This window comes from Undibacterium sp. GW821-FHT11B02 (assembly GCF_058808955.1).
Window position 1 is genome coordinate 1 of the sequence record NZ_JBXASD010000015.1, and the last position, 57,671, is coordinate 57,671.

General features: G+C 49.9%; 47 protein-coding genes (1 of these 47 running past the window's edge). 20 read left to right on the forward strand and 27 right to left on the reverse strand.

Annotated elements, in window-relative coordinates:
• Window positions 1-298: 298 nt before the first annotated feature.
• Window positions 299-487: a hypothetical protein gene (locus AC1RVX_RS25535; RefSeq protein WP_493219395.1), complete on the forward strand. Its 189-nt coding sequence runs from the start codon at window positions 299-301 to the stop codon at window positions 485-487.
• Between the two features lie 321 nt (window positions 488-808).
• On the opposite strand, the gene AC1RVX_RS25540 is transcribed toward AC1RVX_RS25535, so the two are convergent.
• Window positions 809-2,179 (reverse strand): FecR family protein, encoded by a 1,371-nt coding sequence (locus tag AC1RVX_RS25540; RefSeq protein ID WP_493219396.1) that lies wholly within the window; start codon window positions 2,177-2,179, stop codon window positions 809-811.
• A 463-nt stretch (window positions 2,180-2,642) separates the two neighbouring features.
• Here AC1RVX_RS25540 and AC1RVX_RS25545 point away from each other — a divergent pair, with 463 nt between their 5' ends.
• The 6 genes from AC1RVX_RS25545 (at window position 2,643) to AC1RVX_RS25570 (ending at window position 9,764) form a co-directional block, all read left to right on the forward strand.
• On the forward strand, window positions 2,643-4,508 hold the full coding sequence (locus AC1RVX_RS25545) for a CHASE2 domain-containing protein (RefSeq protein ID WP_493219397.1): 1,866 nt from the start codon (window positions 2,643-2,645) through the stop codon (window positions 4,506-4,508).
• Complete coding sequence (locus AC1RVX_RS25550) at window positions 4,505-5,743, forward strand: tetratricopeptide repeat protein (protein ID WP_493219398.1); 1,239 nt, start codon at window positions 4,505-4,507, stop codon at window positions 5,741-5,743. The genes AC1RVX_RS25545 and AC1RVX_RS25550 overlap by 4 nt, the downstream gene beginning before the upstream one ends.
• Window positions 5,744-5,759: 16 nt before the next feature.
• Window positions 5,760-6,119, forward strand: coding sequence for a VanZ family protein (locus AC1RVX_RS25555; protein ID WP_493219399.1), 360 nt, complete (start codon window positions 5,760-5,762; stop codon window positions 6,117-6,119).
• Between the two features lie 273 nt (window positions 6,120-6,392).
• Window positions 6,393-7,202 carry a Crp/Fnr family transcriptional regulator gene (locus AC1RVX_RS25560; RefSeq protein WP_493219400.1) on the forward strand — a complete coding sequence of 270 codons (810 nt, stop codon included), beginning with the start codon at window positions 6,393-6,395 and terminating at the stop codon, window positions 7,200-7,202.
• A 48-nt stretch (window positions 7,203-7,250) separates the two neighbouring features.
• On the forward strand, window positions 7,251-8,774 hold the full coding sequence (locus tag AC1RVX_RS25565; protein WP_493219401.1) for an MBOAT family O-acyltransferase: 1,524 nt from the start codon (window positions 7,251-7,253) through the stop codon (window positions 8,772-8,774).
• A gap of 12 nt (window positions 8,775-8,786) precedes the next feature.
• Window positions 8,787-9,764 carry a hypothetical protein gene (locus AC1RVX_RS25570; protein WP_493219402.1) on the forward strand — a complete coding sequence of 326 codons (978 nt, stop codon included), beginning with the start codon at window positions 8,787-8,789 and terminating at the stop codon, window positions 9,762-9,764.
• Between the two features lie 31 nt (window positions 9,765-9,795).
• Here AC1RVX_RS25570 and AC1RVX_RS25575 read toward each other — a convergent pair whose 3' ends face one another.
• Window positions 9,796-13,155: a glycosyltransferase gene (locus tag AC1RVX_RS25575; RefSeq protein WP_493219403.1), complete on the reverse strand. Its 3,360-nt coding sequence runs from the start codon at window positions 13,153-13,155 to the stop codon at window positions 9,796-9,798.
• A 1-nt stretch (window position 13,156) separates the two neighbouring features.
• Window positions 13,157-14,452, reverse strand: coding sequence for a class I SAM-dependent methyltransferase (locus tag AC1RVX_RS25580; RefSeq protein WP_493219404.1), 1,296 nt, complete (start codon window positions 14,450-14,452; stop codon window positions 13,157-13,159).
• A 317-nt stretch (window positions 14,453-14,769) separates the two neighbouring features.
• Between AC1RVX_RS25580 and AC1RVX_RS25585 the strand changes: the two genes are divergently transcribed.
• The 3 genes from AC1RVX_RS25585 to AC1RVX_RS25595 are packed head-to-tail and all read left to right on the forward strand — an operon-like array spanning window position 14,770 to window position 18,313.
• A complete protein-coding gene (locus AC1RVX_RS25585) occupies window positions 14,770-16,224 on the forward strand; it encodes a mannose-1-phosphate guanylyltransferase/mannose-6-phosphate isomerase (RefSeq protein WP_493219405.1) in 1,455 nt (484 codons plus the stop codon).
• Between the two features lie 23 nt (window positions 16,225-16,247).
• On the forward strand, window positions 16,248-17,042 hold the full coding sequence (locus tag AC1RVX_RS25590) for an ABC transporter permease (RefSeq protein WP_493219406.1): 795 nt from the start codon (window positions 16,248-16,250) through the stop codon (window positions 17,040-17,042).
• Complete coding sequence (locus AC1RVX_RS25595; RefSeq protein WP_493219407.1) at window positions 17,039-18,313, forward strand: ABC transporter ATP-binding protein; 1,275 nt, start codon at window positions 17,039-17,041, stop codon at window positions 18,311-18,313. Before AC1RVX_RS25590 ends, AC1RVX_RS25595 begins: the two co-directional genes overlap by 4 nt.
• Before the next feature lie 17 nt (window positions 18,314-18,330).
• On the opposite strand, the gene AC1RVX_RS25600 is transcribed toward AC1RVX_RS25595, so the two are convergent.
• The 7 genes from AC1RVX_RS25600 to AC1RVX_RS25630 all read right to left on the reverse strand — a co-directional run bounded on the left by AC1RVX_RS25600 (window position 18,331) and on the right by AC1RVX_RS25630 (window position 26,910).
• The gene (locus AC1RVX_RS25600; protein ID WP_493219408.1) at window positions 18,331-19,455 is read right to left on the reverse strand and encodes a glycosyltransferase family 4 protein; all 1,125 of its coding nucleotides are present in this window, start codon (window positions 19,453-19,455) and stop codon (window positions 18,331-18,333) included.
• Between the two features lie 12 nt (window positions 19,456-19,467).
• The gene (locus tag AC1RVX_RS25605) at window positions 19,468-20,667 is read right to left on the reverse strand and encodes a glycosyltransferase family 4 protein (protein ID WP_493219409.1); all 1,200 of its coding nucleotides are present in this window, start codon (window positions 20,665-20,667) and stop codon (window positions 19,468-19,470) included.
• Entirely contained in the window at window positions 20,664-21,560 is an 897-nt protein-coding gene (locus AC1RVX_RS25610; protein WP_493219545.1) for a GDP-mannose 4,6-dehydratase, read from the reverse strand. The genes AC1RVX_RS25605 and AC1RVX_RS25610 overlap by 4 nt, the downstream gene beginning before the upstream one ends.
• Window positions 21,561-21,568: 8 nt before the next feature.
• The gene (gmd, locus tag AC1RVX_RS25615) at window positions 21,569-22,606 is read right to left on the reverse strand and encodes a GDP-mannose 4,6-dehydratase (RefSeq protein ID WP_493219410.1); all 1,038 of its coding nucleotides are present in this window, start codon (window positions 22,604-22,606) and stop codon (window positions 21,569-21,571) included.
• A gap of 256 nt (window positions 22,607-22,862) precedes the next feature.
• Entirely contained in the window at window positions 22,863-23,528 is a 666-nt protein-coding gene (gene pyrE / locus AC1RVX_RS25620; RefSeq protein ID WP_493219411.1) for an orotate phosphoribosyltransferase, read from the reverse strand.
• 72 nt (window positions 23,529-23,600) lie between these two features.
• Entirely contained in the window at window positions 23,601-26,615 is a 3,015-nt protein-coding gene (locus AC1RVX_RS25625; RefSeq protein WP_493219412.1) for a glycosyltransferase, read from the reverse strand.
• Between the two features lie 13 nt (window positions 26,616-26,628).
• Entirely contained in the window at window positions 26,629-26,910 is a 282-nt protein-coding gene (locus AC1RVX_RS25630; protein WP_493219413.1) for a hypothetical protein, read from the reverse strand.
• A gap of 133 nt (window positions 26,911-27,043) precedes the next feature.
• Between AC1RVX_RS25630 and AC1RVX_RS25635 the strand changes: the two genes are divergently transcribed.
• A complete protein-coding gene (locus AC1RVX_RS25635; protein ID WP_493219414.1) occupies window positions 27,044-27,817 on the forward strand; it encodes an exodeoxyribonuclease III in 774 nt (257 codons plus the stop codon).
• A gap of 69 nt (window positions 27,818-27,886) precedes the next feature.
• On the opposite strand, the gene AC1RVX_RS25640 is transcribed toward AC1RVX_RS25635, so the two are convergent.
• The 13 genes from AC1RVX_RS25640 to AC1RVX_RS25700 all read right to left on the reverse strand — a co-directional run bounded on the left by AC1RVX_RS25640 (window position 27,887) and on the right by AC1RVX_RS25700 (window position 42,937).
• Window positions 27,887-29,599 carry a bifunctional metallophosphatase/5'-nucleotidase gene (locus tag AC1RVX_RS25640; protein ID WP_493219415.1) on the reverse strand — a complete coding sequence of 571 codons (1,713 nt, stop codon included), beginning with the start codon at window positions 29,597-29,599 and terminating at the stop codon, window positions 27,887-27,889.
• 111 nt (window positions 29,600-29,710) lie between these two features.
• Window positions 29,711-32,095, reverse strand: coding sequence for a TonB-dependent receptor (locus AC1RVX_RS25645; RefSeq protein ID WP_493219416.1), 2,385 nt, complete (start codon window positions 32,093-32,095; stop codon window positions 29,711-29,713).
• Window positions 32,096-32,627: 532 nt separating this feature from the next.
• Window positions 32,628-33,530, reverse strand: coding sequence for a M48 family metallopeptidase (locus tag AC1RVX_RS25650; RefSeq protein ID WP_493219417.1), 903 nt, complete (start codon window positions 33,528-33,530; stop codon window positions 32,628-32,630).
• A gap of 131 nt (window positions 33,531-33,661) precedes the next feature.
• Window positions 33,662-34,270: a methionine biosynthesis protein MetW gene (gene metW, locus AC1RVX_RS25655; protein WP_493219418.1), complete on the reverse strand. Its 609-nt coding sequence runs from the start codon at window positions 34,268-34,270 to the stop codon at window positions 33,662-33,664.
• Complete coding sequence (metX, locus tag AC1RVX_RS25660) at window positions 34,267-35,418, reverse strand: homoserine O-succinyltransferase MetX (RefSeq protein WP_493219419.1); 1,152 nt, start codon at window positions 35,416-35,418, stop codon at window positions 34,267-34,269. Before metX ends, metW begins: the two co-directional genes overlap by 4 nt.
• Window positions 35,419-35,664: 246 nt before the next feature.
• Entirely contained in the window at window positions 35,665-37,440 is a 1,776-nt protein-coding gene (ptsP, locus tag AC1RVX_RS25665) for a phosphoenolpyruvate--protein phosphotransferase (RefSeq protein WP_493219420.1), read from the reverse strand.
• A gap of 458 nt (window positions 37,441-37,898) precedes the next feature.
• Window positions 37,899-38,168, reverse strand: a complete 270-nt coding sequence (locus tag AC1RVX_RS25670) for an HPr family phosphocarrier protein (protein ID WP_493219421.1) — start codon at window positions 38,166-38,168, stop codon at window positions 37,899-37,901.
• Between the two features lie 17 nt (window positions 38,169-38,185).
• Window positions 38,186-38,593 (reverse strand): PTS sugar transporter subunit IIA, encoded by a 408-nt coding sequence (locus AC1RVX_RS25675; RefSeq protein ID WP_493219422.1) that lies wholly within the window; start codon window positions 38,591-38,593, stop codon window positions 38,186-38,188.
• A gap of 89 nt (window positions 38,594-38,682) precedes the next feature.
• On the reverse strand, window positions 38,683-39,642 hold the full coding sequence (gene gshB / locus AC1RVX_RS25680; protein ID WP_493219423.1) for a glutathione synthase: 960 nt from the start codon (window positions 39,640-39,642) through the stop codon (window positions 38,683-38,685).
• Between the two features lie 32 nt (window positions 39,643-39,674).
• Window positions 39,675-40,973, reverse strand: coding sequence for a glutamate--cysteine ligase (gene gshA, locus AC1RVX_RS25685; protein WP_493219424.1), 1,299 nt, complete (start codon window positions 40,971-40,973; stop codon window positions 39,675-39,677).
• Between the two features lie 200 nt (window positions 40,974-41,173).
• A complete protein-coding gene (locus AC1RVX_RS25690; RefSeq protein WP_493219546.1) occupies window positions 41,174-41,476 on the reverse strand; it encodes an antibiotic biosynthesis monooxygenase family protein in 303 nt (100 codons plus the stop codon).
• A gap of 46 nt (window positions 41,477-41,522) precedes the next feature.
• Window positions 41,523-42,551: an AI-2E family transporter gene (locus AC1RVX_RS25695; protein WP_493219425.1), complete on the reverse strand. Its 1,029-nt coding sequence runs from the start codon at window positions 42,549-42,551 to the stop codon at window positions 41,523-41,525.
• The gene (locus AC1RVX_RS25700) at window positions 42,548-42,937 is read right to left on the reverse strand and encodes an MAPEG family protein (protein WP_493219426.1); all 390 of its coding nucleotides are present in this window, start codon (window positions 42,935-42,937) and stop codon (window positions 42,548-42,550) included. The genes AC1RVX_RS25695 and AC1RVX_RS25700 overlap by 4 nt, the downstream gene beginning before the upstream one ends.
• A 300-nt stretch (window positions 42,938-43,237) precedes the next feature.
• Between AC1RVX_RS25700 and AC1RVX_RS25705 the strand changes: the two genes are divergently transcribed.
• A complete protein-coding gene (locus AC1RVX_RS25705; RefSeq protein ID WP_493219427.1) occupies window positions 43,238-43,789 on the forward strand; it encodes a glycine zipper 2TM domain-containing protein in 552 nt (183 codons plus the stop codon).
• Window positions 43,790-44,071: 282 nt separating this feature from the next.
• Complete coding sequence (locus AC1RVX_RS25710) at window positions 44,072-45,532, forward strand: sensor domain-containing diguanylate cyclase (protein WP_493219428.1); 1,461 nt, start codon at window positions 44,072-44,074, stop codon at window positions 45,530-45,532.
• On the opposite strand, the gene AC1RVX_RS25715 is transcribed toward AC1RVX_RS25710, so the two are convergent.
• Window positions 45,517-46,347, reverse strand: a complete 831-nt coding sequence (locus tag AC1RVX_RS25715; protein ID WP_493219429.1) for a Rossmann-like and DUF2520 domain-containing protein — start codon at window positions 46,345-46,347, stop codon at window positions 45,517-45,519. The two genes, AC1RVX_RS25710 and AC1RVX_RS25715, sit on opposite strands and share 16 nt — an antisense overlap.
• Window positions 46,344-47,042, reverse strand: coding sequence for a Crp/Fnr family transcriptional regulator (locus AC1RVX_RS25720; RefSeq protein WP_493219430.1), 699 nt, complete (start codon window positions 47,040-47,042; stop codon window positions 46,344-46,346). The genes AC1RVX_RS25715 and AC1RVX_RS25720 overlap by 4 nt, the downstream gene beginning before the upstream one ends.
• Window positions 47,043-47,362: 320 nt before the next feature.
• Here AC1RVX_RS25720 and AC1RVX_RS25725 point away from each other — a divergent pair, with 320 nt between their 5' ends.
• The 7 genes from AC1RVX_RS25725 to AC1RVX_RS25755 all read left to right on the forward strand — a co-directional run bounded on the left by AC1RVX_RS25725 (window position 47,363) and on the right by AC1RVX_RS25755 (window position 56,148).
• A complete protein-coding gene (locus AC1RVX_RS25725) occupies window positions 47,363-49,315 on the forward strand; it encodes an AMP-binding protein (protein WP_493219431.1) in 1,953 nt (650 codons plus the stop codon).
• Window positions 49,316-49,324: 9 nt separating this feature from the next.
• Complete coding sequence (locus AC1RVX_RS25730; protein WP_493219432.1) at window positions 49,325-50,113, forward strand: ABC transporter ATP-binding protein; 789 nt, start codon at window positions 49,325-49,327, stop codon at window positions 50,111-50,113.
• A gap of 250 nt (window positions 50,114-50,363) precedes the next feature.
• Complete coding sequence (locus AC1RVX_RS25735) at window positions 50,364-51,260, forward strand: branched-chain amino acid ABC transporter permease (protein ID WP_493219547.1); 897 nt, start codon at window positions 50,364-50,366, stop codon at window positions 51,258-51,260.
• 49 nt (window positions 51,261-51,309) lie between these two features.
• The gene (locus AC1RVX_RS25740; RefSeq protein ID WP_493219433.1) at window positions 51,310-52,368 is read left to right on the forward strand and encodes a branched-chain amino acid ABC transporter permease; all 1,059 of its coding nucleotides are present in this window, start codon (window positions 51,310-51,312) and stop codon (window positions 52,366-52,368) included.
• 234 nt (window positions 52,369-52,602) lie between these two features.
• Window positions 52,603-53,904, forward strand: a complete 1,302-nt coding sequence (locus AC1RVX_RS25745) for an ABC transporter substrate-binding protein (RefSeq protein ID WP_493219434.1) — start codon at window positions 52,603-52,605, stop codon at window positions 53,902-53,904.
• A 67-nt stretch (window positions 53,905-53,971) separates the two neighbouring features.
• A complete protein-coding gene (locus AC1RVX_RS25750) occupies window positions 53,972-54,817 on the forward strand; it encodes an ABC transporter ATP-binding protein (protein WP_493219548.1) in 846 nt (281 codons plus the stop codon).
• Window positions 54,818-54,900: 83 nt separating this feature from the next.
• Window positions 54,901-56,148, forward strand: coding sequence for a phenylacetate--CoA ligase family protein (locus AC1RVX_RS25755; RefSeq protein WP_493219435.1), 1,248 nt, complete (start codon window positions 54,901-54,903; stop codon window positions 56,146-56,148).
• 3 nt (window positions 56,149-56,151) lie between these two features.
• Here the strand turns inward: AC1RVX_RS25755 and AC1RVX_RS25760 are convergent, their stop codons facing one another.
• Entirely contained in the window at window positions 56,152-57,237 is a 1,086-nt protein-coding gene (locus AC1RVX_RS25760; protein ID WP_493219436.1) for a hypothetical protein, read from the reverse strand.
• A protein-coding gene (locus AC1RVX_RS25765; protein ID WP_493219437.1) for an MBOAT family O-acyltransferase crosses the window boundary here: on the reverse strand, window positions 57,212-57,671 show its 3' end. Its footprint extends 944 nt past the window's final position; only the last 460 of its 1,404 coding nucleotides appear in the window; its start codon lies beyond the right edge, outside the window — the gene reads right to left on this strand; the stop codon is at window positions 57,212-57,214. The genes AC1RVX_RS25760 and AC1RVX_RS25765 overlap by 26 nt, the downstream gene beginning before the upstream one ends.

Here is a 57,671-nt window from a genome sequence, read left to right on the forward strand (position 1 = left end):
AGGCTGGACGCTGTCCAGTACGCCAAACCCAGTGGGTCCGCTGGACGGTTGAAATAAGCGATGTAAAGCTTTTGGATATCACTAGCTGCATTAGCCATTTAGAACTCCTAATTTATGATTTAAAAAGTGCGAAGCTTGCTTTTTAGGCACCTACTCGCGTTACGGCAAGCAGATAGTCGCAGATGCACCTTATCAAGGATGTGATGCAAATCACATTCTCAAAAAAAAGCAAGCCTTCACAACATTTGGCGCTCATCTTTCCCGGGTTTTCGATTTGTTCTGCAGAAACAGCTTTCAAATGGAAAATCCGGATGTGACTTTGCCAACCTATTATTATAAGGGGAGCTTTCCGGTAAACCCAAATGAATATTACATGACAGGAAATACGGAAATCATTTACCTCTTAGCGATGCCATATCAAAAGGGAAATCAGGATAAATCTGCATTTGGGGAAAACAAAAGAATAATTCGCATAGAGCAGGAATGACAATAAATGTCTATACAGCCATATATTTGGATTCCAACTCCCAACCACAAAGTATGCTAAGTATGAAATTTTATTAAGTATTACGTTACGTTTGCTCACAAATTTATTTACATGCAATTTGCACATCAGTATGTTTAAAATTGGCACCACAAAAAATCAGCCACTCCAATTCTCCAAAAGGACAATGATGATAATCTGCATAGATTGGTGCAAAAATACAACAAACCACATTCGCTGCATGACAGAAATCCATTGACACAAATAGAAAGGCCCCTTTGGAAGGGGCCTTTCTATTTGAGATCAAAGTGAGATCAAAGAATTTTATTTCTTATTCCAGTAGGTAACGCCGTAAGCATAACGATTGCCTGCATTGTCCAATCTTGAAGTAAATACATAAGCGGCAGTACCGCCCTTTTCTGCAGTTACCGCCCCATTGACCTGCATATTATTCGGATAGGTATTTTGATCGCCGCCAGATAACGTTCCATTGGCACCAACCACCCCCTGGGCTTGCAGCGCAAAACGCTCGCTGCCAGTCAACAAATCAAAACTGGTCGCAAAGCTGGACTTTGCAAAATCAAGCTGCAATTTTGCATTTTCCAGCTTGGCCGCTGCCTCAAACCCTTTTTGGTCAACAACAACAGCTTGGCTATCTTTCAAGGCAAAACCCATGCTACCCGTAGTCGGCACTTGCCATTCAGAACCCTTGGTAACCGAAACCTGGTATCTATTATTAAGACCAACTGTGGTAGCACCTTCTTTTTCAAGCTTGATGACATCGAATTGTGCGCCTTGACCAAGGACATCAATCCAGCGCCCCCACACAATGGTATTGGTCAATACTGTTCCAGATGTATTACCGCTACCGGTATTGGAGCCTGTATTGCCGCCAGCCGTGTTCCCAACGGCAACGGTCTGCTTGACGCCACCAGCCTTGCTTGGATCAAGATTAGGGTCAATCACTGCAGGCGACACCAAACTGCTGCTATTGCTGATCGCAGCCTTGGTCGCAGGTTCATCAGGGCGCGGTGGTGCTACCGCATCAGGTGCCAGGCCAGCAGCAGCCTGCAACAATTGCGGCTTATTTTGGCCTTTATTGATTTGAAGCAGCAAACCTTGCTGGCGTGCAAATAGTTCTGTTGCTGCGCCGCCTTCACAAGGTCCACGCCCTTGCGGAGAACAGGCCCCATCAAAGCCACTAACCACGACCCCCCCCTCAACAACAGCAACACGAGTGGTATCGGCAGTAGTAAATACGGTGAAGTCAGTACCACGCACCCCAATAGCAGCCACAGGGGTGTTAAAACGGAAATTCTGCCTTGCTAATTTAACAGCACTACCAGACACACTACGCGCCACACCATTCAGTAATTCTAGTTTGATGCTGGTATTTGCCGGGTCTTTTTTATCAACGTGATAAGTCACTATGCGTGCTTCACTATTGGGACGCACAATCAACAAACCATCATCTATGGTTTTCATATAAATATAGCTGTCAGCGCCAGTCTTGATATTGGAACCTTCTTGCACAGCGCTATCCAAAATGGCAGTTTTACCGTTGATTTCAACCTTGCCCCATATGGCAGTTACCTTCGCAGCTTCGCCAGCGAACGCCATTGCAGGAATCGCCAGCAGTAATGCCAGGCTCCATTTTGCCAACAAGCGCATCGCATTTACTGTGTTGCTTTTCATATTTAATCCTCACCTGCCCATGTTCCAGCAAAGTTCTTTCTCACCGGACACCCATTGTTCCGGTCAATATCGGCACTTATTTTGTTATTATCCACTGATATTCAAATATTATTGTGACGACGGTCACAATTTACGATTTCCAGCTACTATATCATTTTTCGGCTAAGCCATTGAAAATAGAAGGATTATTATAAAAATCCATATCCTGAAAGGGTCAGAAGGCCATGATTACAGATGAAAATGAGACGAGGCCGATTTATGATTGCCATTTTGCTTGTCTCTTTTCAGAGTAAATTTATTGCCTCGCACAAAAATGATGCGCAAAAATTAGCACAATTTAAACATTTCAGATTATTATGCAGCCGAATTAATTTTGATCGGCACAACAATCAAATGCCTCTTGCACAGTGAATAATTCAACGGCTCTTCTTACACTATCATGAGGCGCGCATATGAGTTTTTTTTGCGCATCCCGGCAAAAACCTATTTATGGTTGACGATTGCAGCAATGGCAGTCGGGTTGTGTGCCGTCAACCAGTGGTTGCCGGAGAGTCATCGCCTGTTCTCCGGCGATGAATGGCTACGGGATCACTTTGTTCGCCTCAGTGCAAAAGACTTGCCAGAAGAGCGGCTGGCACTGATTGATATTGATGACCATAGTATTGACGTTTTGGGAGCAGCACCTTGGCCGCGCACCCGTATAGCTGATCTGATAGAGAAACTGATCGTTGAATTTGATGTCCGTGGCGTTGCCCTGGATATCTACTTTGAAGAACAAAAGGACACCGTTGGCGACCAAAGGCTAGCCATGCTGGCAGCCCACGGACCGGTTGTACTGGCACAGGCCTTCGATTTCAGCAAGGATAAGCTTACGCCGGCACGCAATGGTCAGTTAATAGGTGGTAAACCACTGGCTGTCGCCAAACCAGGTGATCCTGCCAGGATGGCCCATGCAACGGGCTATATAGCCAATCATGAAGGACTGAACAAGGCACGATTTATCGGCAATATCGGCTTTGTGCCAGACAGAGATGGAACTTTACGGCGAATTCCGGCTCAGACTCGCTTCGGTGACAAAGTGTATGATGGATTGTCGCGTGTCCTGCTTGAATGTTGTTCGAAAATACGATCTGATCAGTTATTCAAGACGAAAAGCCGCTTTTCAGATGTAGATGAAAATGGTTTTTCCCGGGTAGAGTACAGCCGTACCTTGTCGTCATATGAAGTGGTTCCGGCCTTAAGCGTTTTACAGGACACAACGCCACTTGAATCTTTGCGCGGCAAATACATCATTATCGGCTCATCATCACTAAGCTTGGCAGATCGCATACCGACACCATTGCATCACTTAACCAGTGGTTTTTTGGTACATGCACAGGCTCTGACTACGCTGCTTGATGAACAGGAAGGACGCGAGTATGTAAAATGGCCAGGTGGCCTGATTGCCCTGCTGTTCAGCATGCTGACTGCGGGAATTGCTGTGTTCATGTTTCCGCGTTTTTCAGCATTATCGAATACTTTAATGCTGGGGGCAGCGTCAGCAATATGGATAGGGCTGGCTTATCTGGTGGTGGGGCATGACATGTGGTTTTCGCCTGTCGGTCCTTTGATGTCAAACTTTTTTTTGCTGGCGGTAGCGGTTCCATTTGGATGGCAGACAGCACAGCGTAAATCGCGTCGCTTACTAGGGACATTACAGCAATATGTGGCCAAAGCGGTAGTACAAGAGTTATTGCGTAGTGACTTGAAAGACCCACTGGCTCCACGCCAACTACATGTCACCACACTCATTGCTGATATGGAAGGCTACACCAGCCAGGTGGAAAACTTGCCTATGGAACAGGCAGCAAGTCTGACCCGCGAGTTTCTGGAGTGTCTGACAGCACCGGTACTGGCGAAGGGAGGCACACTGGACAAGTACACTGGCGATGGTCTGGTCGCCTTTTGGGGGGCACCCTTGCCAGTGGAAAATCACGCGGATCTGGCAGTGGATGCAGCGATCGAAATTGTCAGGAATGTCAGGGAATTGAGTGCCCAATATGAACAACAGGGGAGAAAAAAGATTAGAGTACGAATTGGCATAGAAAGCGGCATCGCCATCGCTGGAGATTTTGGAAGTTCATTCCGTAGCATCTACACTGCTGTCGGAGACAGCGTGAATACCGCGTCACGACTGGAAGATGCCGCACGTCACTACCCTCACGACATTATCATTGGCAAAGGCACGGTCGATGGTTCAACCAGGCACAGCTTCCAATCTTTGGGAGAGCGTCTGTTGAAAGGCAAGGAAAAACCAACTGCCATCTATACGGTAGAGGTTTCTGCATGAGGGGTTTCAAACTGCTGCACCAACTATCACTATGCATGTTGATCGCCCTGCTGACACAGCAAGTAGCACTTGCCGACGACGGTACAGAAAATGATACGCTTTATATTGAAGCGCTAAAAGCCATCAGTGAAAAACGGCATGATGACGCCAAAATCATGCTCAGCAAACTGATAGAAAAAATGCCACAGCATGGGGGTGCACTACTGGACCTGGCAATGCTGCAATGCGAGCTTGGCAATAAGGAAGAAGCAGATCGTCTGTTTCAAACCATGAAAGCAAGCCTTCCTTTGTCTGACGAACAACTGCACAAGCTGGAATTGTTACAACCCAAGAATTGTATTCCACGCAGCCCAGCAAGAAAATTTGCCGTCGCGCTGGAAGTTGGCTATGACAGCAACGTCAATCAGGGTGCCAGCGATCCCAATTTTATTTTGGGCAGTGGTGCCCAGCAACTCGAATTACAACTGCTACCCGAATATCAGCCCAAGGCTGACCGCTTTGCCACAGTATCAGCCAACGCCTCGCAAGAATTCGGTAAAACAGGAACGGTAGGCTATACACAGCTGCGCTTGCGCAGTTATGAATCCCTGTCTGCATTCAATACAGCGTCTCTTGCACTAGGCTTGGAACAGCCGTGGAATTGGCACAATTATAATTTTCGTGCAACTGGCCTGATCAGCATGCTGACTCTGGGTGGCCAGTTGTATCAAAAACAGGACATTCTGCAGCTACGCCTGACGCCACCAACCCGTCAGTCCAGTCCCTGGCATTTCAGCACTATTGCCAGCTATAGTAATGTCCAGTATCCAACCTTGTCCAATTTTGATGCGCACACTTGGGAACTCCGCGGCCTGCTTTCCTATGAGACAGAAAAATTCTTGCTGCAAGGTGGATTGGCCTACCTTGCTGATCGTGCACATGCCGATCGTCAGGGGGGACATCGTCAGGGTTATTACGGGTTCCTGAATCTGAGAAGGCAGCTATCACAACGTTACGAACTTGAACTGGGCTGGAATCAACAGTTATGGCAAAGCCAAACCATCTATTCCCCGAATCTGATTGACGTTGCACGAAGCCAGGATACGCAAACCTTGAAAGCAGCACTTAGCTGGGTGATGACAGACCGGCAGACATTACAATTGGAATACAGGGCCACAAATAACAAAGAAAATATATCTATCCTTCAATACAATAGCAAAACTCTGCAATTGAGCTGGCAGTGGCAGAATTTTTAGCAAGGATGCAGCATAGATGGAGTTATCAGTTTTTACCAGCCAGGCTGTATTTTGGCTTTTTGCCTTGTCGGCAATGCTGGTGTGTTTAGGTAGTTTACTGCCAGCCAAATGGATGCCACCGATTAAACACGACAAATTTGCCCATTTTGTCGCATTTGGCGGCATGGTCCTGATTGCACGCATACTCGTGGCAAATTTACATGAATTGGCAGTATGGTCTGTCGGGTTACTGATCGCCGGATTTTGCATCGAGTTGTTGCAAGCGCTTGTCCCCGGTCGTAATTTTTGCTGGAAAGACCTGCTTGCCAATGCCGCCGGTATCACTTCCGGAATGCTGGTTTGTTTGCTACTGGAATACACTCTGGCAGCGAATTAAAACCGTGCGTCAGTCCAGATTTCTGTCGGAATCCCAGAAAATCGGCGAAAATAGGCGGAATAAAGACTGATTGCTTTAAAAAAGCAATCAATTCCGGCAGGGGAAAATGTTGCCCCGGGCAGACTTTGCAAACATGATTTGATATTGTGGATAATCATCACCATCTACATTATTCAAACATCATCACGTGATGCGCGGATGGCAAACAGCTGCTTGAAACGGACGGCAAAATCAGACCAGACCGTGGACCAGCCGCAATAATCGGATTAAGCAATGACAGTATCAAATAATGAAGTCGCTGTAATCAATAGCAAGGCCCCGGCTACGGAGCAAGCTGGTGCATTGCCCGGGCAATTACAGATCAAGATCCCGATACAGACCAAGGTCCAGGTCAAAGTCAATCAAATCACCGTCAACCTGCGGAATATTCCCCTGTTGATGGGTCTGAGTGATGAAGACATGGGCAAGGTCAAAGCTGACATGCGCGTCCGCCACTTTAACAAAAGGGACGTGGTATTGCAAAAAGGGGGCATCGGTGACAGCCTGCTGTTTTTGCTGTCCGGGCAGTTACAGGTTGTCGATGTTACGGAAGATGGTCGCGCCATCGGTCTGCGCATGCTAAAAGAAGGTGATTTTTTCGGTGAAATTGCCATCATCAACGGCACTGCCAGGTCAGCCTCCGTGGTCGCCTTGAGTAATGTGCTGGTGGGCTTTTTGCCCAGCGTTACTGCGCTGCACCTGTTTTCCCATTCGCCAGCCATGGCCAACATGATGCTGCGACATCTGGCAGAGAAAATCCAGCGCGATTCAGAATTCCGGGCACTGCTAAGTATCAGCAATACTTCGCGACGGATTTATGCCTTCATCGCCCTGTTCAAAAAGATCATGCCAGGCAATCTCGAAGTCATCGAAAACCTGCCTACCCATCAGGACATTGCGATGATGATCAATACCAGTCGCGAAACTGTCACCCGGGCGCTACTGCATCTGGCGCAGCAAGGTATCGTCGAAAAAGACCTGCACCGCCTCATCATCCGCAAGCCGGATGAACTGCAGAAACTGGCCCTGGGTGCTGGTCTTTGAAACCGTGCATCAGTTGCGCTAACAGTTACGCTAATCGCCTGACTGACGATGCTATTTAACTCATTTGGATTTTTGTTTGCCTTTTTGCCGGTCACACTGGCAATCTGGCTATTCCTGCGACAAAAGGCTGGCCTGCGCATCGCACTGGGTTGGTTGGTGATTGCCTCCCTGTTTTTTTATGCCGTCTGGGATGTCCGTTATTTAGCAGTACTACTAACCTCTATCAGCATCAATTTCTGGCTTGGGGGGCGCATCTTGCATGCCCGTCAGCAAGGTGCTGATAATCGTGCGGGTCTGTGGCTAAAGCTTGGCGTAGCATTCAATCTGTTGGTGCTCGGTGGTTTCAAATACACCTATTTTATTGCGACAAACCTGTTTGCCCTGTTTCAGGCGGCACCACCCTTCGACCCCATCGTCTTACCATTGGCCATTTCATTTGTGACCTTCCAGAAGATTGCCTATCTGGTTGATTGCCGGCGTGGGCAAGTGCAAAGACACGATGTGCTGGATTACATGTTTTTTGTTTCCTTCTTCCCGCAATTGATCGCCGGCCCCATCGTTCATCACAAACCGCTGATTGCGCAGGCCAATACTGACAATAACCCCCTGTTTTCACAAAAAGAGGCGCTGGTAAGCGGTTTTTGTTTTCTGGCACTGGGTTTGTTCAAAAAGACTATTTTGGCCGACAGTCTGGCACGCTATGCCAGCCCGGTATTTGAACTGGCCAAACAAACTGTTCCTAGCGGCGAAGCAGCCTGGCAAGCCATGCTGGCTTATACACTGCAATTGTATTTCGACTTTTCAGCCTACTCGGACATGGCCATCGGCCTGGCCCTGATGTTTGGCTTCAAATTACCGATGAATTTTTTTTCCCCCTATAAAGCGACCTCCATCATCGAATTCTGGCGCCGCTGGCACATGACGCTGTCGAGTTTTTTGCGTGACTATCTGTATATCCCGCTGGGCGGGAATCGTTATGGCGAATTCAAACGCTATCGCAATCTATGGTTGACGATGTTGCTGGCAGGCATCTGGCATGGTGCAGGCTGGAACTTCATGTTGTGGGGAGCATTGCATGGCAGCATGTTACTCATCAATCATTTCTGGCATCACTTGCTGAAAAGCAGACCCGTGCTGGCAAAAGCATGGCAAACCCTGCCCGCTTTCTTCATGATGATGCTGACATTTTTGCTGGTAGCATTTGCCTGGATATTGTTCAGGGCTACCGACATGAACAGTGCATTGCACATGTATGCCGCCCTGTTGCACCCATTTTCTGGCAACGCCATGCCTGCCCTGCCCTGGCATGCCCCGGCACAGCTTGCAGAAGGCTTGCTAAGCGCTTCTCCAGAACTGGCATGGGGTTGGATAGGCATAGGCTTACTGACCGTCTGGTGCCTGCCTAATTCAGTGCAACTACTGTCTTATGAAGCTGATGCCAATGTCCGCCTCAAGACCATCGCTTCAAAAATGCAAATCATACTGGGCATAGGCTGCGGCACTTGTTTCTGGCTGGCACTGAAATGGATGGCCGTGCGGCCTGCCACTGAATTTCTCTATTTCAATTTTTGAGGAAGTCAGAGCATGAAGAAATTCTGGATCAGCGTCGCAAGCATCTTACTGATGTGGTCGATTTTATGGATCATAGGCATTAAGCATCAATTAGGGTCAGGCACTGCAAGCTCACGCTGGGTATTTGATGCCTACCAGCACAAAATAAACGCAGCACAACAAGCCAGCGGGCCGCGCGTCTTGATCGTTGCCGGCTCGAACGCCTTGTTTGGTATCGATTCCGGCATGCTGGAACAAGACTGGAAGCGCCCGGTCATCAATCTTGGTGTCAATGCGGGGCTAGGCCTGCCCTATATACTGGACATGTCCAAACGGGTGGCCCGTCCAGGTGACGTTATTCTGATGCCCATGGAATATGCCTTGTACCTGGATGAAGGCAAGGCCAATTCCCAGATTATTGATTATGTGATGGCGCGCGACCTCGATTACTGGCGCAGTTTGGGCCGTGGTGGACAATTGAAATTTGCAGCAGGCCTGAGTGCCGAACGCTGGCTGAATGGCCTGCGCCATTTACCGGATACACCCGTCATCAGTGGCACTTACGGTGCCCACCACCTGGATGCACGTGGTGATCAAACCCATACCAGCCCTGCTGAACGTACACCCGGCGACATCGCTGCGGTCAAGTCAGTCAAAGCCTGGAATTACAGCCACAGGGCCAACACTGAAGCCGGTGGCTGGAACACTATCGCAGACTATGCACTATGGGCGAAAAATCAGCACATCTGTCTGATAGCCGTACCCACAGTTCTGCTACACCACGCAAAATACGACACCGACGCAGAAGACCAAATGTTTTACACACAATTGCCAGACCGTCTGAAGCAACTTGGTGTGGAGTTTCTGGGTAAACCACAAGACTTCATGTATCCGGCAAGCTGGTTTTTCGATACTGACCATCATTTGCAGGATTGGGCCAGAGCCAAACACACCGCACGCCTGATACAGCTATTACATACCAGGCCGCAAACTGCCTGCGGCCACTACTGACCGCAGGCACTGCAACATAGTTCAACTGGCCCTACAGCCTGCCAATTTCTATATCCAGCGTATTGGCTATACCGTCAATGATATTCAACAAGCGCTGTGACAAAGCTGGCCATTGGCGGCTTGCAGTCCACGCATGGGCCTGACGCGCCTTGTCCTGCATTGCTCCATCATCTTTCAGAATTGCCGCGATGCCGGCAGCCAAAGCTGCAGGGTCCGTGCCCGGCAAAACATGTACCGCGTCCTTGACATCATCAAAAATAGATAGCGGCGTTACTGCAACCGGGCGACCTGAAGCCAATCCCATACGAACTGCGGCACTGGATGACTCTTGTGTTTGCTGGTATGGATATACAATCAAATCAGCCTGCTGCAACCAGGCCTGGCTTTCTTCATCGGACAGATAATCTGACAGAAAACTGACGTGCTCCTGCAATTCCAGGTCAGCGATCAATTGCTGGCACGCCATCCATTCCTGCTGCGAAGAAAACACCGGATAAAGAGAGTTGATCAGTAATAAGTGATAAGGCTCGGTCCCTTGTCGCAATTTGGCAAATGCCTTGATCAGGGATTGCACACCCTTGTGTGGCAACAGAAAACCGTAAGACGCAATCACGACTTTATCTTGCAAGCGCGACATATCGACTGGAACTGCATCCTGTGCCCGCGTAGGCATCAAGCCCTGCGGAAAAAACAGAAGATTATCAGTCAGGCCGAACCCCTTGAGCCGGTTAAGATCATCAATTCCATGTACAAACAGGCGATCTGCCAGTTTCAATTCGCCAGCAATGGATGACAATGAAACCGGTCCATCGTCACGTTGCACATCTGCGGTAGAATGAAAAAACACATACACTGCAATTTTTGCAGCTTTCAGGCGGGTAATCAGCGATGCCAGCACCGGCAGCGAAAAGAAGCCAAAATTGTACTGAATGACAATGGCTTCCAGTTGCTGTTCCTGTATCGCCAGGTAGGCGTATTCCATACTTTCTTCCATACCTGCCTCCCAACAACGGATAACGTTGTCGGCGTCACGTGCTGTCCTTTCCGGAATATGGCTACTCAGAAAAACCAGTCTGTCGTGTGGAATACCATGGGTAAGAAATGAAGAATACGAGGCGATACCACAACGCGCATTCCAGCTACTGATCCAGCCTATGCGCAGTTCTTTACGCCATATCGGTTGCTGCTCAAGTGCAGCAATGGCCTGACTGGTTCTGGTGGCCACATCAGACCAGGCATAATTTTCAGAGATATGGCGATAAGCAAGCTCAGTTCGCAGTGCAATCAGTTCAGCCGGGCTCTCGTGTACCTCTTTCATCAATGCAGCCAGATGATCAACATCAGGGTCGACCCAAGCCGAATGCGCAGCACTGAAATGAGATGCCGATTTGGCATAGTGATAATCGCACAACCAGGCGTTGGAGTCATTGCAAAAATCCATTTGCCCACTCCATGCGGTGGTAATCACCGGTAATTTCAACAGCATGGCCTCGGCGACAGGTAAACCAAAACCCTCACCACGACTAGGAGCCAGCACTGCGTGACAGTACGTGTACAGACTGCGCATCTGCCCCTGTGTAAAATCATCCATGATAATTTGCACGTGAGGGAACAGCGCATCCGCAGCACGCAACGCAGCCAGTTGTTCAGACACGTCATTGTGCGGATTAGGGAAAGTCTTGATAATCAGGCTCACATCATCGGTCGCACGAAAAGCCTGACCATATGCTGCCAGCATGGCGTCCACACCCTTACGGGGGAAACACGAAGACACATGCAGGAACCGATAAGATTTTGATTCACTCAGCAAGGTTTGCGGAATCGCTTCCGGAGCGATTTTTATCAAGTGATCTACACCATTACCCACAGCGGCAATCGGCACCCTTACACCATTGTCACGCAACACTTTGCCAACAAAACGGGAGACCACCGTAATCAGATCCAGCTTGCGATTAAATTCATCCACAAATTGTGTGGGGAAACCCGTTTCTTCCCAGCCATATGAATGAACCACCCTGACCCTGGTCTGCATATCATCGAGTGTGGGTGGATAACAGTTCCTTAACACTACATCCGGCAGTGTGTTTGCCTGCTGACTGATTTCATGCATGGCGGCGACATCTGGATTGCTTCGCAAAAAATCGGCAGACGGCTCAAAATCGCCATATCCTTCGCGACTGCGCAGGCCAAATACATGATGTCTGCTGTCCTGACCAGCAAATGCCCGCGCCAATTCACGATTCACTATCGCCAGACTGTAACTGGAATCGAATGGTCCTTCCATTTGCCACAAAGCGGTCGGGTCCACAACAGGCTCCGTTTGAGGAAGCGGTATCTGTATTCCCAATGATTGCAAAAAGTTTTGCAAATCATGCTGGATGCTGCTACGACCAAATCGCTGTACGTTCTGCCTTTGCCTTGTAATGACCTGGCGGCGTAAAGCAGGTTCTGTCAACAGCATGTGTACATGTGCAGCACATTCTGCCGGACTGACATTCGCGTCCAGCAACATACCGGCGTCACCCATCGTGGCGGTGACGCCTTCGGTAGCGCGGGCAATCACTGGCACGTCGTGCAGCATGGACTCTATCAGTGGCATGCCGAAGCCTTCATGCTCACTCAAGCTGACATACACGTCTGCGCTGTGATACAAGGTCTGCAAATCGGCATCAGACACTTTTCCTGTCATCAGCACCTGCGCATCAGGTCCCAGTTGCTGTATGCGCTCTCGTACCTGCTGCTCATAAGGGAGACTGGTCACACCACCAGCTAATATCAGCCTTACTGGTTGCCGCGCGAAATGCCGCAACTCCTGAAACATATCGAGCAATTGCAACTGATGCTTGTGCTCACAAAGCCGGCCTACAAACAGGATATTATGCGCACCACGCAAACTGTTCATCAACTCTGTGTTGAGTGCCTGCTTGTGCCAGCGTGCCACATCAACCAGTAGAGGCAACGTGATGACACGTGGGTAATTGGCGTCGTGCAATTCGGCAGCATTCAAATCTGAATCACCAATCGCTGCTTCGAAATCAGGCATCCATGATGCCAGTTGCCGTCGCCCCAATTGACTGAGTTCAGGTAAGCCATTGTCTGGCAAAAACTGTGGTGGCGTAATATTATGATAGACCAGCACCTTACGTGCCTTGACGTCTTTCAACCAGGCGCAGTTTTCATAACCCAGACTGTGATGAACCAGTAATACATCACTATCGCCGAGTTTCAATTCACTCATGTGCCTGACCTGGTCGCGCACCTCATCCTGCACCAGGTCACAAAAAATATCTGAATCGAAACCCATTTCACGCAACAGGCTGCGGGTAAAAAACATGCCATTGCTAACGCCATCGCCCTCTCCACATGAAGGGCTGAATTGATGTATCTGCATCTTATTTACGACCTATCACTGCATAATCCTGGGCACCAAACAATTCCTTGTTGATCAGTGCTTCCACCTCTGTTCCACCGTGCAGCAAATGATCATCAGGATAAGGATGCAAGCGCAAAATCTCTGCATGCGCAAAGCCGCGTTGACGCGCCATGAATTCCGCGACCTGAGGAACTATCGGGTGCAAATGCGTTGGATCAAAATAGAAATTGCATGCGCCAACCTTCAGGTTTTCCGGATTCGGCGTTTCAAATATAATCGCGCCACCAGGGCACAAGGCATGACGGGCAGCATCAAACAAGGCAATCAATTGCTCAAACGGTAAATGCTCAATAATCTGGAAGCCGGTTACAGCGCCGATACTACCGGCCTCTTGTTCACGCAGATAGGCAATGGCATCGGCATGCCGCACCAAAAAGCCTTTGTCCAGGCAGGCGTTGACCATGGACACGTTCATGTCCACCCCCATCGCCGGAATATCATTCTCGTCCAGTAATTCCAGCCATTCGCCACGACCACAACCAACATCAATCACCATCTTGCGCTGATCTTTTGGCTGGCTTGTCAAATGTGACAAATACGGCAAATATACTTTCAGGCGTTCTTTGATATCTTCACGCGAACCGCGAAACAATGCCTCAAATTCCAGGTAAAACTGGTCCTGGTCGAAATCATGTGTTGCTTGCTGCAATGGACGCACTTCGATTGCAGGTGTGAGCAAATGCTCATTTGCGGCCGGTCCAGAAATAGCAGGTGTGACGGAATTGGAAGTTTTCTCATTTTGCAAACTGGTACGCATCATCAGATTAACGGACCGCAATTGTCGGGCAATTTGCAGCCGATCAAACTGCATCAGCCTGTTGCCTATGTCGAGTGCGTCATATTGGTCCATACGCATGGGCAATTTATGCGATTCCAGCTGTGCCAGCCTCATACTCTGTTCATGCAGTTGAGCTTGCATTACATCGATTTGCCTTTGCAAGCCTGTCAATGCTACCTCGGTTTGAAACCGGGTGCGTGGCAGGCGCAACAGGGCCTGACACCAGGCCAACGCGTATCCCAAACCTGGGATAGCGCGTAATTTTTGCCGCAAACCTGGCTGGGGGGGCGGTGTGACTGGCTGATTTTCTGGTATATCTTGTGGATTCAATCTTGTTTTCCTTGCATGTACCGGCTCCAGAGCTGGCTGATCTGACGGATGTGCCAAGGGCACGGGATTTCGTCTATTGATCAAAATCAGCTTGGCTTTTGCAGCCAGTTGCTGTGCTTCGGATTCGGTTTTATTCTGTATCGCCATATAATTCTTGGGTTTTATTCATAATTGGCGGCAAATTATCAGTTTTTAGACCGCGAAAAGGGGATGAAGTATAAATGATGATGTAAACTGCGACGAATTTATCGACATCAGCCTATTTATGTGAATGTGCTGTACCGGCACAAAAATACAATCTCTTGTTATTCGGCTATTGTTTAAGCCACAAATGCCCCAAGTTTAGCTTATTCGGCGTTTGCCCACATCTTCAGCACCACGAATGGGAAGCGTCGGCTTCGAATTGCAAAAGATTTATATTTTATAATTATCTGCCAAAAGGCACAGAACACAAGAAAGTTAACATGTTATTACAGCCTGTCATTCTCTCCGGGGGTTCCGGAACCCGGTTATGGCCGCTATCGCGTGAAAAGCACCCAAAACAGTTACTTGCCCTGATAGGTGAGGAAACCATGCTGCAGGCAACTGCCACACGTGTGCGCGATTTTAGCGGCAGTATTGGTGTTGCCCAAAGAATGATTGTGGTGTGCAATGAAGAATATCGCTTCATCACTGCAGAGCAGCTGCGTGTCGCCGGCTTCAACGACTGCACGCTGTTACTCGAACCCACTGGCCGCAATACGGCGCCAGCGTTAACACTGGCAGCGTTCTCTGCTATCGCGACCGACAGCGATGCCGTGTTACTGGTGATGCCCGCAGATCATGTCATCAATGATAATCCTGGTTTTCATCAGGCGATACAAAATGGCTTGCAGAAGGCGCTGGATGGTGCCATGGTGACATTTGGCATTGTGCCCGACCGCCCTGAAACTGGTTATGGCTATATCCAGACTGGTGAACTGATGGCAGGCACGCAGGTCCGTGAATTGCAGGCATTTGTCGAAAAACCGGTACTCGAAGTCGCCCAGCAGTATCTGGAAGGCGGACGCCATTTATGGAACAGCGGCATCTTCATGATGCGCGCCAGTACCTGGCTGAAGGCCATACAGCACTTCAACCCAGTTATGTATGCAGCGTGCCAGTCATCCATGCAAAAGGCCAGCCTGGATTGCGATTTTGTTCGTGTTGACAAAGAAGCTTTCCTGTCCTGCCCTGCTGACTCCATCGACTATGCGGTCATGGAAAAACTGGCACGGGATAAGGATTTGAATATCCCCGGTTACGTCGTACCGTTCAATGCAGGCTGGTCAGATGTAGGCGCATGGGACGCTGTATGGCAAGTATCTGACAAAGATGCGAACGGTAATACCGTGCATGGCGATGTATTACTGGAAGATTCCCGCAATTGCCTAGTCATCTCTGATAGCCGCCTGGTAGCCTGTCTGGGTCTGGAAGATGTGATCGTGGTAGAGACCCCTGACGCAGTGCTGGTCACCAACAAGGCCAATACTCAGAATATCAAGCGTGTAGTGACGAGATTGAAGGAAGAAAACTATACGCAGACAGACAATCACCGCAAAGTCTACCGGCCCTGGGGCCACTATGATTCCGTAGACAGCGGCGAACATTTCCAGGTGAAACGCATTGTGGTCAAGCCTGGTGGCCGTCTGTCCATGCAAATGCACAACCATCGCGCCGAACACTGGATCGTGGTCAGCGGTACCGCACTGGTGACACGCGGGGATGATGTCATGACTCTGGTGGCGAACCAATCTACCTATATTCCCCTGGGGGTCAAACATCGCCTGGAAAATCCGGGTGATACCGATCTGGAATTGATTGAAGTACAATCTGGCGCCTATCTGGGCGAAGACGACATCGTCCGTTTTGATGATATTTATGGTCGTGTCGCGGGTTAATTCCTGCTAAGGAAAGCAAAGTTTTGAAAGCTGTACTTATCTCACTGTGGCACTATCGCCACTTTATTCTGTCGTCCATCAAGGCCGAATTTTCGGGCCGGTTTGCGCGCAGCAAACTGGGGGCCTTGTGGATGATACTTAATCCACTGGCGCAGGCTACGATCTTTGCCATCGTGCTGTCCGAAGTACTGGCAGCCAAGATGCCAAATATCGACAACAAGTCTGCCTACGCCATTTATCTGATGGCGGGTATGTCTGCCTGGGGCCTGTTTTCGGAAATCATCACTCGCTGCACGACGGTCTTTATCGATTATTCGAACACATTGAAAAAAATCGCGTTTCCGCGTCTGTGCCTGCCGTTGATCGTTGGTGGCAGCGCCCTGCTCAATCATCTGCTGTTGCTGGCAGCGATTGCCGTGGTATTCCTGTTCTTTGGACATATGCCGACACTGGCCTGGCTGGCGCTGCCAGCAGGCATGCTGCTGATTGTGCTGTTTGCATTTGGTCTGGGGATTTTACTGGGCCTGCTGAATGTGTTTTCGCGCGATGTCGGCCAGGTGATGGGCATAGTCCTGCAATTATGGTTCTGGTTTACGCCTGTGGTCTACCTGAGCGACACCTTGCCCAAACGATTTGCGGTCATGTTGAGCCTGAATCCCATTACACCGCTGGTCAAGATTTATCAGAATGCCATGCTGTATGGCACTGCTCCGGCCTTGACTGATCTGTTCATTCCTTTCCTGGTGTCATCAGGTCTGTTTGTATTTTCTTTCTGGATTTTCCGGCGTGCCAGCGCAGATCTGGTGGATGCGCTATGAGTCAAATTGTATTGAGTGTCGAGGGTGTAGGAAAATGCTATGCCAAATTTGGCGGCCTGTTTTCACGACTAATGCACTGGGCAGGATTGCCAGTCAAACCCGCCTACGAATACTGGGCTAACCGTGATATCAGCTTCAATGTACCCGCTGGGCAAGCCGTTGCCATCATTGGCCAGAACGGTGCAGGTAAAAGTACACTGCTGAAAATGATCACCGGTACTGTTCGTCCTACCACTGGCCATATTGCGGTCAGCGGACGCATCAGCGCCATGCTGGAACTGGGGCTGGGCTTCAACCCTGAATTCTCTGGCCGGCAAAATGCCTATATGGCAGGCGGTCTGATGGGTCTTAGTGGCGAACAGTTGGATCAATTGATGCCAGGTATAGAAAGCTTCGCTGAAATCGGTGCTTTCTTCGACCAGCCGCTGCGCGTGTATTCCAGCGGCATGCAGGCACGTCTGGCGTTTGCAGTAGCGACTGCCGTACGCCCGGATGTCTTGATTGTTGATGAAATTCTGTCAGTTGGTGACAGCTATTTTCAACATCGCAGCTTTGACCGCATACGCCAGTTCAAGGAACAGGGTACCTCTATCATCCTGGTCACCCACGGCATGAGTGACGTGCGCAGTTTATGTGATCATGTCATCCTGATCGACAAAGGCTGCGTCATCAAGCAGGGAGCGCCCGATGAAGTCGTGGATTTTTACAATGCCATGATCGCGCGCAAAGAAAATGAAAAATTCGAAATTGAACAACACCGCAACGAGCAAGGCTGGCTGCAAACTCGTTCGGGAACCGGCCAGGCCACTGTCAGCAAACTGAGTCTGCGCGACCAGGATAGTGACCAGGTACTGGCTGCCGCGCAAGTGGGGCAAAAAGTAAAACTGGTAGCAGAAGTGCTGTTGCGTGCCGATATCCCGGAGCTGGTGCTGGGTCTGATGTTGCGTGACAAGCAGGGTAGTATCATCTGGGGCACCAACACTTGGCATACCGGTCAGGTGCAACATGGCTTACGCGCAGGAGATGCCCTGGAAATCGTACTGCCATTCGAATGTCCGTTGGGGCCAGGATCTTATTCAGTTACTACAGCGCTGACCAAGGCAGAAACCCATCTCGATGAAAACTATGAGTGGTCAGATAATCTGCTGGTGTTTGATGTCATCAATGTCGACCATCCGCAGTTCATAGGCAGCAACTGGTTGCGTGGTGAATTCCAGATCAATAAGCAAGAGGCGACAGAAGCGGTATCAGCGTTGGCAAGCAACTCATAGTCACCCCTTCGTGACGACTATTTGCGTTGGTGCTGGTCAATGACCTGTTGATAAAGGCGAGCATAATTGCTCGCCATTTTGTCAGCCGTAAACAGGTCCATATAGCGCTGCTGGGCGCGTTGCCCCATTTGCGCCGCTTCCTGCGGGTGGGCCAGCAAATATTCCATGGCTTGACGGAATGCAGCCGGATCACTGGGTGGTACCACCAGACCCGTTTGACCAGCCACATTGATATAAGTCGTGCCGGTACCAATCTCGCTGGAAATCATGGGCTTGCCAAACATCGCCCCTTCCAGCAGAGAAATACCAAATGCCTCTGAACGCAGATGAGATGGGAAAGCCAGGGCATAACACAGCGTCAGCAAGGCAACTTTGTCCGGTTCTGGCAAGGCACCCAGGAAATGCACATTCTTCAGATTCAGGCTCTCAGCCTGACGCTTCAATTCAATTTCTTCCGGACCGTCACCGACGATGACGATGGGAATGCCGGTACCCGCTGCCGCTTCCAGCAAGATATGCAAGCCCTTGTAGTAGCGCAGCATTCCCACAAACAGGAAAAATTTTTCACCTACTTTTTGACGCCAGTGCTCCAGCAACTCTGACGATGGGACTGGGTAAATATTCTTGTCCAGCCCATAAGTAATGACTTCGGTTTTATCCTTGTATAACTCCAGGGTTGGACTGGTGGCAAGATAATTGGGGGAGGTGGCAACAATACGGTCTACGTCACGCAAGAACTGGTGTTTGAGCGGCGCATACAATTTCAGTAGAAATTTCTGCCGGACAATATCCGAATGATAGGTCACCACACTGGGTTTTTTAATACGCCCAAGGAAATGAGCAATATCCATGAAAGGCCAGGGGAAGTGGTAATGCACCACATCTGCCTTGCCTGCCAGTTCAACAAAGCGCGACAGTGCAGACCAGGAAAAACCGGTAGAAGCAATTTCAAAATTCAGATGGGCACGATATACCTTGTGCCCCTCAAATTCGATCACAGGCCGCGTCGGATCACGTGTCAGTGTCAGTACTTCGTTTTCCACACCCAGGCGCGTCGTACCCACCGCCATCTGGCGTATGACTTGCTCGACACCGCCAAAGGTGTCAGGGTAATAAGTGCGGTAGAAGTGCAGAACTTTCACTTTGCCCCGTCCTTATCTGGATTGAACCAATTGATAAGCGGCAACCGTGTTGCGTACGCAGGCATCCCAGGTCAGCTCTGCAGCGCGCTGCAAACCGCGTGCCTTTGCCGTAGCCCGCCATTCGTCATCTTCCAATGCCTGTCGTAAACCATTGCGTATGGAATCCACATCGGCAGGGTCTACCAACATGGCCGCACCGGCAGCAACCTCTGGCATGGACGAACAATTTGAAGTCAATACTGGCACACCACTGGCCATCGCTTCGGCGATCGGCAAACCAAAACCTTCATACCACGACGGATAGGTAAACAAGCGACAGCCAGCATACAGTATAGGCAGCAATCGCTGGTCAACAAAACCCAGATATTTTAACCAGCCTTCACGCTGTCCCTTTTCTATATCGTCGTGTATGGATTCGCTTTGCCATCCCTCACCACCAACCAGCACCAGCGGCCAGCGCTCACGCACCTGTTGCGGCAGACCGCGATAAGCCGCGAGTAAATGGGTAAGATTTTTGCGCGGCTCGATGGTAGAGACAAAAAAACTGTAACCATCCGGCTGCAATCCAAATTCTTTCAATATAGGGGCTGTCTCTTCTGCTGTATAAGGATGAAAAACCTCATCCACACCGAGCGGGACAGCGCACACCTGCTCTGGACGCAGGCTGAATTCCTGCATCACCTCAAGGCGCGTTGCCAGCGAGTCGGTCAACACCAGGTTGGCGCGTTGTACGGCCTCTGGTATCGCCACCCGCATGCGGTCTATCCTGGCTTTGGGATGCCATTGCGGGTAGCGGTAGATAGACAAATCATGGATGGTAACCAGACTGGGCAAGCGTGTTTTGGGTACAAAATAATTGGGACCGTGGAAAATACCATTTTGCACGCTGTTCAGTTGACGACCAGCCATGATGGGTAATAACTTTCCGTATAAACGCGCAATGATTTGCAGTCGGCCAAGCCGTTGGCGCATGCGGCCTTTATAATTCAGCTTCAGTGCTTCAGGGATTTGCACGGGCGCTGCCACTGCAGTGTCCGTACCATTGACAGTCGGCCCATCTATCCTCGGCAACTCACGCCAAAAACCATCTGACAAATAACGTACCGATTCTACTTGAGTCTGCAGGGGCAGACGGGTAGCAAGCTCCCATGCATATCTGCCTATGCCGGCCAAAGGTGGATGTATTGCTTCAATGGACAGGACGATATTCATGCTTCGTCCTTGTGATGCAACATCCAGGCAAGTGTGTCGCGCAAAGGAATGGAAGGTAATTCGCCTATGCAGTCATGCAAACGCTGCGGGTTACCTATCAGCTTGTGGACTTCATTCGCACGTACAAAAGCCGGATTGACATGAACATTGATTTCGTAAGCTGCCAGTTCTGCCACCATCTGTAATACCGATCTCAGGCTGTAGGCATTACCGGAACAGATATTGAAGGTTTCGCCTGCAGGTGCCTTTTCCAGCAGACGCAAATATGCCTTTGCAACGGTGCGCACATCGGAAAAATCCCTGGCGACATCGAGATTACCCAATTCAATATCCCTGGCCTGGCGGCGATAATGGCTGATGATTTTTGGTAACAGGAAATTCTCAGTCTGCCCAACGCCCGTGTAATTGAATGGCCGGGTCACAATAATCGGCAGCTTGTCCATCCACAACCGGGCCACATGCTCAACAGCCAGTTTGCTGACAGCATAATCATTGGCTGGTAAGGCTGGTTCAGTTTCTGCCAACACTTCAGCACGGCTGTTGCCATAAATATTGGCGCTGCTTGCCACCAGCACAGCACGCGGCTTCTTATTCAAGCCTGCAAGTCCTTCGAGCAGATTGCGCGTACCGACGATGTTGACGCGATAAATTTCTTCGGCATCGCCATGCGCGACAAAAGAGATCGCAGCTAAGTGAGCTACCACATCTGGCTGCACTTCTTCCAGCACTTGACGCAGGCCTTGCTTGTCACACAGGTCAACAGAAAAATTGTCCTGTCCTTGTGATTCAGCACCATGGGTAGTACCAAACACGTGGTAACCAGCGGCCTGCAGTTCTTGCGCAAGATAACGACCGGTAAAACCTTTAATGCCCGTAATCAGGGCGCGGGGCATCGCAGACATCAGAACGATGCGCCGTTCTGATTACGACGCAAATCAGCCTCCACCATCATCTGGCACAACTCTTCCAAAGTTGTTTTTGGTTCCCAACCCAATACCCGTTTGGCTTTGGCAGGGTCACCAATGAGCAGCTCAACTTCCGCAGGACGATAAAACTTTGGATTGACTCGTACCAGCAACTTGCCACTTCTTGCACAGCTGGCGGTTTCATTTTCGCCTTCACCAGACCAGTTGAGCAGTATGTCTGCCGCCTTGAATGCCATGGTCACAAAATCACGTACGGTTTCGGTACGGTTGGTCGCCAACACAAAGGTATCAGGCTTATCAGCCTGCAACATGCGCCACATGCCTTCCACGTATTCCTTGGCAAAGCCCCAGTCACGCTTGGCATCCATATTGCCCAATTCCAGCACATCCAGCTTACCCAGCTTGATCTTGGCAACCGAATCAGTAATTTTGCGTGTCACAAATTCACGTCCACGCAATGGCGATTCGTGATTGAACAGTATGCCGCTACAGGCAAAAATGCCATACGATTCACGATAATTGATCGACATCCAGTGCGCATACAACTTGGCAACACCGTATGGGCTGCGCGGATAAAACGGTGTAGATTCCACCTGCGGCACAGCTTGTACTTTGCCAAACATCTCGGAAGTCGAAGCCTGATAAAAGCGAATTTCCGTATTCACGATACGGATCGCTTCCAGCAAATTCAAAGCGCCGATGCCTGTGATTTCCGTAGTAGTCAGCGGCTGTTCAAAAGACACACCAACAAAACTTTGGGCCGCCAGGTTATACACTTCCGTGACACCCGTGCTTTGCAATAAACGTATGCTGGCCGACAAATCGGTCAGATCATATTCAACCAGGTTCAACGACGGATGTGAGTCAATACCCAACTCTTCTATGCGCCAAAAATTGACTGAACTGGTACGCCGGTATGTACCGTAGACGGTATAGCCTTTTTCCAGCAGCAACTGAGCCAGATAGGCTCCATCCTGACCAGTAATACCAGTGATTAACGCTTTTTTACTCATTCAAAAAAACCTCTTCGCAGCAGCGAACATTCAACATTCTTTTTTCTAATCAGATAATGGACCGCCCGTATTAAATCATCTGTGATAGCGGTCACAATTTATCCACAGTTGCCCAGTATACAATGAGTGTTCGCCGCACTGCGGAAAATTAATGCAAGTGCTTGTAAGTGATATTGTTTTAATATTATTATTTCGACAAACACGAACGAAAAACACCTTTTATTGACTCAAGTAAAACTGGTATTCAGGCCGTCAATCAGACTGCGCCGTAGCGTTTTCGATAATTTTCAACTGCTGGTTTGTATTGTGATAATTCTTCACCAGCGCCGACTATAGACAAATAATCAAATAAATCATTCAGGTTTGCAATGGCGGCGACCGGCATACCATATGACTGGCTTACTTCCTGCGCCGCAGAATGGGCAGACAGAGCATCATCCTTGCCTGAACGCTCCATACGGTCAAGTGCAATCAGGACAGCGCATGGGGTAGCGCCCGCATGGCGTATGATCTCCACAGACTCGCGCACCGATGTCCCGGCAGAAATGACATCATCAATGATGACGACTTTGCCTTCCAGTTTCGCACCAACAATATTTCCACCTTCGCCGTGATCTTTCGCTTCCTTGCGGTTGTAGGCGAATGGCACGTTTCTACCCTTGCGTGCAAGCGCGACCGCTGTCGCTGAAGCCAGGGTAATGCCCTTGTAGGCAGGACCAAACAGCATGTCAAATTCTATTCCTGAATCGAGCAAGGTCTGCGCATAAAAATCAGCGATGCGCCCCAGATTGGCCCCGTCATTAAACAAGCCGGCATTAAAGAAGTAAGGTGAAGTACGCCCCGCTTTGGTGACAAACTCCCCAAAGCGTATGACCCCTGCTTCCACTGAAAATTGTATAAATTCTTGTCTTAAAGTGCTCAAAATAACCTCTATTTCTTCAATAACTGCTAATTTCCCCAAGACCTACAGCATAACATGGGGAAATGCCACGATTTAGTCAGTTTCCGGCGGCAAAACCAGTAAAAACTCTGTCATGAGTTCTTCTATCGCAACTTCATCATGCACATTTAACAGCTTTTGCTGGGAAATAGAGTGACAATCCACACCAAGCTGCCTTATTTGCATCAAGGCAACTTGCAAATCTTTACAAGCGGATAAATCAAGATACAAATCTCCGGCACGGATTGCCACAATATCGTCTGTCAACGCAGAATTTGTGAAACCAAACTGCTCAAAAGTCCAGGATCTGGCGTAACAAAAGTCGCTGCCTGAATAAAATACTGTTTCGAAACGCAGGTCTTGCCGTTTAATAATAAGCCGTTCAAGCGCAAGTTTCAGGCAAATTGGCAAGGCATGTTGATCCTGGCTCCAGGCACTCACATCGAGCATGACCTGGCGCTTACCTGGCCGCACCACATTGCCGGCAAGATGACGTGCGCATTCCAGTATGTCGTTCAGGGGTATTTCTCCTGAAATGATCACGTTTGATGGCGATACCGGTGCGACACTGGCAATGGCCGCCATGGTTCTATGCATGCGTGCAGCCGGTTCGGTAGCAGAAAATTCTTCTATGGCTTCCGCATACAATCTGGCAACCAGACTTGGCGGGTGTTCTTGCTGCACAAGCTGACGGGCCCTCTGCCCCATCAAAGTCCGTGCTGACACGTCATTACGCAAGCTTATTATTGCCTGCAACAAGTCAGCCTGACTGAACTGATCTTCCAAAGCCAGTACGGTATGCTGTGGCAATTCTGCCATTGCGCCGTTACGATTCAGTATGACCGGCAAGCCATACGCCATGCATTCCAGCACGGCAGCCGATGTTTCACCGCGTGAAAACGCCCGCAACTGTACGGCGACATCTGCAGCTTGCAAATAATGATCAAACAGTTCGGTATCGGTGAAGCCAGTAATACGTATCCTCTCACTGGCTCCACTGGCGGTTATACGTTCCTGTAGCTGTGCACCATATTCACCTTCATCATTTTTACCAACAAAAATAAGATGACAACGTACATCTTCTTTCAGTGCCGAATTGAGCCAGGTATCCAGCAACATATGATTGAGTTTGGTTTCACCCAGCATACCAAAAGTACACACGACAAAAGCCTGTTCATCCAGCCCCAGTTCAGCGCGTGCCAGTTCACGATCCAGTTGCCCCGGTATACGGCGCAGCAATGGCACCTGTTGCCATTGGCTGGCCTGCCAGCCTTTGCTCCAGATTTTCGCTAATGTTTGGGCATAGTTGGAATGAACAATGACCCCTTCGGCACGGTCCAGGATATTGCCACTACATGGATATTTGCGAATCATGGCAACCAGATCGGCACTATCGCGACGCTCCAGCAGAGCTGCATATCCATGCGACTGGTACATATGACGCGTCCATAATCCTGGCATTTGCAGACTTAACTCAAGATGTGCCAGCGAATCGCCCAGGAAGTAATCATGCAGCACAACAATTCCAGGGTAATGATCAAACAGGGCATACATGAAAGCATGTGCAGGCGAATTACCGAAGTGATACAGCACACGATCAAATCTGGTCGCATGCTCACTAAACCATGCGCCATCACGCACAGAAAAATTAGCGACCAACCAGGGTGCATCAATTTCATCCTGATCAGTAATGAGAGTGATATCGTAATAATCAGCCAGTTCAGGCAGCAAATCGGCACTGTAATTGGCTATTCCTGACGCCACCGGTGGCAGCGGCGAGATATAGGCAAGCCGTGGCTTGGTTGGTGGCAGGCAAATATGCACTTTTGCAGCTGCTTTTTGCTTTTGTTCAGCGTGGCTGGCTTCAAATGCAGCAATCGCTCTTTTGGCAGAAGCATCCCATGAGAATTTTTTTGATTGTGCCAAGCCATGCTGACGCAAGTAGGCAGCAAATTCCGGTTGTTCCAGTACCTGGGTAATTTTTGCCGTGATGGCTTGCGTATCTCTTGGATTGAACAAGGCATCAGGACAGCCCAATACTTCCGGCAGGCTGCTGGTATTGGCAGCGATGACTGGAACACCGCAAGACATGGCTTCCAGTGCCGGCAAACCAAAACCCTCGTGCCATGAAGGGAACACAAATAGCTGACAGTCCTGGTACAGCAAGGGCAAATCTGCATCTGGAACAAAACCAGTCAAAACAATGTCATCGTCAGCGAGATTCAGTTGTTTTGCCAGCGCCGCAATGCGCTGACGATCTGCATCCTGCACACTACATACAATGGCAAGTTGATGCTGCTGACGCAAAGCTGGCGACAAACCGGCATAGGCATATATCAGACCATCGATATTTTTGCGCAAATCTATGCCACCGGTATACATGATGAAACTGCGTCTGAGACCATAACGCTGACGTAGGGATTGCATCGTTCCATCGTCACAGGTGCGCAACTGAAAATGTTCATCCACGGCGGATGAAATGTTGACCACACGTTCAGGAGGCAATTGCAGCAGATTAATGCCTTCCTGCCGGGAAGATTCGGAAATCGCCAGCAATAAATCTGAACGTTTCAAACTGGCCAGCTTGCGGTAGTACCAGGCACGCTGGTCCGGCTGTTGCAAATACTGCTTCGCGTAAACCAGCGGTATAAGGTCATATAGAGTGACTGCCGTTGGCAAGTGTTCGCCTGATACAGAAACACTGGAAACAGCATCATCGCCCGAGCCTTCAAACAGACTGGTAACATGAACAAAATCTGGACGCAAAGCGGTCAGGGCTTGCTCTCTCAGCAATTCAGCCGCACAACTGCGCCAGTAATTATCGGGTACCAGCTCCGCGACAGGCCCGGGGGCGCTCCAGGTAATAATCCGTTCTTGTGGGATCATGTCAGCGAAGGCAGTGCGCAATGGCTGTATGGTCTCAGGAAACAGACCACTCAGCGTCATCCATAGTTCATGCTGACCGGCATTGCGTGCCATCGCTTTGGCCAATGCGAGTGAATAACGGCCAATGCCACGGTTTCGGCTACCAGTTGACTGGCAGGCTTGTAAATCAATGAGAATACGCATGATGGGGGATGGGTCAGAATTTCATGTGCTGATTGCTGTGAATACGGCTCTGCAGTTCATTCAGCAGCCGTTTTCCATCCTGACTCAGACGGTCTGGCTTGATTTCTGGTAGTTCCGGGACAACTACTGGGGCGGATACCAGCAACTTCCTGATCAATGCACGTACGTCCGTATGCAGTCTGGACAAGCCACCTCTTTTGAGCAACAGGACAATATACCGTAACGGAGCAGTGATTTTCCAGGAAGAACTGGCATACACTGCCTCCAGTTCTGCACGTAGTTGATCTTCATTCATGGTCATCAGCATTCTAAAATCTTACATAATTGATCTGGCAGTATAAACCATCGGCCCAAGCCACCACCCAAGCTAACAAGAAGCACTGGCATCTGGTATGCTTTTCACTTCTCATCTGGAGCCCACACTCATCATGACCAAGATTATCTCTGCCAATCTCAATGGCATACGTTCAGCCGCCAAAAAAGGCTTTTTTGAATGGATGGAAAAAGAAAAGCCGGATGTCGTCTGCGTGCAGGAGCTGAAAGCCCAGGAAGCAGACATGACGCCTGACTTTTTGAATCCACATGGATATCACGGCCATTTTCACTATGCTGAGAAAAAAGGGTATTCAGGCGTAGGTGTTTACAGTAAAAAAGAGCCTGATGCAGTAATGATAGGCTTCGGCTGTCCAGAATTTGATGCCGAGGGTCGTTACGTGCGCTGTGATTTTGGTAAATTATCCGTCATTTCCCTGTATTGTCCGTCTGGCTCGTCTTCACCAGAAAGGCAAGAGGCAAAATTCCGCTTCATGGATGCCTTCTTCCCCCACCTGCAGGCATTGATAGCCGAAGGCAGGGAAATCATCATCTGCGGCGACTGGAATATCGCCCACAAAGAAATCGACTTGAAGAACTGGAAAAGCAATCAAAAAAATTCCGGCTTCTTACCAGAAGAGCGCGCCTGGATGACGCGTCTGTTTGACGAGCAAGGCTGGCTGGACGTATATCGTCACCTGCATCCTGAAACTACCGGTGACGCGTATACATGGTGGAGTAATCGTGGTCAGGCCTGGGCCAACAATGTCGGTTGGCGTATCGATTACCACGTCGCCACCAGTGGCATAGGGAAGAAAGCCCACACCGCATCTATCTATAAGGAACAGCGCTTCTCTGACCATGCCCCCTTGATCATCCACTATAAATAAGCATGTACTGAGCATTGTCGTGACCCGAATCACAGCCCGGTAAGCACAGGGCTGCGATTCAAAGTTCATTCAGGGCTTGGTCTCGCTACCAGGCAAGCGCTTTACACGGTCGTGTCTGACTTCACTCAACTTGGCACCCTGCTCGCGCACATAAGACTCAAAAGCCTCCAGGTCACGACCAATAATTTCGCGGTCCTTACCCTGCTTTAGTATGGTGAAACCATCTCCGCCATCTGCCAGGAAACTGTTCACTACCACCAGGTAGTGTTGATTCATATCCAGGGGTTTGCCTTTGATCAACACGTTGTTGACTCGTTTTTCCACTGCTGCCTGCGGGTCCCAACTATAGGTGATCGTATGGGATACAAACAGCTTTTTCGGGTCATCAACGCTGCGCCCATCCCACTGCTGCTGCAGCAAGCCAAGAATCTGACTACCGCTGAGACGCATGCGTACCAGATTGTTACCAAACGGCTGGGCCGCATACAAATCGCCATAACTGACGGCGACAGCTCCCTGTGGCTTGCCAGACGGTACATCACTGCGAATGCCACCTGCATTCATGAATGAAATATCGGCCCCGCCCATGTGCTGCCCTTGATGCAATTGGGCATCAGCAATGATGTTACCCAGGCTGCTGTCAAAAGTGTTGCCTTCTGCAGAACGTAACAGAGGGGCGCTCAGGTTCATAATGGGACGCTGACGCAAGCCTGCAGTCTGATTTGCCACCAGATCCACCAACACTTGTGCTGCCGGGTCCGGCTTCAGGATTTGCTGATCGATGAGATGATTTACCGCTACAGCCCTGATCACGGTATTGGTGTTGCGATCTATCGTCAGTGTAGATTCCGTCAAAAATGAACCGTAACTACGCCCCTGCACCACCAGTCGCCCATCAATCTTGCAGGTGTATCCCTGATGCGAATGTCCGGACACCACCAGGCTGATCGCCTTGTCCAGTTTTTTACTGATAGCTATGATCGGACCTTGCAAACCCTCGCAGCGATAGGTCGGGTCGGTTTCTGCACCTTTGTAAGTGGCACCTTCGTGTATCAATACCACAATCGCGGCAACACCCTGTTTTTGCAATTCCGGGACATAGCGATTAATGGCAGTAGCCTCATCTTCAAAGCGTAAATGTTTAACGGCGTCACCCGCCACCAGATTCGGCACATCCGATGTCACGGCACCGATAAAACCGACTTTTACATCACCCACCTGACGAATGACATAAGGCGTCAACCAGGGCTTGCTGCTACCCTGCTCATATACATTCGCTCCAAGATAAGTAAAGTGGGCACCGCTGAATCCCTGATAAGCACAACCAGTCGCCGGGCAATTACCATTGATCTTACGCATCAGATCAACGGTGCCATTATCAAATTCATGATTACCTATGGCTGTTGCGGCCATTTCCAGCCAGTTCATGGCCTCGATCACTGGTTCATCCTTCATCAAAGCCGAACCCATGGGTGAAGCACCGATCAAATCACCCGCACCCACCAGAATACTGTTTGCAACAGCCTTGCGTCGCTCACTCAACTTGCTGCTGAGGTAGGCGTAACCACCGGCGGGTACGGAAATTTTTTCGCCAGGATGTGCCGGGTCGACCTTCGTCGCCATATAGGGCACGGGCTGACTTGCCTGCAGATTGCCGTGGAAATCGTTGATGCTGAAAATAGTGATGTCAGTCGTAGCACTCTTGCCAGCCATGTCGGGGCTGGCACAGGCAGTGAAAAGTGATACTGTCAACAACAAGCTAATAATCTTACTTTTTTGCATACACTTATCTTTAAAACCAAAGAAAAAGGCCTGCAACAAGAAAGCTTGTTGCAGGCCAGCATTAACTCCGTATACCGGTAAGAAAATGATTCACCAGGTCATACCATCAGATTAGAAATCTGCCTGGAAAGTCACTGAAGTAAAGCGTGGTGCACCCAGATAGTAGAACACACCTTTTGCTGTAACGCCAGGATAGGCGGTTGCATTGGTGACGTTGAAACTGGAAGGGTTACGATACTTTTCATTAGTGATATTGCTGACACTCAGGCGAATTGTTGGTTTTTTCATCCAGCCGGTGTTCGGGAATTGATAACCTGCATCAAAGCCCAACAATGTGTAGCTTGGAACGAATTCATCATTCGTCATGGTTGCAAATTGACCACCTGTGTACTTCATTTTCAAACGTGTATACCAGACAGCTGTTTCATACTGTGCGCTCAGACCGGCTTTCCATTCTGGTGTCAACGTCATTTGCTTGCCAGATGTTGGAAGATAGATACCTTTGCCCGCTTGCAAATCATCCTGAATTTCGCTCTTCGCGTAACCAACGGAACCATAGAAAGACCAGCCATTCACAGGTGTATTACCCAATTCAACTTCGAAGCCCTTGGTTTTTACTTTACCGATATTAGTAACCGAGGTTTGGTTAGAGACCGGATCATAAGCAGTTGCCTGGCGATCTGTAAAATTCACATTGTAAACTGTGGCTGAAGCAGTCAACATGTCGCTTTGCAAGCGATAACCCAAATCGAAATTGTAGGAAGTTTCCGGAGGTACTTCTGCAAAACCTATACTGCCATCAGGATTGATCTTGGCATTGTTTGTTGTTGCGTAGACAAAGTTTGGCGGCACCTTCATATTGCGCGCCAAGCTCGAAAATATCTGATTGTTGTTATCAATCTGGTAGCGCACACCCAATTGCGGCAATGCTTTGGTATAGGTACGTTCAATATTGTAAGTGACGCCCGAATTAGTACCTTCATTCGCATAGTTGGTGAAGTTACGTTTCATGGTTGGCACACGCAAGCCTATGTTGATGCTCAGCTTGTCGTTCAACAGACTAATTGTGTCTTGCAAAGAGAACTGGTAAGCAGTACTAATGGTTTTCCAGTCACGGCTTTGGAAAGGAGTACCATCCGGGCGGGTAATACGGCCATCTCTCAACCAGATGTCAGCAGCGTTACCGTTGGCATCAACTGCGACCATGGGGCCGAATTGTTCGTGTGTTGCACGCTCATACCAGACGCCAGCCAAAATCTGGTGATTGTCGATAGTATGAACGACAGAGGCCGTCATACCTGGACGGTTAGTACGTGTCACGCTGCTATTGGCGACAATTACTTTATCCAGGGTATCACCGTCACCGTTCAGATCAACGCCTGCGGTCAGTTTGCCTGTAGTTTGATTCAGGAATGCAGATTCGGATTGCAGACGTTGTTGCACACCGCCTGTACCATAACCGTACCAGTAATAAGGAATGACTTTGACATCCGTATTTTCGCCGATACGGAATTTACCAGTAACAGAGAAAATCGCATTTTCAAACGGATTTTTTGTCAGCTGATAGTAAGTGTCTGCATTAGCCTGGCTAGGATCATTGTCAGCCTTGCCTTTGGTTGGTGTGACATGACCAATGAACGTGGTCGAATAGTCATAGTAATAACCATTTTTTGCCAGGTCAGCCAGGTTGAACGTACTGATGTTCTGATTGATGGCACGGTTATATAACAGGATGGCATTGATGGAATTGAACTTGTCGAAATCGATGCGGTAACCTGTATCAATGTGATTACGGTCAGCACCGCCTTCACCCTTCCATTTGTCTGCTTGCGCGTGGGAAGCAGAAATGAAGAAACGGGAAATGCCATCAGACCACAGGCCAGTGTCGTAACGCATATAAGTTTTGGACAGTTTCAAACCACCCACTGTTTGCATGACGCGGAAACGTTTTTCCTTGTTTGGATCGCAAGTCACGATACCAAAGTTACCACCAGTTGCACCAATTTGTGGGGAATCAACATCAGTCGAACCTTGAGTCACGAATTGAGTACAGGTATTTTCCTGATCCACAAATTCTTGCGGGAATACAGAGAAGCTGCCTGAGTCATTGACAGGAACGCCATTGATCGTCGCGCCGATCTGGTCGCTGTTAAAACCACGCAAGGTCAAACCGCCACCAAACAAGCCGGTTGCGTCATAGTTAAAACTATTGACCGCAGGCATCAATTCCAGCGCTTCATAGGCATTGCCTGTGGGACGCTGTTTGGCCAATTCTTCAGCAGTGATGGTACTGCGTGCTTTCGGCGCATTTTCTTGCACCATCAAACCCATACCGACCTTCTTGCCAGTAATCGTGATGCGATTTGCATCTGGCTGCTCATTTGACTCTGTCTGTTGGGCATATGCAGAGGACATGGTCAGGCATGCCAATTGGCACGCGATCGCTACCATCGACAAACGCGATGGAAATACGGACGATTTGTTAGATTGTTTCATTGAAGCTCCCGAATCATTTTACAAATGGAAATAAAAAAATAGTGCAAAACCCCGTTCATCATCTCGCGCCATCACAACTGCCTGATGACATCCCCTATACAGCTCATTTTTGTGCCAAATTTTTTGGCTTTTTTTTGTAACTGGTTGTAATTTCACAACACTCATCTGCCATTACATGTCACATTAGAAATATTGTACCGTCACATCCAGCCGCGCAAACGATTGCTTTTCTGGAAAATAAAAAATCCCGAACTGCGCAAACGATTGCTATTTCTGAGCAAAAAACAGACGGACTTATTACAGTGCGCCTATCTCCTAATGACATCTTTTAAACTTGAGCAAATGCCTTGGCAAATGGTCGGTTGATCAGATACTTTGATATGTGAAAATAGTCTATCACATAAAATTTTGAACTTGCAGAGTGTCACATTCAATTATGAAAGGATGATGACAAAGTGGTTTTGGCGGCAATAAACTGTCACAATTGCGCCACAAATTGCCTTAATAGTAATTTTATTTGCCAGTTTTATGCTTATTTTGCCGAATATAGTACGGGTGCGATACCCTTCACATTCGTTTGATATGGTGGCAGCGAACTGATGCTGACACCCTTTGCATGCGCGTACAAGGGCATGACTTCAGGAAAATGACGCTGAATTTCAGCGATACGACTAGGTCCCGCAGGGTGGGTAGACAACCATTGTGGCGGTGCACTTTTATTAACCATGCCCATTTTTTGCCACAGGGTTATGCCAGCACGTGGATCAAAACCGGCACGGGCGGCAATATCCAGGCCAACAATATCGGCTTCGGTTTCATCTGCCCTGGAAAATGCCAGCATGCCAAATTTAGCCGCACCACCGGCAATACCGCCTGCAAGATTGGGATCGTAGCCTTTGGCGTGGGCAAATATTTCAACGCCGCGGACGAACACGTTGGCCGCCATGGCCTTGCCTGCCCGTTCGGCCCCATGTTCACGCAAGGCATGGGCAATTTCATGTCCCATGACGATCGCGACCTCATCGTCGGTCAGCTTAAGCGTATCAAGTATGCCGGTATAAAACGCGATTTTGCCACCGGGCATGCAATACGCATTAATTTGCTTGGACCCGATCAGGTTAATTTCCCATTTCCATTGCTTTGAGCGTTCATTCCATTTAAGGGCATGTGGAATGATGCGGTCTGCAATGGCACGTAGACGTATAACCTGAGGATTATCGGATGGCCCCAGGGCACGCTGGTTTTGTGCCTGTTGCATGGTCTGTGCATATTGGGCGGCAGCCTGCTGTTCCAGTGCGCCGGTCGGTGCCAGTTTGCGCATGATGGACATATTGCCCACTTTGACGCCATCTTGCGGCTCACTGTCGCTGGCGAAGCCAAGACTGGCCATGCCAAACAGGCTGGAAAAAACGATAGCGATACAGGTCAGTTTCATGGCGGGTTTGGCATTCAATATGTGTGTAATATCTAAGTCGTAAAATGATAGCAGCTTGCGAAATTTAAAGATGTATCTGCTTGAATAACACAAGCAGATACAGAGCAATGAATGTCGCAAGGCTAAAAAATTTACAGCTGCTTCTTGCGCAGGCGGAACACCGCCAGGCTGCCACGCCAGTTAGGCAACCAGGTCACCAGTTTTCCCTCATGCAGGGCGACGCACTCCATCACTTCCAGGCCAACTTCATTGGCCAGATCATAAAAATCATAAATCGTCGCGCAGCGTACATTAGGGGTGTCATACCACTGATACGGCAAGGATTTGGACACTGGCATCTTGCCTTGCAACAGCGCGGTACGATGTGGCCAGTAACCAAAGTTGGGGAAAGAAACAATCGCTTCTCGCCCTACTCTGGCAATGTCCCTGAGCAGCGGTTCCACATGCTTCATCATCTGCAATGACGACAGGCACAATACGGTATCAAAGGCATTGTCGCCAAACATGTCAAGCCCAATTTCCATATCTTGCTGGATCACATTGACGCCGCGTCTGGCACAATCAAGTACCTTGTCATCAGCGATTTCTATGCCATAGCCTGTGCATAGCTTGTCAGATTGCAGGTAGTCGAGCATGACGCCATCACCACAACCAACATCCAGCACTTGCGCCTGTTTGTTGATCCAGTGGGCGATAAAGGCCAGGTCGGGACGCAGATGACTCAATTCGGAAAAATTCATGCGGGCACTCCCTGCAATTCTGCATCAATGCGTTGGTAATAGGCGGCCACCAGATTCAGGTAACGCGGGTCATCCAGCAAGAAGGCATCATGCCCATGCGGCGCATCAATTTCTGCATAACTGACAGTTCGTTTGTTACTGACCAGGGCCTTAACGATTTCACGGCTGCGCTCTGGTGAAAAACGCCAATCTGTCGTGAAGGAAGCGAGCAGAAACTTGGCCTTGGTATTCGCCAGAGCTTTGCTCAGGTCACCGCCGGTATGCCGGGCCGGATCAAAATAATCAAGCGCCTTGGTGATCAGCAAATAGGTATTCGCATCGAAATAGTTCGAGAATTTATCACCCTGATAGCGCAGGTAAGATTCAATTTCAAAATCCACGCCATAACCGAACTGGTAATCGCCACCTTTCAGGTCACGCCCGAATTTCTCTGCCATGTCATCGTCGGACAAATAAGTGATATGCCCTATCATGCGCGCCACGCGCAAGCCGCGTCGGGGCACCACGCCGTGGGCATAGAAATCGCCGCCGTGAAAATCTGGATCCGTCAGTATGGCCTGGCGGGCGACATCATTAAAGGCGATATTCTGTGCTGACAATTTGGGTGTGGATGCAATGACCACACAGTGGCGCAAACGATCTGGAAACAGGATACTCCAGGCCAGCGCCTGCATACCACCCAGCGAACCACCCATGACGGCAGCAAATTGCTGAATACCCATGCGGTCTGCAAGTCTGGCCTGCGCCTGTACCCAATCTTCCACGGTGACAACCGGAAAGTCTGCTCCATACGGTTTGCCAGTCGCTGGATTGGTATGCATGGGGCCGGTAGAACCGAAACAGGAACCCAGGTTATTGACGCCAATGACAAAAAAACGATTGGTATCGACCGGCTTGCCGGGTCCCACCATATTGTCCCACCAGCCGATATTCTTGGGCTGGTCGGCATACACGCCCGCCACATGGTGCGAGGCATTCAGGGCGTGGCAAACCAGGACAGCATTTGACTTGTCGGCATTCAGGCTGCCATAGGTTTCCACCATCAGGGTGTAGCCGGCAATTGAAGTACCGTTTTGTAAGGCTAAAGGCTCGTCGAACTGAAACGCTTGTGGCGTCACAATTCCGACGGATCCGGGTGAGGATGACATACACTCTTCCATCGAGAATCAACTCGTTATGACGTTAACAAAAAACTCAGGAAGGCTAAAAGAAGGGCTGAATGTGGGAAGGGGAAAGCTGCATTCAAGCTCGCTTTAGCCGTATTTATCATTCGGGAAACTTCCCGAAACGCGCCCGCAAGCTGATTTTCAAATCGGCGCAATACCCAAAGGATAACCAAGTCCGGCGCTGCCGTCAAACCTTCAACGCCGTCCTGGTTGCGGTAACGGCGCAGCTTAATGCAAGGTTGGCAAGCTTGGTGTAATGCTGCCCATCACGGCCAGGGTTTCACGGATAGTGGCGGAATCATAGCTGCGCAATATTTTCTTCACATGCCCTTGCAAGGCATCCAGCCGGGTATTCAGAATTTCTTGCTTAATTTCCGGCAACAAGGCGGCCGGCATAGACAATTCACGGAAACCCATACCCGTCAGCAAACGGGTCAGCCGTATATCGCCCGCCATGCCGCCGCAGATGGATACCGGGATGCCAGCACGTTCGCCAGCTGTGATAATCATCTGCAACAATTGCAAAATGGCCGGATGCAGATCGTCATACAAGTGGGCAACTTCGTGATCAGCGCGGTCTATCGCCAGCGTGTATTGAATCAAGTCATTCGTCCCTACCGACAGGAAATCCAGCTTCTTAACAAACATGGGCAGCGATAAGGCCGCCGCCGGGATTTCTATCATCGCGCCAACGGCGATATTGGCATCAAAGTCTTTACCTTCCTTACGCAGCTCAGTCTTTGCCTGTTCTATCATTGCCAGCGACTGGTCAATTTCAAAACCATGCGCCATCATTGGTATCAGTATCTTGACTTGTCCAAATGCGGAAGCGCGCAAAATCGCCCGCAATTGTGTCAGAAATAATTGCGGCTCTGCCAGACAATAACGTATGGCCCGCAAACCCAGTGCCGGGTTGAGAATATTGTGTTCGGTCGTATCCAGCGGTTTGTCAGCGCCGACATCCAGGGTCCGGATGGTAACCGGGCGGCCTTTCATGGCGATGACCGCCGTGCGATAAGCGTCGAATTGCTCTTCTTCTGTCGGCAGTTTGTGTTCCTGACCACTGCTTTCCATGAACAGGAATTCAGACCGGAACAAGCCCACACCACTGGCCCCAGCTTCCAGTGCTGGTGCTGCATCCTGCGGTAATTCGATATTCGCCAGCAGGGTAATTTCTATCCCGTCCTGAGTAATGGCTGGCGTCTTTTTCAGCTTGCCCAGTTTCTTCCTGGCTTTCATCAATACCGTCAGGCGCTCACGGTATTGTTCCAGTACCAGAGTACTAGGCGCGACAATGACCACACCTGCATCACTGTCAATAATCAGCCAGTCATCCTGCTCGATCAGGCGTGACGCATTACCCATGCCGACCACGGCCGGTATACCCAGGCTGCGCGAAACGATGGCTGTGTGCGAGTTATGTCCACCTTCATCAGTGACAAAGCCGGAAAACGCGACGTCGCGAAACTGCATCATGTCAGCTGGTGATATATCCCTGGCAACCACGATCATGTTGGCACTGCGTTCGTCGATGCCATCAGAACGTGAGGCGCTATTGGCGGTACCGGTAAGCACTTTGAGTACCCGTTCCGCCACCTGCTGGATATCCGCTTTGCGCTCACGCAAATAATCGTCTTCGATTTCATCGAACTGGGCCGAGAGTTCATCGATCTGACTCACCAGAGCCCATTCGGCATTGTAGTGACGGGTACGGATGATATCCAGCGGTGCTTCGGAAATCATGGGGTCAGACAAGATCAATACATGGACGTCGATAAAGGCACCAAGTTCGGTAGGCGCATCTTGCGGCAAATCCGACCAGATGGCCTGTAATTCCTTGTGTACATGGACTATAGCTGCCTGCAGCCTCTGCACTTCGGCTTCGACCTGCTCTTGCCCTACCAGATAATGTTGTACATCCAGAGCCGCTGGTCGCAATAAATGCGCGCGCCCAATAGCAATACCGCGTGAAACGGGGATGCCTTGCAATGTAAAAGATGCCATGCCTTGTCCCCCAAAATTGCAATAATCCAGGGTGCCAACCATCAAGCAACCCTGTTGTTATTTCCTGTGCACCTGAAAGGATAAGACATCCACGAACAGGCGCATTCAAGAACGAACAACTTAACAGAATATAGCCAAAGCAACAATGCAGAATATGTTGCCATTTGTTTCATTTACAGCAGTTTTTTTCAAGAGGCTGATACGAAATTAAGATGACTTGACTTACAACCTGTTCACGATCTTACTGCGCGGGCGTAATCGGAGTCCATGCGGGGCTCATGCGCTGCTCAAAATGCTCATGTACCAGACATTCCGCTTTTTGCGCTGCGCTTAGTTACCCTTACTGCCGCTGACGCCCGCTCGCTCGCTCGCTACAGATCGTGAACTGGTTCTTAGCGGCTGGCCAGCACCAACATACTTTGTTTCAAATCTGGCAGGACATCCACTGCATCACCGCTCTATTCGCCTTCGCCAAACTTGTCATTGATCAGGCTGACGATTGCATCAAAGCAGATCTGCTCATCAGCTCCTTCAGTTTCCAGTAATACTTTGCTACCCTTGCCAGCCGCCAGCATCATCACGCCCATGATGGATTTACCATTGACCCGGCGATTATTGCGGGTCAGCCAGACTTCGGATTTGAATTTGCTTGCGGTTTGCGTGAACTTGGCAGAGGCGCGTGCATGCAGGCCCAGTTTGTTCACAATTTCGATTTCTTGTTGAATCATGCTTTACTTTCTTTCAATTAATTCGGTGAAAGGCGAACGCGGTTATCCAGACGGATGGCACCGTTCTGACCGCCTGCCAGCGCCATTTCCACCACCACATCCAGCGCATCACTACGATAAGTGATCGCCCGCAGCAACATGGGCAGACTGATGCCGGCAATGATGGCGACCCGGTCAGGGTCACCCAGTTGGCGGCAACAATTCGAAGGTGTCCCCCCCATGACATCGGTAATCACCAGCACACCAGAACCGTCATCCAGACGTTGCACAGCTTCGCGTGCCAGGCGATTGACTTCATCAATGTTCTGGTCGGCGATCACATCAATCGCTTCAAAGTGCTCTGGCATGCCACGAAAAACATGGGCTGCGGCCTGCATAAAGGCAGAACCCAGCGGTGCATGCGTCATCAAAAGTATGCCAACCATATCTATTCAGTTCTTACAGGGGTTGCGATCATATTTGTCGAAAACCTTGCTAGTTCAGGCGACATTCAGCAAAGCTGGATTATCTGCCATTAATGGTGACCAACTTGATCACCAACAGCCGCTTCCAGCGCATCAATAAACATTGCAGCAACATTAAATCCCTTTTGCTGAGTGATTTCCTGGAAACAGGTCGGGCTGGTCACATTAACTTCTGTCAGATTATTGCCGATTACATCTAATCCTACCAGCAACAAGCCCCGTTGATAAAGCTCAGGCGCCAAAGTCTGTGCAATCTCAAGATCACGTGCGGACAATTCCTGCGCGACACCCAAACCTCCAGCCGCCAGATTGCCGCGGACTTCTCCATTTTGCGGAATACGTGCAAGCGAAAACGGTACGACTTTGCCACCGATCAGTAATATCCTTTTGTCACCATGGACAATTTCCGGAATATAGCGCTGTATCATGATAGTCCGGCTGCCGTTCACGGTCAGTGTCTCAATGACAGAACCCAGGTTCATGCCATCTTCACGGATACGGAAAATACCTGTGCCACCCATGCCGTCCAGCGGTTTCAGGATGATGTCCTGATGTTCACGGTGAAAGGCCCGGATTCTTTGCTCATCACGCGTAACCAGGGTAGGTGCAGTAAACTGGCTGAACTGGGCTATGCTAAGTTTTTCATTATGATTACGTATCGCCGCTGGCTTATTGAATACCTTTGCACCCTGCTGCTCGGCCAGTTCCAGCAGATAGGTAGAATAAATGTATTCCATGTCGAAAGGCGGATCCTTGCGCTGCAAGATCGCATCAAACGCGCTCAGAGGCAGGGATTCTGCCACTTCCTGACGATACCAGTCATCGCTGTCGCCGGTCAGGATGACTCGGCTGACATTCGCCACCACCTTGCCACTTTCCAGCGCCAGATCATCCGGGCCAAATGCGTAAACTGCGTAACCCCGTTTGCCCGCCTCCACCATCATGGCGTAAGTAGAATCTTTATACGTCTTGAACTGCGACAGCGGATCAGTCAGGAAAGCAATTTTCATGGCTATACTCAATAATGGTGACGAATCGGAAATTAATATACTTCCGGGTTAGGGTCAGTCTTTTCCAGCTCTAAAGATGCCGCCAGCAAAGCCAGGCGCGCAACGACACCATACATGTAAAAACGATTTGGTGCTGCCGTACCCGGCTTGGCCTTCATGTCCGGCACCGCATGTTGCTGGGCAAAAGCCAGCGGTACAAAGTGCATGCCTGGCGCATTCAGGTTTTCGTCAACACCACGGTCTTCATGCACACGGTAGAAACCGCCTACGACATAGCGGTCTATCATGTAGACCACCGGTTCAGCCACCGATTCATTGATTTGCTCAAAGGTGTACACACCTTCCTGCACAATGACATCCCTGACTTCCATGCCATCCTTGACGACCGACATCTTGTTGCGTTGCTTGCGATTCAGATCACGTACTTCGCTGGAATCATGCACCGTCATAATGCCCATTCCATAGGTGCCGGCGTCGGCCTTGACGATGACGAAAGGTTTTTCCTTGATGCCATATTCCTTGTATTTTTTGCGTATCTTGGCCAGGATGGTATCCACTGTCGCCGCCAGTGCATCTTCGCCGGTGCGGTCATGGAAATTCACATCCTTGCATTTGGCAAAATAGGGATTCAGCATCCATGGGTCAATATCCACCATCTTGGCGAATTTCTTGACCACTTCGTCATAGGCATGGAAATGATTGCTCTTGCGGCGCAAAGCCCAACCCGCATGCAGTGGGGGCAGCAAAGTTTGTTCGTTGACATCTTCCAGTATTGCAGGAATACCCGCTGACAGATCATTGTTCAGCAATATCGTGCATGGGTCGAAATTTTTCAGACCCAGGCGGCGGCCATTGGCAGAACGTTCCAGCGGCTCCAGCACCAGTTGGCTGCCGTCAGGCAAATCAATCGGTGTCGGTTCAGTAATATCTGCCGACAGCGAACCCAGACGGACATTCAAACCGGTCTGGCGGAATATCTGCATCATGCGCGCAATATTTTGCAAATAAAACACGTTGCGCGTGTGGCTTTCGGGAATCACCAGCAGGTTCTTGGCGTCCGGACAATATTTTTCTATCGCTGCCATGGCAGCCTGTACCGCCAGCGGCAACATTTCTGATGCCAGATTATTAAAACCGCCAGGGAATAAATTGGTGTCCACTGGTGCCAGCTTGAATCCAGCATTGCGCAAATCGACGGAACAATAAAAAGGCGGCGTATGCTCCTGCCATTCGAGACGGAACCAGCGTTCTATCGCAGGAGTGGCTTCGAGTATCTTTTTTTCGAGATCGAGCAGAGGGCCGTTGAGAGCGGTGACGAGATGCGGAACCATAATGACCTTTTAGTAGAGCAGGTTTTTTGCCAAATTGACTTGCTTCCATGGTCATGTATCCCGAAAAACACACAAATGACAACAAAAGCCGACGGCACCGCGCCACGGTAAGGCTACACGGTATCGCTGCCTAAGCTTGGGGTGAAATGCCCAGAATCAAGTCAGGCCCGTCACATACTACTAGAAAAAATCCGCCAGAATCAGCTTGACTCTGCCAGCAGGTCAAAATGCTCGACCACAGGTGCCGCAGCAAAATAAGGACCAACAATCGCACGCCATTGCTGGAATGCTTCAGAGCCACGAAAATCTATTGTGTGGTTTTCCAGGGTTGCCCAGTAAATCATGAGGACATAGCGTTCCGGTGATTCTATGCATTTATTGACTTTAAAACCAAGAAAACCTTTGGCATGCTGTATCACTTCAGCCAGACCACGCTGTATGGCCACATCAAAATCTGCCTGCTGCCCGGCTTGAATACGAATATCGGCGATTTCCAATATCATCATTTACCTTGTAATCATTAAATATTTATCAATAAGCCTATTTGCATCACACCAGACCACGATCACTGAGTTCTTTCTTGATGTAAGCATAAAACACCGGTGCCGCTACCACACCAGGCACGCCAAACAGGGTTTCCATGACCAGGATGGCGGTCAGCAACTCCCAGGCGCGGGCATTCACTTGCGCACCGATAATACGCGCATTCAGGAAATATTCTGCCTTATGTATTACCACCATGAATACCAGGGAAGCGATAGAAGCATTGAGTGAATGCGACAGCGCCACAATCACAATGACGGCGTTGGAGATAATATTCCCCGCCACCGGTATCAGACCAGCCACAAAGGTGATGGCAATCATGGTCTTGGTCAACGGCAGATGCACCCCGGCCATGGGCAAGATTGCAGCCAGATAAATTGCAGTCAAGACTGTATTAATCAGTGATATCTGTACCTGTGCAAAAACAATTTTATGGAAAATCTGGCCCAGATTGCTTACCCTCTGCTGCATGGCCGCAGCGAAGGGTTTGTGATTATGGTCGCCGCTTACGTCACGCAGGGCAATCATACTGCCTATGATCATACCCAGTATCAAATGCACGATCAGGTGGCCCGCTTCTGGAACAAGTTGCTTTGCTTCGCCAGCATGTTCACGCAACCACTGTGTCATGATGGTTCTTAAATCTTCGACGTCTTCCGGCAAGTTGGTGCTCACCCACCCTGGCAACTGGCTGCGCGACGCTTCTATAATATCTGCAAGCCTTTGCAATAAGTTATGCAAATTACCAGCATCGCTACGTAAAAAGACATGCACAGCCCAGATCACTACAATGATCGCAATAATCATTAAAAATGATAAAAATGCCACGGCAATCATGCGCGGCTGGTGATGTTTAAAGCGTCGCGCTATGGCAGGTGCCATGACATGTATCAGCGAAAACACCAGCAAGCCGGAAAACAGGGCCACCAACAAGCCTGCTTTCAATACCAGCAACAGAACAATGGCAGCCAGCGCATAGGAAGCCCATACTGAAGCAGACAGCTGACTTGGCACAATCAGGGATTTGCTTTTCATTTCAGCACTCCATTCATGCCCGCAATCGCAGCCAGCAACAAGCCCATTGCCGCCAGCATAGAAATCATGAAGCCCATGGAACGCTTGCTGGCATCGCTGTAATAAGCGATGGCATACATGAAGCGCCCAATCAGCCACACCAGCCCCATGACTGCTGCCAGTTTATCGCCAGCCCAGATTGCACACAGCCACAATGCAGGGAAGAAGAAAACCATTTGCTCTACTGTATTTGCCTGCACGCGCAAAGTCCGCAAAAATTCCGGAGGTCCATCAGTTGCAGGTGCCTTGACCTGGAAAAGCGTGCGGGCTTTTCCAACCCTGTAAATGATCCAGAAATACAATGCTAATACCGCGACAGTCAGCCAGGAAGTCCAAAGCAATTGCATAGCTTCTCCAATTCAGGGTTCGGGTAAATAAATTTTTATTTAGGTATGGGCAATTATTTAAATCGCAAGAAACAATTTTGAAACACTCACTTACATTTTTATGTCTTCTTTTTTTTGATTCAGACGTTACATACATACCATCCAGGCATTATCTGGAGACTATCACAGGACCTAAGCAAAACTATTCCGAATGACGCCAGTCTAAGCCTTCATAGACAGACCATACATATGTCATATGCAGACCATATTGAACATCGTGCAGCAGTTTTGCTTAACATCCAATCAGAGAAGAGGTAAAAAATGACTATTTCATTCCACAAACTTTCCAAAGTAGCATCCATCCTGGCTTTGGGTATGGTACTTCCGGTAGCCTATGCTGCCGACTTTGATGATTTTGCACGTGTCGTCAGCGTCACGCCACAAGTTGAACAAGTCAATGTACCACGCCAGGAATGCCGGACCGAATACGAAACCACTCAACGCCAGGTTCCACAAAGACAGGCTGAACGCAGCAGTGGTGGTGCCATTATCGGCGGTATCGCCGGTGGCTTGCTCGGTAGCCAGGTCGGCGGCGGCAATGGACGTATTGCAGCTGCAGCAGCAGGGGCATTGACTGGTGCAATAGTCGGTGATCGCGTTGACAATAATGACAATAACAATAATTACAACAATAGTCAGCCTGTCTATGAAAGCCGCCCAGTCCGTCAATGTCGTAACATAGACCACTGGGAATCGCGCACGAATGGTTATGCGGTCACCTATGAATACAATAACCGTACTTACACGTCGGTCATGCCATATGATCCGGGTTCACGCATGCGCCTGCATGTGTCATTGACACCACGTCCTTAAAGATACCTGGAATGAATTAGAAAAATGCCGCAATCAGCGGCATTTTTTGTGTTTAACCAGAATAAACCGGTGGTAATACAGGTTTAAATCTATAAAAAGCCTGGCAACTCCATGTACTTGCAAAAAAATATGGGGAAACGGCTTCAATTTCATTGAACTCTGCATCAAAGTGATGACTTAAGCCAGTAACACGGGCGCAAATACCCATGAAATTGCATGGGTTTATAGTATTATCTTGCGGCAAACCTCACGCTTACGCTCCGTCTATCATTCATGCAAACAATGTTAAAAAAATACGGTCTGCTGGTATGGCTATCCCTGATTCTTATTGCAGGTTTTGTTTCCACTACAGTGGCGTCTTTTGTTGTATCCCGTGACGCTATACAACAGGGCATATCCGAACAGACCTTGCCCATCACTGGTGATAATGTCTATTCCGAAATTCAAAAAGATATCTTACGCCCTGTGTTTGCTTCATCACAAATGGCACATGACACGTTTTTACGCGACTGGATCATCAATGGTGAAGAGGACAAGGATCTGATTGCCAAATACCTGAAAGAAATCAAGCTCAAGAACCACGCTATTTCCAGTTTCCTGGTATCCGGGCAAAGCCACCAGTATTACACGGCGGATGGTGTGCTGAAGAGTGTCAGCGAAACGGAACCGCGTGACCAATGGTTTTTTCGTGTCCGTAACATGAAAACAGACTACGAAACCAATGTTGATGCCGACATGGCCAATCGTGACACCATGACCATTTTCATCAATTACCGGATCGTGGATTATTCCGGGAAATTCATCGGTGCCACTGGTATTGGCATGACGCTTGATACCATGAAGAACCTGATCGACAGTTATCAGACCCGTTTCCACAGGAATATTTTTTTCGTAGACCAGAAAGGCAATATCGCCCTGGCTGGCAACAATATGAAAAAGGTACGCAGCAATCTCAGCAATATGCCAGGCATCAGTGGCTTGTCGCAACAGATACTGGGCAATCGCAAAAGTGAATCCCTGCACCTGGAATACAAGACTGAAAACGAAACAATACTGGTCAATTCCCGCTTTATCCCTGAACTGGGCTGGCATTTACTGGTAGAGCAAGAAACCGGTGATGAAATCAAACCGCTACAGAATGTCTTTCTGATTAACATCGGCGTCAGTGCAGGGATCACTGCCTTTATCCTGATCATTTTGCTGGTAACAGTAAGGCGTTATCAGAAACGTCTGGAAAAATCGGCTTCCACCGACACCCTGACCAATTTGCTAAATCGCCAGGCCTTCGATTTTGTCTTCCAGCAAGCCTTGCTGGATGGTGAACGCTCTCGTCAGCCTATGTGTGTAGTCTTGCTGGACATCGATTTTTTCAAGAAGATCAATGACAAGCAAGGGCATCTGGTGGGTGATCATGTGCTTAAGGAGATTTCCCTGATTGCCAAACGCTCACTGCGGGAAAGCGACATCATCTGCCGCTGGGGAGGCGAAGAATTCCTGATCCTGTTGAAAAACTGTACGCTGGAAAAAGCCACATCGATTGCAGAAAACCTGCGCAATACGATTGCCAACAATGACTTCTCGCGCACGACAGACCTGACCCGCACACGGCTGTCGATTACCGTCAGCATGGGTGTCGCAGAATGCCGTGACAAGGATACCGAAGACAGTGTGTTTGAACGCGCCGACCAGGCGCTGTACCAAGCCAAGGAAAATGGTCGCAACAGTGTTTATTTTTCTGAATGACGCCGTGCTGCTACATCCTGCGTCAGCGGCGTAAAGGCCTGATATAAATCGCCCGCAGCCTGATCCCACGCAGCCACCATTTTTTGTTGCAGGGCTACAGTCTGCATGTCACCACGGGCTATCGGCCCGGTAAGTGCTTTGGCTGCTCCCATAGAAAATACATTTTCCAGTGTCTGCCTGGCCAATGGTGCTGCCATATGTTGCGCCACGTCTAAGGGTATACCTGCCGCCTGATAGCTGCGCAGGGCGGTGTCCATCAGCGTCACCAGATAATTGCTGGCGAACACCGAACCGGCGTGATACAGCAATTTGCTGTCAGCACTGATCTCTATCGTCTGTGCACCAATGGCCTGCAAGGCTGGTAACAAGATAGCCAGCGCGCGTGCATCACCTTCCACACTGCAGATCGTACCGGCAAACCTGGATGCGATGGCTTTGCCGTCGGCAAAACTGCGTACCGGATGGACACTGGCAACCGCCGCACCTGCCGATATGGCAGTCTGCAATTCGGTCGATGCCTTGGCGCCGCTGCAATGAAACACGACGTTGCCTGCATGCAGCAAACCGGCGTCCGCCATTGCAACACAAACGGGGACTATCTGATCATCCGTCACAGTCAGCATGGTGACATCAGCAGGCTGCATCGCATGCAGGTCAGCTACTGCCGTTCCCTCGCCCAGCCAGGTCACTGCTGCCTGACTGCTTTGCAAGGTCCGATTCATGACTTGCTGAACAGAAAAAACCTTTTGCTCAATGAAATTCTTTGCCAGCACTGTACCAACCTTGCCAGCGCCGATCACATTCAGGGTTTTCATGTTGACGGCTCTTCCGGGAAACTGCGCAGGCCGTCCAGATCAAGTATGGTGATGCCGCCATAATCTACACTCAGCAATTTTTTCTTTTCCAGTAACTGCAAAGCCTGATTGGCACGCTGGCGTGACACGCTGGAGATATAACCTATTTCTTCCTGTGATATTTGTATCTGCATGCTGCTGCCAGGGTTCAGATAAGGATTGAACATCGCCGCCAGACAACGTGCGACACGGGTGTCCGGGTCAAGCATGCGATCATATTCAACCAGAGAAATAAACATCCCCAGTCTTTCGTTCAATTGATGCAAGAGAAAGCGGTTAAAGGGGATGCTGTTATCCAGCAGGTAAGTAAAAGTCGAACGCGGCATATAGACCACGCGGGTATCGCGCAAAGCCACGACATCATAGCGACGCGGCTCGGTCTTCAACAGCGAGCCTTCGCCAAACCAGCCACCTGCCAGCATGCAACTGAAGGTGACGGTCTTGCCATCCGGAGAGATGCTGCTCATCTTCAGGAAACCATCTATAACACCCATCCAATGCTCGACTGCATCCCCTTTGCGGCAAACATAGCCACCGGCTGGGATGAAGCGTTCTGTCACTTCTGCTTCCACCTTTTGCATATGTTCCGGTGCCAGCATGCTGGCCCACATGGTTTTGCTGAAACGCTCTTTTAGGTCACCGATTTGTTTAGTCATATTTGTGCAACGCACCACCGATAATTGTTTCATTCTTCGAGATTGTCCGTCGAATGACAACCCTAAGCTGGCGAAGAGACTACTATCCCATCAACAAAAAGAAATACGGAGTCATTGTAAGCGAGGTTACCCTCTACAGCTAACACTGTAGGGTGGTTCACGTCCAAATCATTCAATCTCGCCACAACAAGGCACTCCGTAATAATTTCCCTAGATAAACTATGCATGAAGCGTAAGTTTGCCGTAAGGGGAAGTGAGGACACTCACAGAACAACAAGCCCATAAAAATCAGTAAATGAGATAAGGCTGGTGGTGGAGACATGATTCAAAAAGATGCAGCAAATTCGACCTTCCCGCGACTGTTGTTACAGCACGGGAAAACACGGCCAAGCCATCCGGCTTTCCGCGAAAAAGACCTGGGTATCTGGCAAACCTGGAACTGGCAACAGGTGAATGCCGAAGTACGCGCCCTCGCCTGCGGCCTGGCTGCCCAAGGCTTCAAACGCGGCATGAACCTGGCCATCATTGGTGATAATCGTCCGCGTCTGTACTGGGCCATGGCTGCTGCCCAATGTCTGGGGGGCATACCCGTACCCCTGTACCAGGATGCACCAGCCGCCGACATGGCCTATGTACTGGAAAATGCAGAAATAGCCTTTGCCGTTGTTGAAGACCAGGAACAGGTCGACAAGCTGCTGGAAATCAAACAGCACTATGCAGGCATACAACATATTGCCTTTGATGACGACCGTGGCATGCGCCATTACCATCAGCCTGAATTGATTTCCTATGCCGCCCTGCAAGAGCTGGGCCGTGCTTACGATATGAGCCACCCAGACTTTTTCATGCGTGAAGTAGAAATGGGACAGCCTGGCGACACAGCCGTCATGTTGTACACATCAGGTACTACCGGCAAACCAAAAGGCGTATGTCAGTCACACCGATCTTTCATGACCGCAGCCATGGGCGGCATGCAGTTTGACCAATTGACGGCAGACGAAGATATCCTGTCTTATCTGCCCATGGCATGGGTCGGTGACCATCTGTTTTCTTTTGCACAGGCAATGGCAACCGGATTCACAGTCAACTGTCCAGAATCCAGCGAAACTGTATTGACGGATTTGCGCGAAATTGGCCCCACCTATTATTTTGCTCCACCGCGCGTGTTTGAAAACATGCTGACCACAGTCATGATACGCATGGAAGATGCCGGTGCCATCAAGCGTTACCTGTTCGCCCATTTCATGGAAGTGGCACGTCGTGTTGGCGCTGATATCCTGGATAAAAAACCGGTCGCACTCATCGATAAAGTCCGTTACGGCCTGGGCAAATTACTGGTGTACGGGCCACTCAAAAATGTACTGGGCTTATCCCGTGTCAGGGTTGCGTATACCGCTGGTGCCGCCATCGGCCCTGACCTGTTCCGCTTCTATCGCTCTATAGGCGTCAACCTGAAGCAGTTATATGGTTCCACCGAAACTTGTGCCTATGTCTGTCTGCAGCCGGATGGTCACATCAAGTTTGACAGCGTTGGTGCCGCGGCCCCCGGTGTAGAAGTCAAGCTGGCTGAAAATGGAGAAGTATTGGTGAAGTCCGATGCCATGCTGACTGGCTATTACAAACGCCCCGATGCCACGGCAGAAGTGATGGATGCACAAGGTTACTTCCATACCGGTGACGCCGGTATTTTTGACCAGGACGGTCATCTGAGAATCATCGATCGTGCTGCCGATGTGGGCAAGCTCAAGCAGGGTGATATCTTCGCCCCCAATTACATCGAAAACAAACTCAAATTCTTCCCCTTCATCAAGGAAGCTGTCACCTTCGGCAATGAGCGTGACATGGTCTGTGCTTTTATCAATATTGATATGGAAGCTGTTGGCAACTGGTCGGAACGACGCGGCATCGCTTATTCCGGCTATACCGACCTGGCAGCCAAGGCAGAGACCTATCAACTGATCATGTCTTGTGTGGAAAAAGTCAATGCTGACCTGGCCAGTGAAGACTTGATGGCAGGCACGCAAATCCACCGTTTCCTGGTGCTGCATAAAGAACTGGACCCGGATGACGATGAACTGACGCGCACCCGCAAAGTCAGACGCAGTTTCATTTCACAAAAATATGCTGTACTGATTGATGCCCTGTATTCTGGCAAGCGCTCGCAATTCATAGAAACCCTGGTCAAATTCGAAGATGGCCGCCAGGGCACGGTCAGTGCGGACCTGCATATCAGCGATGTCAAAATATTTTCTGCCCAAAAGCTGGCGGCATGAGGACGAGCAATGGCAGATAACAGAAAAATCGGCGACGTGATTTTGGACATGCAAGGCATCTCGCTTTCGTTTGGTGGCGTCAAGGCATTGACCAATATCTCCTTCAATGTGAAAGAGCATGAAATACGCGCCATCATTGGCCCCAACGGTGCTGGCAAAAGTTCAATGCTGAATGTGATCAATGGTGTATACCGGCCACAACAGGGTGACATCACCTATCGTGGCAAGCATCGCAAGGACATGAATACCTATGCAGCAGCGAAGAGCGGCATCGCCCGCACTTTCCAGAACATTGCCCTGTTCAAAGGAATGAGTGTGCTGGACAACATCATGACGGGGCGTAACCTGAAAATGAAAAGCAATTTCCTCATGCAGGCCTTGTACTGGGGGCCAGCACAAAAGGAAGAAATTGCCCACCGTGAAAAGGTGGAGGAAATCATCGATTTCCTGGAAATCCAGCACATACGCAAGATACCGGTAGGCCGCCTTTCTTATGGCTTGCAAAAACGTGTGGAACTGGGCCGTGCATTGGCTGCAGAACCAGAAATATTGCTGCTGGATGAACCCATGGCCGGCATGAACGTGGAAGAAAAACAGGACATGAGCCGCTTCATCCTGGATGTCAATGACCAGCTCGGTACTACCATTGTACTGATCGAGCATGACATGGGTGTGGTCATGGATATTTCTGACCGTGTGGTCGTGCTTGATTACGGCAAAAAAATCGGCGACGGCACACCTGCCGAAGTGCTGGCGAATCAGGAAGTGATCAATGCCTATCTGGGTGTGGCGCATTAAATATGGAAAAACTTAAGACCATTAACCACAGAGACACAGAGGTTGGAAAGACTTCTTGCAAGAAGTTTTCGTTTCGCAAGCGAGTGGCATGCCACTCGAATTCCTTGCTACACCACAGAGAAAGGCAGAAAAATGGCTAAAGATTTTCTCATGTTTTTCCTCTGTGTCTCTGTGCCTCTGCGTTGAGAGGTCTTCGTTGATCATCCGGGTCATTCGCGCATGTTGATGTGAACAAGAGGTTGAAATGAATATCAGTTTTTTCTTTGAAGTGTTTATTGGTGGCTTGTTGTCTGGTGTGATGTATGCACTGGTAGCGCTGGGTTTTGTGCTGATCTACAAGGCATCTGGCGTATTCAATTTTGCTCAGGGGGCCATGGTATTTTTTGCTGCCCTGACCTGTGTCGGCCTGACAGAAAAATTTGAACTGCCACTGTGGCTCGCTATACCGCTGACCATGCTTGTGATGGTGATACTGGGTCTGGCGATAGAACGCATCGTCTTGCGTCCTCTGGTCAACCAGCCGGAAATCACCTTGTTCATGGCCACCATAGGCCTGACCTTTTTTATAGAAGGTCTGGCGCAATTGCTGTGGGGTTCGCAACCGCACAAACTGACATTGCCGATTGACGACGTACCCATAGAATTTCTGATGGAGAAATTCAATATCCTGGTGTCTCAATTTGATGTCATCGCCGCCCTGATCTGCGCCATGCTGGTAACTGGTCTGGCCCTGCTGTTTTCCAAAACCAAGATAGGCCGTGCGCTGCGGGCGGTGGCTGATGACCATCAGGCGGCGCTGGCTGTTGGTATTCCCCTGCAACAGATCTGGGGCATAGTCTGGGCAGTGGCTGGCTTTGTGGCACTGGTAGCTGGTTTGCTGTGGGGCGCCCGCAATGGCGTGCAATTTGCCCTGACCTTTGTGGCGCTGAAGGCTTTGCCGGTATTGATACTGGGTGGCTTTACTTCGGTACCTGGTGCGATTGTCGGTGGCCTCATCATCGGTGCGTCAGAAAAACTGGCGGAAGTGTATATAGGTCCGCTGGTGGGTGGCGGTATAGAAGGCTGGTTCCCGTATGTGCTGGCCCTGCTGTTCTTGCTGGTCAGGCCAGAAGGTCTGTTTGGCGAAAAAATCATACGCAGAATTTGAATGAAATATTGCCCGGACCTTACCGGCAAATCAAGATCAGAGGTTAAGCATGTTCTACCGTGAAGCAGGTCAGTTCAAAACAAGTTATCAGGCAGATAATCAGATCTTCCCGATACGACAAGACCGCATCGCCATCGTCATAGTCTTGGCGGCAGCATTTTTTGGTGTACCCGGGCTGGCATCCGACTATGCCTTTTCTGCAATTTTTATCCCTTTCCTGATTTTCTCGCTGGCGGCACTGGGCTTGAATATCCTGACTGGCTATGCCGGGCAATTGTCGTTGGGCTCGGCTGCCTTCATGGCGGTGGGTGCCTTTGCTTCATATAACTTCGTCTTGCGTATACCTGGCATCCCTGTGCTGCTGGCTTTTGTGCTTGGCGGTCTGTCTGCTGCCATGGTCGGTATCGCCTTTGGCTTGCCTTCCCTGCGCATACGCGGTTTTTATCTGGCAGCTGCCACTCTTGCAACGCAGTTTTTTGTGGTCTGGTGTCTGACCAAAATACAGTGGTTCACCAACTACAGTTCATCCGGTGTCATCACCGCGCAAGAGATGGTGATCATGGGGATGAGTTTTAATACGCCAGTAAAAAAATACCTGCTGACATTGACGGTAGTGTGTGTGCTGGCCCTGTTGGCGAAAAACATGGTGCGTTCCAACGTTGGCCGCTCCTGGATGGCGGTGCGGGATATGGACGTGGCAGCCGAAGTGATCGGTTTTCGCCCGATGCGTACCAAGTTGCTGGCCTTTGCCGTGTCTTCGTTTTACTGCGGTATTGCCGGTGCACTGTATGCCTATGCCTATTTGGGTACGGTAGAACCGGAAGCGTATAACCTTGACCTGTCGTTCCGCATCCTGTTCATGATCATCATTGGTGGTGTCGGTTCCATACTTGGTTCCTTCCTCGGTTCAGCCTTCATCATCCTGTTGCCCATTGTATTGAATCTGCTTGCACATGGACTGTCGTTGCCAACCAATGTTGCATCGAATCTGGAGTTGATGGTATTTGGTGCATTGATCATTTTCTTCCTGATAGTTGAACCGCACGGGCTGGCAAGACTATGGCAAATCACCAAGGAAAAATTGCGACTGTGGCCGTTCCCACATTAAATTTTGGCATAACAAGAAATGTATCGAGAGTGAAATAGAAATTCATAAATAGGACTTACGCAAAATTGTCCCAGCAAGGCGTAGCGACGAAGACAGTACGAACAGTACGCGGCTCCTAGGAGAGGAGCTGCAACGCAGCTGGGGCGGTTTTGCGTAAGTCCTAATAAAAAGACGCTGCACCTTATCGAGGATGACAAGCGTCAGGCAATACCCATCCAACCACAAGGAGACAATATGAAACTGCTTAAATCCCTACTACTGGCCTCGGCGATATGCGGGGCAGTCAGTGCAGCGCAGGCGAATGACCAATTCATTCCTATCCTGTCCTATCGTGTCGGCCCGTATGCTGCTGGCGGCTCCGGTTTTTTCGGTGGAGCCATCGACTATTTCAATCTGGTCAATTCCAAAGGCGGCTTGAATGGCGTCAAGATTTCATGGGAAGAATGCGAGACTGAATACAATGCTTCACGTGGTGTTGAGTGTTACGAACGTCTGAAAAAAACCCAGGGTGGCGCATCACTGATAGAGCCACTGTCAACCGGTATCGCCTACGGTATCCTGGATCGCGTTGCTGAAGACAAAATCCCCATGACGACCTTAGGCTATGGACGCTCCGACGCTGCCAATGGCAAAGTATTCCCATATATATTCCCATTGATCACCAGTTATTGGAACCAGGCTGCAGCCATGACCAAATACCTGGGTGACAAATCCGGTGGCATGGATAAACTCAAGGGTAAAAAAATCGTTCATCTGTACCATGATTCAGCGTTCGGCAAAGAACCTATCCCGGTACTTGAAGCCCAGGCCAAACAATATGGGTTCGAACTGATAAAAATCCCGGTTGCCCATCCAGGTAATGAACAGCAATCGCAATGGCTACAAATCCGTCAGGCGAATCCTGATTACGTGATTTTGTGGGGTTGGGGTGTGATGAATGCGGTGGCGATCAAAACCGCACAACGTAATGGCTATTCACGAGAAAAAATGCTGGGGGTCTGGTGGGCTGGTTCAGAAGAAGATGCGATTCCAGCTGGCGATGCTGCCAAAGGCTACACCACGATGACTTTCAATACACCTGGAAATTATCCTGTACTGGATGAAATCCGCAGCAAGGTCTATGCAACTGGCAAGGGTAATCTGGGTGACAAATCCCGCATCGGTTCGGTGTACCACATGCGTGGCGTGACCGCCGCGATTTTGTGGACGGAAGCCATCCTGAAAGCGCAAGAGAAATATGGCAAAGGCAAACTCATGACGTCTGAACAGATACGCTGGGGTTTTGAGAACCTGAACGTCGATGAAGCACGTCAAAAAGCGCTGGGTGCGATGGGCATGTTCCCACCAGTAAAAACTTCCTGCGAAGACCATGAAGGTTCTGGCGCTGTCAAAGTACAGCAATGGACAGGTGACAAATGGAAAGCAATCACACCGAACTGGATCACAGGTGACAAGGCTTTGACACGCGCCATGCTGGAAGAGTCATCCAACAAATATGCAGCCGAGAAAAAAATCACGCCTGCCTGTTTGAAATAAGCGTAATGCTGGCGGAGGCAGCAACATGTCTCCGCCAGAATCACCAACTTCATTACAAATCAAGATCATGAGTATTCAAAGCATCAACGCTGATGTGACCGATGTGGCCGACGTAGCCTATCTCAGCGTCAACAATATTGAAGTCATCTACGATCATGTGATCCTGGTGCTGAAAGGTATTTCCTTGCAGGTGCCACAAGGGAAAATCGTCGCCTTGCTGGGAGCCAATGGAGCAGGTAAATCGACCACCCTGAAAGCCATATCAACCTTGCTCAAAAATGAGCGTGGCGATATCACCAAAGGCGATATCAGTTTTCGAGGGCAACGAGTCGATCACCTGACACCGAATGAACTGGTGAAGCGCGGACTGTCACAGGTGATGGAAGGACGACACTGCTTCGGCCACCTCACAGTGGAAGAAAACCTGTTGACCGGTGCCTACACGCGCAACCTGTCCCGTGCTGAACTCAAGGAAGCATTGGACAAGGTGTATCACTATTTTCCGCGTCTGCGCGAACGCCGTAATTCCCAGGCTGGCTACACCTCGGGTGGTGAGCAACAGATGTGCGCCATAGGCCGTGCGCTGATGGCCAAACCTTCAATGATTTTGCTGGATGAACCTTCGATGGGTATTGCCCCGCAACTGGTGGAAGAGATCTTTGAAATTGTCAAAAGTTTGAATCATCAGGAAAACGTGTCTTTCCTGCTGGCCGAGCAAAATACCAACATCGCGCTGCGCTATGCCGACTTTGGTTACATCCTCGAAAACGGCAGGGTCGTCATGGAAGGCGACGCCAAAGACCTGAGTACCAATGAAGACGTCAAGGAATTTTATCTTGGTGTATCGGGTGCCGGTCGCAAGAGCTTCAGGGACATGAAATTTTATCGCCGGCGCAAGCGCTGGCTGGCTTAGACCATTGGTCATCAGTCGCAAACGTTGGGCGCTCTGAAATGGCAACCAGCAGTCATACAACTTACCATCAATAGAGCATGCTCATGAGTGATTATCTGGACGCACTGGAAACCCGCAATCCGCAAAGCCGGGAACAAGCACTGATGAACAGGCTACCGCAATTGATTGCACACGCACAAACTGCAACAGGATGGTCAAAAATACTGGCGCGTGTCAACTCGACTGACATTCGCAACCGCCAGAGTCTGGCGCAATTGCCGGTCACGCGCAAATCCGATCTCAAGGACTTGCAGAAAGCAGAGCCACCTTTTGGTGGCCTGAACACCACGCCAACACATCAGATGGGGCGCATCTTCATGTCACCCGGCCCGATATTTGACCCCGAAGGGCGTGGACAAGACTGGTGGCGTTTCGCCCGCCCTCTGTATGCAGTCGGCCTGCGCAGTGGGCATTTGCTGCAAAACTGCTTTTCCTATCATTTCACACCAGCAGCATTCATGGTGGAAAGCGCTGCTGCCCGCCTGGGTTGCGCCGTCATCCCGGCCGGTATTGGCCAGACTGAAATGCAGGTGCAGGCCATGGCAGAACTGCGTCCTGATGCCTATATAGGAACACCCAGTTTTTTAAAAATCATCATCGAAAAAGCCCTGGATATGGGGGCAGATATTTCCAGCGTACAGCGCGCCATAGTCGGTGCCGAAGCCTTGCCGCCGTCCCTGCGCAAGTGGCTGCAAGATCATGGCGTGGCGCAGGTATTGCAAATATACGCGACGGCAGATATCGGCAATATTGCCTACGAAAGCATGACTGATGGCCAGGTCAATCCCGGCATGATACTGGACGAGGACCTGATACTGGAAATTGTACGGCCAGGTACCGGTGACCTGGTTGCAGAAGGTGAGGTTGGTGAAATCGTCATCACTTCCTTCAACCCTGATTATCCGCTGATACGTTTTGGCACGGGTGACATGTCAGCGATCTTGCCGGGTATTTCACCCTGTGGCCGCAGCAATCAGCGCATCAAGGGCTGGCTGGGGCGTGCGGATCAGACGACCAAGGTCAAGGGCATGTTTGTGCATCCTTCGCAAATCGCAGAAGTGGTCAAACGCCATCCGGAAATCGCCAAGGCACGCCTGGTGGTGACGGGAGAGATGGCGAACGATGTCATGACCCTGCATTGCGAAAGCCGCGACCACAGCCCTGCATTAAAGACAGCAATTATTGACAGCCTGCGCGATGTCACCAAGCTGCGTGCTGACGTATTGTTCGTAGCAAAAGCCAGTTTGCCAAATGATGGCAAGGTGATCGACGACGCCCGCAAATACGAATAACAATCAACCCTTGCCAGCAACAAATCTGGCAACGATAGCGCTGAAGCTGGCCCTGTCCTTCTGGTCAAGATGAGAGCCATCGGGGCATTTGAAATCTTTGATGGCAGGATGGTTCTTGTCATACAGGATGGGCAAGTGGCTGCTGGCAAAGAAGACTTCCAGAAACTGGTCTTCCGGATACCGTTGATCATCCGCCTCTTTCACCAGGCCGGTGGTCGGCATTTTGACAAACAAGACCTTGCCACCGCGCTTTTGTATGGTATCGATATAGCCGCGTATCAACTGGGCACCATACAGAAACTCTGCCTGGCTGCCGACAGGCATGGTTTTTATCTTGTCACGGAACCTGGCCTCTGCCCTGCCCCGCCCGAATTGCGGGTTCCATTCCATACCCAGCTGTTTGGCGACGCGCGAATAATACACATCGGGCCAGGGCAGGCGGCTGTAATCTGCCAGTCGCGAACGGTCGGGCCGGGTAGTGATGTATTGGGAAGAATGCTTCCACGGCAAGATGCGATAACGCAGGGCAAACCATGGGTTGCTGCCATCAGAGAAAATGCTCAAATTTTCATGGATGGCTGCAGTGAGTTTTTTCTCTACGGAATCAGCCGAAAAATTCTGGAAGCGTAACTGCTGCTTTTCATACTCATCGACGAAACCACTGGCCGAACCAAAATTGCCCTGTCTGGCATTGGCCAGTGCACCGGAGGTGTAATCGATGAGTATGCTGCCGGTGACACGCGGGTCATCGGCCAGGTTTTTCAGTACCGGTATAAACGAGCTGCCATCGATGGCCAGTTGTATCGGCTCCAGCCCGGTTCCTTTGCGCAAGACATCCAGATCCATACCGAGTTGGAAACGGGATGCGCCTATCAAGGTCAGGGCTTGCGGCCCCAGTTGACTGGCACGCGCGCGTTCATGGCCCCAGCGTTCTTTGGAATCCAGTGCAGTAGGGTGGTAGTCCAGACTGCGCAGGCTCAGTTCCATGGCGACGATGGCTGTCAGCGTCAGTAAAATGATAAAGGCAAAAATTCGCTTCCAGGGATAAGCAGGCATGGGATCGTTAAAACTGAAAGTAGAGAAAGGCATTTTGCCCTGTCCCCGAAAAAACAAACAGGGACATCAGGCACAGGCACAAAACCGCAATCTGCAGCGACATACCCAGCCGGGAAAATAATTTTTCCAGACTCATGTCATGCAGGTAAGTGACGCCGATAACGACCAAGGCCATCACCCCCAGCGCCAGGGCGTGCGACCAGTCCAGATATTCACCCGCATGATGTTGCCCAAACAAACCCGCGCTTATAGCTTGCACCTGGGTCAGTGAATTTGCCCTGAAAGGTACCCACGCCAGTGTCACCAGCACAAACACCAGCCCCCTGCGCATGGCTGGCGTCAGATAGGCAGCTATCGCACGACCGCCGCATGCTCGCTCAATGACCAGAAACGCGCCATGCAAAGCCCCCCACAGCACAAACATCCAGGAAGCGCCATGCCACAAACCACCCAGCAACATGGTGGCA

What these genes read in the sequence shown, in the direction of transcription:
- AC1RVX_RS25700 (WP_493219426.1), bottom strand. Translation starts at nt 42,937, where the DNA reads ATGCAATTGCTTTGGACTTCCTGGCTGACTGTCGCGGTATTAGCATTG.
- metX (WP_493219419.1), bottom strand. Translation starts at nt 35,418, where the DNA reads ATGTCATCCTCACCCGGATCCGTCGGAATTGTGACGCCACAAGCGTTT.
- metW (WP_493219418.1), bottom strand. Translation starts at nt 34,270, where the DNA reads ATGAATTTTTCCGAATTGAGTCATCTGCGTCCCGACCTGGCCTTTATC.
- AC1RVX_RS25580 (WP_493219404.1), bottom strand. Translation starts at nt 14,452, where the DNA reads ATGGCGATACAGAATAAAACCGAATCCGAAGCACAGCAACTGGCTGCA.
- AC1RVX_RS25595 (WP_493219407.1), top strand. Translation starts at nt 17,039, where the DNA reads ATGAGTCAAATTGTATTGAGTGTCGAGGGTGTAGGAAAATGCTATGCC.
- AC1RVX_RS25730 (WP_493219432.1), top strand. Translation starts at nt 49,325, where the DNA reads ATGGCAGATAACAGAAAAATCGGCGACGTGATTTTGGACATGCAAGGC.
- AC1RVX_RS25570 (WP_493219402.1), top strand. Translation starts at nt 8,787, where the DNA reads ATGAAGAAATTCTGGATCAGCGTCGCAAGCATCTTACTGATGTGGTCG.
- AC1RVX_RS25625 (WP_493219412.1), bottom strand. Translation starts at nt 26,615, where the DNA reads ATGCGTATTCTCATTGATTTACAAGCCTGCCAGTCAACTGGTAGCCGA.
- AC1RVX_RS25695 (WP_493219425.1), bottom strand. Translation starts at nt 42,551, where the DNA reads ATGAAAAGCAAATCCCTGATTGTGCCAAGTCAGCTGTCTGCTTCAGTA.
- AC1RVX_RS25760 (WP_493219436.1), bottom strand. Translation starts at nt 57,237, where the DNA reads ATGCCTTTCTCTACTTTCAGTTTTAACGATCCCATGCCTGCTTATCCC.
- AC1RVX_RS25725 (WP_493219431.1), top strand. Translation starts at nt 47,363, where the DNA reads ATGATTCAAAAAGATGCAGCAAATTCGACCTTCCCGCGACTGTTGTTA.
- gmd (WP_493219410.1), bottom strand. Translation starts at nt 22,606, where the DNA reads ATGAGTAAAAAAGCGTTAATCACTGGTATTACTGGTCAGGATGGAGCC.
- AC1RVX_RS25565 (WP_493219401.1), top strand. Translation starts at nt 7,251, where the DNA reads ATGCTATTTAACTCATTTGGATTTTTGTTTGCCTTTTTGCCGGTCACA.
- gshA (WP_493219424.1), bottom strand. Translation starts at nt 40,973, where the DNA reads ATGGTTCCGCATCTCGTCACCGCTCTCAACGGCCCTCTGCTCGATCTC.
- gshB (WP_493219423.1), bottom strand. Translation starts at nt 39,642, where the DNA reads ATGAAAATTGCTTTCCTGACTGATCCGCTGTCGCAGTTCAAGACGTAT.
- AC1RVX_RS25650 (WP_493219417.1), bottom strand. Translation starts at nt 33,530, where the DNA reads ATGAAACTGACCTGTATCGCTATCGTTTTTTCCAGCCTGTTTGGCATG.
- AC1RVX_RS25555 (WP_493219399.1), top strand. Translation starts at nt 5,760, where the DNA reads ATGGAGTTATCAGTTTTTACCAGCCAGGCTGTATTTTGGCTTTTTGCC.
- AC1RVX_RS25750 (WP_493219548.1), top strand. Translation starts at nt 53,972, where the DNA reads ATGAGTATTCAAAGCATCAACGCTGATGTGACCGATGTGGCCGACGTA.
- AC1RVX_RS25630 (WP_493219413.1), bottom strand. Translation starts at nt 26,910, where the DNA reads ATGAATGAAGATCAACTACGTGCAGAACTGGAGGCAGTGTATGCCAGT.
- AC1RVX_RS25635 (WP_493219414.1), top strand. Translation starts at nt 27,044, where the DNA reads ATGACCAAGATTATCTCTGCCAATCTCAATGGCATACGTTCAGCCGCC.
- AC1RVX_RS25575 (WP_493219403.1), bottom strand. Translation starts at nt 13,155, where the DNA reads ATGCAGATACATCAATTCAGCCCTTCATGTGGAGAGGGCGATGGCGTT.
- AC1RVX_RS25675 (WP_493219422.1), bottom strand. Translation starts at nt 38,593, where the DNA reads ATGGTTGGCATACTTTTGATGACGCATGCACCGCTGGGTTCTGCCTTT.
- AC1RVX_RS25550 (WP_493219398.1), top strand. Translation starts at nt 4,505, where the DNA reads ATGAGGGGTTTCAAACTGCTGCACCAACTATCACTATGCATGTTGATC.
- AC1RVX_RS25755 (WP_493219435.1), top strand. Translation starts at nt 54,901, where the DNA reads ATGAGTGATTATCTGGACGCACTGGAAACCCGCAATCCGCAAAGCCGG.
- AC1RVX_RS25560 (WP_493219400.1), top strand. Translation starts at nt 6,393, where the DNA reads ATGACAGTATCAAATAATGAAGTCGCTGTAATCAATAGCAAGGCCCCG.
- AC1RVX_RS25710 (WP_493219428.1), top strand. Translation starts at nt 44,072, where the DNA reads ATGTTAAAAAAATACGGTCTGCTGGTATGGCTATCCCTGATTCTTATT.
- AC1RVX_RS25640 (WP_493219415.1), bottom strand. Translation starts at nt 29,599, where the DNA reads ATGCAAAAAAGTAAGATTATTAGCTTGTTGTTGACAGTATCACTTTTC.
- AC1RVX_RS25720 (WP_493219430.1), bottom strand. Translation starts at nt 47,042, where the DNA reads ATGACTAAACAAATCGGTGACCTAAAAGAGCGTTTCAGCAAAACCATG.
- ptsP (WP_493219420.1), bottom strand. Translation starts at nt 37,440, where the DNA reads ATGGCATCTTTTACATTGCAAGGCATCCCCGTTTCACGCGGTATTGCT.
- AC1RVX_RS25605 (WP_493219409.1), bottom strand. Translation starts at nt 20,667, where the DNA reads ATGAATATCGTCCTGTCCATTGAAGCAATACATCCACCTTTGGCCGGC.
- AC1RVX_RS25540 (WP_493219396.1), bottom strand. Translation starts at nt 2,179, where the DNA reads ATGAAAAGCAACACAGTAAATGCGATGCGCTTGTTGGCAAAATGGAGC.
- AC1RVX_RS25670 (WP_493219421.1), bottom strand. Translation starts at nt 38,168, where the DNA reads ATGATTCAACAAGAAATCGAAATTGTGAACAAACTGGGCCTGCATGCA.
- AC1RVX_RS25715 (WP_493219429.1), bottom strand. Translation starts at nt 46,347, where the DNA reads ATGAAAACCCTGAATGTGATCGGCGCTGGCAAGGTTGGTACAGTGCTG.
- AC1RVX_RS25705 (WP_493219427.1), top strand. Translation starts at nt 43,238, where the DNA reads ATGACTATTTCATTCCACAAACTTTCCAAAGTAGCATCCATCCTGGCT.
- AC1RVX_RS25535 (WP_493219395.1), top strand. Translation starts at nt 299, where the DNA reads ATGGAAAATCCGGATGTGACTTTGCCAACCTATTATTATAAGGGGAGC.
- AC1RVX_RS25585 (WP_493219405.1), top strand. Translation starts at nt 14,770, where the DNA reads ATGTTATTACAGCCTGTCATTCTCTCCGGGGGTTCCGGAACCCGGTTA.
- AC1RVX_RS25690 (WP_493219546.1), bottom strand. Translation starts at nt 41,476, where the DNA reads ATGATATTGGAAATCGCCGATATTCGTATTCAAGCCGGGCAGCAGGCA.
- AC1RVX_RS25740 (WP_493219433.1), top strand. Translation starts at nt 51,310, where the DNA reads ATGTTCTACCGTGAAGCAGGTCAGTTCAAAACAAGTTATCAGGCAGAT.
- AC1RVX_RS25645 (WP_493219416.1), bottom strand. Translation starts at nt 32,095, where the DNA reads ATGAAACAATCTAACAAATCGTCCGTATTTCCATCGCGTTTGTCGATG.
- AC1RVX_RS25610 (WP_493219545.1), bottom strand. Translation starts at nt 21,560, where the DNA reads ATGCCCCGCGCCCTGATTACGGGCATTAAAGGTTTTACCGGTCGTTAT.
- AC1RVX_RS25745 (WP_493219434.1), top strand. Translation starts at nt 52,603, where the DNA reads ATGAAACTGCTTAAATCCCTACTACTGGCCTCGGCGATATGCGGGGCA.